This is a genomic window from Manganibacter manganicus, assembly GCF_002075885.1.
In the GTDB taxonomy this organism is placed as follows: domain Bacteria; phylum Pseudomonadota; class Alphaproteobacteria; order Rhizobiales; family Rhizobiaceae; genus Mesorhizobium; species Mesorhizobium manganicum.
Map to the genome: position 1 here is coordinate 56241 of NZ_MDET01000008.1, position 55782 is coordinate 112022.

56 protein-coding genes and 1 pseudogene (2 of these 57 running past the window's edge) are annotated in these 55782 nt (G+C 62.9%); 31 read left to right on the top strand and 26 right to left on the bottom strand.

Annotated elements, in window-relative coordinates; genetic code table 11:
- The 4 genes in view from BFN67_RS06775 to BFN67_RS06790 are tightly spaced (at most 14 nt apart) and all read left to right on the top strand, a layout consistent with a single transcriptional unit that may run on beyond the window.
- Positions 1-531 carry the 3' portion of a branched-chain amino acid ABC transporter permease gene (locus BFN67_RS06775; protein ID WP_080918873.1) on the top strand. 333 nt of this gene lie to the left of the window's left edge, so 531 of the gene's 864 nt are visible here — the last part of the coding sequence; its start codon lies beyond the left edge, outside the window; the stop codon is at positions 529-531.
- The gene (locus BFN67_RS06780) at positions 528-1475 is read left to right on the top strand and encodes a branched-chain amino acid ABC transporter permease (RefSeq protein WP_080918874.1); all 948 of its coding nucleotides are present in this window, start codon (positions 528-530) and stop codon (positions 1473-1475) included. The genes BFN67_RS06775 and BFN67_RS06780 overlap by 4 nt, the downstream gene beginning before the upstream one ends.
- Before the next feature lie 14 nt (positions 1476-1489).
- Complete coding sequence (locus BFN67_RS06785; protein ID WP_080918940.1) at positions 1490-2224, top strand: ABC transporter ATP-binding protein; 735 nt, start codon at positions 1490-1492, stop codon at positions 2222-2224.
- Positions 2221-2961, top strand: coding sequence for an ABC transporter ATP-binding protein (locus BFN67_RS06790; protein ID WP_080918875.1), 741 nt, complete (start codon positions 2221-2223; stop codon positions 2959-2961). The genes BFN67_RS06785 and BFN67_RS06790 overlap by 4 nt, the downstream gene beginning before the upstream one ends.
- A 19-nt stretch (positions 2962-2980) precedes the next feature.
- On the opposite strand, the gene BFN67_RS06795 is transcribed toward BFN67_RS06790, so the two are convergent.
- The 7 genes and pseudogenes from BFN67_RS06795 to BFN67_RS06825 form a co-directional block, all read right to left on the bottom strand.
- On the bottom strand, positions 2981-4249 hold the full coding sequence (locus BFN67_RS06795) for a glycoside hydrolase family 5 protein (protein ID WP_080918876.1): 1269 nt from the start codon (positions 4247-4249) through the stop codon (positions 2981-2983).
- A gap of 103 nt (positions 4250-4352) precedes the next feature.
- Complete coding sequence (locus BFN67_RS06800; protein ID WP_080918877.1) at positions 4353-4817, bottom strand: NUDIX hydrolase; 465 nt, start codon at positions 4815-4817, stop codon at positions 4353-4355.
- Positions 4818-5465: 648 nt separating this feature from the next.
- Positions 5466-5771 (bottom strand): hypothetical protein, encoded by a 306-nt coding sequence (locus tag BFN67_RS06805; protein ID WP_139789060.1) that lies wholly within the window; start codon positions 5769-5771, stop codon positions 5466-5468.
- Between the two features lie 136 nt (positions 5772-5907).
- A complete protein-coding gene (locus tag BFN67_RS06810; RefSeq protein WP_080918879.1) occupies positions 5908-6117 on the bottom strand; it encodes a Flp family type IVb pilin in 210 nt (69 codons plus the stop codon).
- A 219-nt stretch (positions 6118-6336) separates the two neighbouring features.
- Positions 6337-7278 (bottom strand): phosphatase PAP2 family protein, encoded by a 942-nt coding sequence (locus tag BFN67_RS06815; RefSeq protein WP_080918880.1) that lies wholly within the window; start codon positions 7276-7278, stop codon positions 6337-6339.
- A gap of 373 nt (positions 7279-7651) precedes the next feature.
- Positions 7652-7930 (bottom strand): annotated as a pseudogene (locus BFN67_RS06820) (GIY-YIG nuclease family protein); the annotation flags it as partial.
- 769 nt (positions 7931-8699) lie between these two features.
- Positions 8700-8993, bottom strand: a complete 294-nt coding sequence (locus BFN67_RS06825; protein WP_080918942.1) for a DUF2934 domain-containing protein — start codon at positions 8991-8993, stop codon at positions 8700-8702.
- Between the two features lie 211 nt (positions 8994-9204).
- On the opposite strand from BFN67_RS06825, the gene BFN67_RS06830 reads away from it, so the two are divergent.
- From BFN67_RS06830 to BFN67_RS06865, 8 genes are read left to right on the top strand one after another with little or no spacing between them, the layout of a single operon-like run.
- Positions 9205-10191, top strand: coding sequence for a sugar-binding transcriptional regulator (locus BFN67_RS06830; RefSeq protein WP_080918881.1), 987 nt, complete (start codon positions 9205-9207; stop codon positions 10189-10191).
- Positions 10188-10823 (top strand): DUF2291 family protein, encoded by a 636-nt coding sequence (locus BFN67_RS06835; RefSeq protein WP_080918882.1) that lies wholly within the window; start codon positions 10188-10190, stop codon positions 10821-10823. Before BFN67_RS06830 ends, BFN67_RS06835 begins: the two co-directional genes overlap by 4 nt.
- Positions 10820-12352, top strand: coding sequence for a sugar ABC transporter ATP-binding protein (locus BFN67_RS06840; RefSeq protein WP_080918883.1), 1533 nt, complete (start codon positions 10820-10822; stop codon positions 12350-12352). The genes BFN67_RS06835 and BFN67_RS06840 overlap by 4 nt, the downstream gene beginning before the upstream one ends.
- Before the next feature lie 25 nt (positions 12353-12377).
- Complete coding sequence (locus tag BFN67_RS06845; RefSeq protein ID WP_080918943.1) at positions 12378-13505, top strand: ABC transporter permease; 1128 nt, start codon at positions 12378-12380, stop codon at positions 13503-13505.
- 40 nt (positions 13506-13545) lie between these two features.
- Positions 13546-14487: a D-ribose ABC transporter substrate-binding protein gene (locus BFN67_RS06850; RefSeq protein WP_139789061.1), complete on the top strand. Its 942-nt coding sequence runs from the start codon at positions 13546-13548 to the stop codon at positions 14485-14487.
- 57 nt (positions 14488-14544) lie between these two features.
- Positions 14545-16095, top strand: coding sequence for an FGGY-family carbohydrate kinase (locus tag BFN67_RS06855; RefSeq protein ID WP_080918885.1), 1551 nt, complete (start codon positions 14545-14547; stop codon positions 16093-16095).
- Between the two features lie 24 nt (positions 16096-16119).
- Positions 16120-17646, top strand: coding sequence for a glycerol-3-phosphate dehydrogenase (locus BFN67_RS06860; protein ID WP_080918886.1), 1527 nt, complete (start codon positions 16120-16122; stop codon positions 17644-17646).
- Between the two features lie 16 nt (positions 17647-17662).
- Positions 17663-18601, top strand: coding sequence for a sugar phosphate isomerase/epimerase family protein (locus tag BFN67_RS06865; RefSeq protein ID WP_080918887.1), 939 nt, complete (start codon positions 17663-17665; stop codon positions 18599-18601).
- A 51-nt stretch (positions 18602-18652) separates the two neighbouring features.
- On the opposite strand, the gene fba is transcribed toward BFN67_RS06865, so the two are convergent.
- On the bottom strand, positions 18653-19717 hold the full coding sequence (gene fba / locus BFN67_RS06870; RefSeq protein ID WP_080918888.1) for a class II fructose-bisphosphate aldolase: 1065 nt from the start codon (positions 19715-19717) through the stop codon (positions 18653-18655).
- Positions 19718-19996: 279 nt separating this feature from the next.
- On the opposite strand from fba, the gene BFN67_RS06875 reads away from it, so the two are divergent.
- From BFN67_RS06875 to derI, 3 genes are read left to right on the top strand one after another with little or no spacing between them, the layout of a single operon-like run.
- Positions 19997-20764 (top strand): DeoR/GlpR family DNA-binding transcription regulator, encoded by a 768-nt coding sequence (locus BFN67_RS06875; RefSeq protein WP_080918889.1) that lies wholly within the window; start codon positions 19997-19999, stop codon positions 20762-20764.
- A gap of 8 nt (positions 20765-20772) precedes the next feature.
- Positions 20773-21540 carry a triose-phosphate isomerase gene (locus BFN67_RS06880; protein ID WP_080918890.1) on the top strand — a complete coding sequence of 256 codons (768 nt, stop codon included), beginning with the start codon at positions 20773-20775 and terminating at the stop codon, positions 21538-21540.
- A 44-nt stretch (positions 21541-21584) separates the two neighbouring features.
- Complete coding sequence (derI, locus tag BFN67_RS06885; protein WP_080918891.1) at positions 21585-22022, top strand: D-erythrulose-4-phosphate isomerase; 438 nt, start codon at positions 21585-21587, stop codon at positions 22020-22022.
- Positions 22023-22063: 41 nt separating this feature from the next.
- On the opposite strand, the gene BFN67_RS06890 is transcribed toward derI, so the two are convergent.
- From BFN67_RS06890 to BFN67_RS06910, 5 genes are all read right to left on the bottom strand, one after another.
- Positions 22064-23395, bottom strand: a complete 1332-nt coding sequence (locus BFN67_RS06890) for a bifunctional folylpolyglutamate synthase/dihydrofolate synthase (protein ID WP_080918892.1) — start codon at positions 23393-23395, stop codon at positions 22064-22066.
- A gap of 63 nt (positions 23396-23458) precedes the next feature.
- Positions 23459-24382 carry an acetyl-CoA carboxylase, carboxyltransferase subunit beta gene (gene accD, locus BFN67_RS06895; RefSeq protein ID WP_080918893.1) on the bottom strand — a complete coding sequence of 308 codons (924 nt, stop codon included), beginning with the start codon at positions 24380-24382 and terminating at the stop codon, positions 23459-23461.
- A gap of 35 nt (positions 24383-24417) precedes the next feature.
- Positions 24418-25233 carry a tryptophan synthase subunit alpha gene (gene trpA, locus BFN67_RS06900; RefSeq protein WP_245295177.1) on the bottom strand — a complete coding sequence of 272 codons (816 nt, stop codon included), beginning with the start codon at positions 25231-25233 and terminating at the stop codon, positions 24418-24420.
- Positions 25234-25262: 29 nt separating this feature from the next.
- The gene (trpB, locus tag BFN67_RS06905) at positions 25263-26483 is read right to left on the bottom strand and encodes a tryptophan synthase subunit beta (RefSeq protein ID WP_080918895.1); all 1221 of its coding nucleotides are present in this window, start codon (positions 26481-26483) and stop codon (positions 25263-25265) included.
- Between the two features lie 29 nt (positions 26484-26512).
- On the bottom strand, positions 26513-27175 hold the full coding sequence (locus tag BFN67_RS06910; RefSeq protein WP_080918896.1) for a phosphoribosylanthranilate isomerase: 663 nt from the start codon (positions 27173-27175) through the stop codon (positions 26513-26515).
- 56 nt (positions 27176-27231) lie between these two features.
- On the opposite strand from BFN67_RS06910, the gene BFN67_RS06915 reads away from it, so the two are divergent.
- Positions 27232-27507 carry a hypothetical protein gene (locus BFN67_RS06915; protein WP_245295173.1) on the top strand — a complete coding sequence of 92 codons (276 nt, stop codon included), beginning with the start codon at positions 27232-27234 and terminating at the stop codon, positions 27505-27507.
- Between the two features lie 145 nt (positions 27508-27652).
- Here BFN67_RS06915 and BFN67_RS06920 read toward each other — a convergent pair whose 3' ends face one another.
- The 4 genes from BFN67_RS06920 to BFN67_RS06935 all read right to left on the bottom strand — a co-directional run bounded on the left by BFN67_RS06920 (position 27653) and on the right by BFN67_RS06935 (position 31009).
- The gene (locus tag BFN67_RS06920) at positions 27653-28411 is read right to left on the bottom strand and encodes a M48 family metallopeptidase (protein WP_080918897.1); all 759 of its coding nucleotides are present in this window, start codon (positions 28409-28411) and stop codon (positions 27653-27655) included.
- Between the two features lie 94 nt (positions 28412-28505).
- Complete coding sequence (locus BFN67_RS06925; protein WP_080918898.1) at positions 28506-28976, bottom strand: DUF2852 domain-containing protein; 471 nt, start codon at positions 28974-28976, stop codon at positions 28506-28508.
- Between the two features lie 116 nt (positions 28977-29092).
- Positions 29093-30235 (bottom strand): benzoate/H(+) symporter BenE family transporter, encoded by a 1143-nt coding sequence (locus tag BFN67_RS06930; protein WP_080918899.1) that lies wholly within the window; start codon positions 30233-30235, stop codon positions 29093-29095.
- Positions 30236-30238: 3 nt separating this feature from the next.
- Positions 30239-31009, bottom strand: coding sequence for an alpha/beta hydrolase (locus BFN67_RS06935; RefSeq protein WP_080918900.1), 771 nt, complete (start codon positions 31007-31009; stop codon positions 30239-30241).
- Positions 31010-31216: 207 nt separating this feature from the next.
- On the opposite strand from BFN67_RS06935, the gene infC reads away from it, so the two are divergent.
- From infC to pmtA, 12 genes are all read left to right on the top strand, one after another.
- On the top strand, positions 31217-31753 hold the full coding sequence (gene infC, locus BFN67_RS06940) for a translation initiation factor IF-3 (RefSeq protein WP_080918901.1): 537 nt from the start codon (positions 31217-31219) through the stop codon (positions 31751-31753).
- A gap of 140 nt (positions 31754-31893) precedes the next feature.
- Complete coding sequence (locus tag BFN67_RS06945) at positions 31894-32535, top strand: methyltransferase family protein (protein ID WP_080918902.1); 642 nt, start codon at positions 31894-31896, stop codon at positions 32533-32535.
- Positions 32536-32703: 168 nt separating this feature from the next.
- Positions 32704-32913: a 50S ribosomal protein L35 gene (gene rpmI / locus BFN67_RS06950; protein WP_080918903.1), complete on the top strand. Its 210-nt coding sequence runs from the start codon at positions 32704-32706 to the stop codon at positions 32911-32913.
- A 33-nt stretch (positions 32914-32946) separates the two neighbouring features.
- Positions 32947-33348, top strand: a complete 402-nt coding sequence (gene rplT, locus BFN67_RS06955) for a 50S ribosomal protein L20 (protein ID WP_080918904.1) — start codon at positions 32947-32949, stop codon at positions 33346-33348.
- 274 nt (positions 33349-33622) lie between these two features.
- A complete protein-coding gene (gene pheS, locus BFN67_RS06960) occupies positions 33623-34720 on the top strand; it encodes a phenylalanine--tRNA ligase subunit alpha (RefSeq protein WP_080918905.1) in 1098 nt (365 codons plus the stop codon).
- Entirely contained in the window at positions 34717-35118 is a 402-nt protein-coding gene (locus tag BFN67_RS06965) for a GFA family protein (RefSeq protein ID WP_080918906.1), read from the top strand. Before pheS ends, BFN67_RS06965 begins: the two co-directional genes overlap by 4 nt.
- Positions 35119-35139: 21 nt before the next feature.
- Positions 35140-37548 (top strand): phenylalanine--tRNA ligase subunit beta, encoded by a 2409-nt coding sequence (gene pheT, locus BFN67_RS06970; RefSeq protein WP_080918907.1) that lies wholly within the window; start codon positions 35140-35142, stop codon positions 37546-37548.
- Positions 37549-37552: 4 nt separating this feature from the next.
- The gene (locus BFN67_RS06975; RefSeq protein WP_080918908.1) at positions 37553-38395 is read left to right on the top strand and encodes an aldo/keto reductase; all 843 of its coding nucleotides are present in this window, start codon (positions 37553-37555) and stop codon (positions 38393-38395) included.
- Between the two features lie 22 nt (positions 38396-38417).
- The gene (locus BFN67_RS06980; RefSeq protein WP_080918945.1) at positions 38418-39404 is read left to right on the top strand and encodes a Gfo/Idh/MocA family protein; all 987 of its coding nucleotides are present in this window, start codon (positions 38418-38420) and stop codon (positions 39402-39404) included.
- A 554-nt stretch (positions 39405-39958) separates the two neighbouring features.
- Complete coding sequence (gene dnaK / locus BFN67_RS06985) at positions 39959-41875, top strand: molecular chaperone DnaK (protein WP_080918909.1); 1917 nt, start codon at positions 39959-39961, stop codon at positions 41873-41875.
- A gap of 199 nt (positions 41876-42074) precedes the next feature.
- Positions 42075-43205: a molecular chaperone DnaJ gene (dnaJ, locus tag BFN67_RS06990; RefSeq protein ID WP_080918910.1), complete on the top strand. Its 1131-nt coding sequence runs from the start codon at positions 42075-42077 to the stop codon at positions 43203-43205.
- A gap of 106 nt (positions 43206-43311) precedes the next feature.
- Positions 43312-43920 (top strand): phospholipid N-methyltransferase PmtA, encoded by a 609-nt coding sequence (gene pmtA / locus BFN67_RS06995; protein ID WP_080918911.1) that lies wholly within the window; start codon positions 43312-43314, stop codon positions 43918-43920.
- A gap of 18 nt (positions 43921-43938) precedes the next feature.
- Here the strand turns inward: pmtA and BFN67_RS07000 are convergent, their stop codons facing one another.
- From BFN67_RS07000 to BFN67_RS07010, 3 genes are read right to left on the bottom strand one after another with little or no spacing between them, the layout of a single operon-like run.
- Positions 43939-44682 carry an amino acid ABC transporter ATP-binding protein gene (locus BFN67_RS07000; RefSeq protein ID WP_080918912.1) on the bottom strand — a complete coding sequence of 248 codons (744 nt, stop codon included), beginning with the start codon at positions 44680-44682 and terminating at the stop codon, positions 43939-43941.
- A 13-nt stretch (positions 44683-44695) separates the two neighbouring features.
- Positions 44696-45838 (bottom strand): ABC transporter permease subunit, encoded by a 1143-nt coding sequence (locus tag BFN67_RS07005; protein ID WP_080918913.1) that lies wholly within the window; start codon positions 45836-45838, stop codon positions 44696-44698.
- Between the two features lie 21 nt (positions 45839-45859).
- Positions 45860-46711 carry an ABC transporter substrate-binding protein gene (locus BFN67_RS07010; protein ID WP_080918914.1) on the bottom strand — a complete coding sequence of 284 codons (852 nt, stop codon included), beginning with the start codon at positions 46709-46711 and terminating at the stop codon, positions 45860-45862.
- Here BFN67_RS07010 and BFN67_RS23915 point away from each other — a divergent pair.
- The 3 genes from BFN67_RS23915 to BFN67_RS07020 all read left to right on the top strand — a co-directional run bounded on the left by BFN67_RS23915 (position 46702) and on the right by BFN67_RS07020 (position 48033).
- Positions 46702-46935 carry a hypothetical protein gene (locus BFN67_RS23915; RefSeq protein WP_139789062.1) on the top strand — a complete coding sequence of 78 codons (234 nt, stop codon included), beginning with the start codon at positions 46702-46704 and terminating at the stop codon, positions 46933-46935. The genes BFN67_RS07010 and BFN67_RS23915 overlap by 10 nt on opposite strands.
- Positions 46936-47007: 72 nt before the next feature.
- Entirely contained in the window at positions 47008-47718 is a 711-nt protein-coding gene (gene pyrF / locus BFN67_RS07015) for an orotidine-5'-phosphate decarboxylase (RefSeq protein ID WP_080918947.1), read from the top strand.
- 27 nt (positions 47719-47745) lie between these two features.
- Entirely contained in the window at positions 47746-48033 is a 288-nt protein-coding gene (locus tag BFN67_RS07020) for a DUF1330 domain-containing protein (protein ID WP_080918946.1), read from the top strand.
- Positions 48034-48048: 15 nt separating this feature from the next.
- On the opposite strand, the gene BFN67_RS07025 is transcribed toward BFN67_RS07020, so the two are convergent.
- The 6 genes from BFN67_RS07025 to BFN67_RS07050 all read right to left on the bottom strand — a co-directional run.
- Positions 48049-49317 carry a low temperature requirement protein A gene (locus tag BFN67_RS07025; protein WP_080918915.1) on the bottom strand — a complete coding sequence of 423 codons (1269 nt, stop codon included), beginning with the start codon at positions 49315-49317 and terminating at the stop codon, positions 48049-48051.
- 70 nt (positions 49318-49387) lie between these two features.
- Positions 49388-50434 carry a polysaccharide deacetylase family protein gene (locus BFN67_RS07030; protein WP_080918948.1) on the bottom strand — a complete coding sequence of 349 codons (1047 nt, stop codon included), beginning with the start codon at positions 50432-50434 and terminating at the stop codon, positions 49388-49390.
- A gap of 14 nt (positions 50435-50448) precedes the next feature.
- A complete protein-coding gene (locus BFN67_RS07035) occupies positions 50449-51669 on the bottom strand; it encodes a carboxylate--amine ligase (protein ID WP_080918916.1) in 1221 nt (406 codons plus the stop codon).
- Between the two features lie 118 nt (positions 51670-51787).
- Positions 51788-52900: an alcohol dehydrogenase family protein gene (locus tag BFN67_RS07040; protein WP_245295174.1), complete on the bottom strand. Its 1113-nt coding sequence runs from the start codon at positions 52898-52900 to the stop codon at positions 51788-51790.
- 90 nt (positions 52901-52990) lie between these two features.
- Positions 52991-54364 (bottom strand): aspartate aminotransferase family protein, encoded by a 1374-nt coding sequence (locus tag BFN67_RS07045; RefSeq protein WP_080918918.1) that lies wholly within the window; start codon positions 54362-54364, stop codon positions 52991-52993.
- 60 nt (positions 54365-54424) lie between these two features.
- Positions 54425-55782: the 3' portion of an NAD-dependent succinate-semialdehyde dehydrogenase gene (locus BFN67_RS07050; protein ID WP_080918919.1), read on the bottom strand. Its footprint extends 142 nt past the window's final position; the window shows 1358 of its 1500 coding nt (coding positions 143-1500); its start codon lies beyond the right edge, outside the window; it ends in the stop codon at positions 54425-54427.

Here is a 55782-nt window from a genome sequence, read left to right on the forward strand (position 1 = left end):
ATGGCGTTTTCCGCCGACTTTCGCACCATCAATCCGTCCTATGCCGGCTCCAACATTGCGCTCGGCCCGGTGGTCATTCCGATGGCGCGGCTGATGGCCTTCGGCGTCGCTGTCGTGCTGACCGTCGGCATGTGGCTGTTCCTGCTACATAGCCGGCTCGGCCGCGCCATCCGCGCCACCGCACAGAACCTCGTCGCCGCCCGGCTTTACGGCGTCGAGCCGCGCCATCTCTATGCCATGACCTTCGGCATCGGTATCGGCCTTGCCGGTGCGGCGGGCGGGCTCTACGGCACGGTTTCGCAGATCGACCCCTATATTGGCGCGACCCTGACGGCAAAGTCCTTTGCCATTGCCATCATCGGCGGCCTCGACAACCCGCTCGGCGTGCTGGTCGGCGGGCTGGTGCTCGGCATCATCGAATCGCTGACGGTGCTTTATATCGGTGCCACTTTTGGCGACGTGGCGAGCTTCGGCGTGCTGGTTCTCGTTCTTATCGTGCGGCCGAGCGGCCTTTTGGGGAAAACGGCATGAAGGCGCTCGTCTCGATCCTGCTCGTTGTCGCGGTGGCGGTGCTGGCTGCCGTGCCGTGGTTCGGCTCCGACGTGCTGGTGCAGTTCGGCATCAATGCGCTTTTACTGGCGGTGCTGGCGCAGGGCTGGAACATCATCGGCGGCTATACCGGTTACGCCTCCTTCGGCAATTCGGTGTTCTACGGCCTTGGCAGCTATGGCGTGGCCATCGCCATGGTGCAGTGGGAACTGCCTTTCGCGGTCGGTATGATTTTCGGCGTGGTACTGGCCGTCGCCTTCGCCTTCCTGCTCGGCCTGCCGGTGCTGCGGCTGAAGGGCCATTACTTCGCCATCGCCACACTGGCCTTGGCGCAGGTGATGATCGCCATCGTCTCCAATATCGGGATAGCGGGGCAGAATATCGGCCTCGTCCTACCGCCGCTCAACAATGACCCCCTGTTCTACGAACTGTCGCTGATCCTGCTGGTGGCGGCCACGGCGACGGTGTTCTGGCTGACACGCATCCGCTTCGGCTTCGGCCTGATCGCCATTCGCGAGAACGAGGAGGGCGCGGCGGTGATGGGTGTCAACACCACGCTCTACAAGGTGCTGGCCTTCGCGCTGTCCGGGGTCTTCTCGGCACTGGCTGGCGGCATCCACGCCTATTGGATCACCTTCCTCGATCCTGCCAGCGCGTTCGACATCAGCCTCAACGTCAAGATGATCATCATGGCGGTGTTCGGCGGGCCGGGCACGGTGCTGGGGCCGGTGCTTGGCGCCTTCGTGCTTTCCGGGGTTTCGGAGGTGTTGTCCAGCGAGGTTACCAGCGCAGCCGGCCTGTTCTTCGGCCTGGTCGTGGTGGTGGCGGTGATCTTCATGCCGCGTGGCCTGGCGGATCTGATGCGCCGGTTCCGCACCAGCGGCTGGCGTTATTTCGCCGAAAATCTCAGGGCGCACCGCATATGAACGCGATCCTTGAAATCACCCCAATTCTTGAAATCACCAATGTGACGCGCCGTTTCGCCGGGCTTGTTGCGGTCAACGATGTCAGCTTCACCCTGAAACAGGGTGAAATCCTCGGTGTGATCGGCCCGAACGGCGCCGGCAAGACAACGCTGGTCAGCCTGATCTCCGGCACGCTGCCGCCGACCTTGGGCGACATTGCCTTCGAGGGGCACTCCATCGTGAAGTTGCCAGCCTATCAGCGGGCGCGGCTCGGCATCGGTCGTACCTTCCAGATCATGCGGCCGTTTCCCGGTCTTTCGGTTCTCGACAATGTCGCGGTCGGCGCGCTGTTCGGCCATGGCGGCGGCGAATCCGAACTTGCCAAGGCGCGCGAGCAGGCGCGCGAGCAACTCCGATTTGTCGGCCTTGAGAAATTCTCCGATCAGCGCGCCGATGAACTTGGCGGCCCGAGCCGCAAGCGGCTGGAACTCGCCAAGGCGCTCGCTATGCAGCCCAAGGTGCTGTTGTGCGACGAGGTCATGGCGGGCCTAAACCACGTCGAGATCGATGAGGTCATCGACGTGCTGAAGCGGGTGCGCGAGCGCGGCATCTCCATTCTGGTCATCGAGCATGTCATCAAGGCGATCAAGAGCCTGTCCGACCGCCTGCTCGTGCTGCACCACGGCGAAAAGATCGCCGACGGCGAGCCCGACACGGTGCTGTCCAACCCGCAGGTGGTCGAAGCCTATCTCGGAAGGAAGCGGGCATGAGCGCCGTCGCCTCGAAGCCGGATGCCGTTGACGTGCTTCTGTCCGTGGATGGGCTCAGCGCCGGCTACGGCGAAATGCCTGTGCTGAACGGCGTTTCGCTGGAAATCCGCCGCGCCGAGATCGTGGCGCTGGTCGGCTCCAACGGCGCCGGCAAGACCACGCTGCTCAGGGCGCTGTCACGCGTCCTTGCGTGCACCGGCACGATCTCGTTCATGGGGCACAACCTCGTGCCGTTGACGCCGGACCAGGTGTTCGGCGCCGGTCTGGTTCAGGTGCCGGAGGGCCGCCAGCTTTTCGACCGGATGACGGTGGAAGACAATCTGCTCATGGGGGCTTACCGGCGCGCGGACAAGGCGGCGATCACCGGCGATCTCGAGCGCATGTATGCGCTGTTTCCGCGCCTTGGCGAACGCAAGCGCCAGCTTGCGGGCTCCATGTCCGGCGGCGAGCAGCAGATGTGCGCCATGGCGCGCGGGTTGATGGCCAAGCCACAACTTTTGATGATCGACGAGATGAGCCTCGGCCTTGCGCCCGTCGTGGTCGAGCAGTTGATGGAGGTTCTGGCCAGAATCCGGGACGAAGGCGTCACCGTTCTCCTGGTCGAGCAGGATATTCATCTGGCGCTGTCCGGTGCCGACCGGGGCTATGTCATGGAAACCGGCTCGATCGTGCATGGCGGCGAGGCCAAGGCGCTGATCGACGATCCGGCTGTGCGCAAGGCCTATCTCGGCCTTTGAGGCTGGCAGCACCGGTTCGTCAATCCGATCCCGAACTGTTTTCCAGGGCAGGCAGTCGCCGCACCATGTCGAGCACATCCGATTCGGCCTTGTGCCCGCCGAATTCCTCGACCACGCCGAACGCGCCGCCATAGTCCCATATCGCCCAGGCAAAGCGGTGCTTTTCGGCTTTGCCGATCATATCCCTGACATAGGCCGCACGGTCGGAACCCGGCACGATATAAGGGTTGTCGTATTCCTGGCGGATCATGCCGAATTCACCGAGCAGGATGTTGTTGCTGGAAATCCCGTGCTTTTTAGCCCAATCGGCGGCCGCGTCGAAGGGCGCGTCCATGGCCGTTTCGAGCTTTTCCTTCGTGTCGATCATGGCGAATTCCTGGTCGAGATAGGCGACCATGGCGGCGCGTCGTGCCAGCGGCGCCTCGGCCCTGATCCGCTCCCGGACCTTATCCAGCAAGGCTTCCAGCGTGGCGCGCGGCGCCTTGTATGGCGGATAGGGCAGGCCGGTGACGTAGCGGATGAAGTCGCCGGCCCATGTCGCCCCCTGCTGGGTCAGCAGGAACGGATCGTAGGAGTGAAATGTCCAGATTATATTGTTGTCCGGATAGTTGGATGGATCGACCTTGGCGAGCCTGTCGGCGGCGGAATAACAGGCCCCGGTCAGGATCAGGGTGAGCCGCGTGGCCGAGGCGCGCGCGGCGGCGAACAGGCGCTTCTGGCGCTCTGGCCACAGGCGGGCGCCGCCCTCGCAATCGATCACCGGCTCGTTCATCGGCTCGAAGGCAAGCAGCCTAGGGTCTTCTTTTGACAGCGTTTTTGCCATTTTGCGCACCAGTTCGACATAGCGGTCGAACTCGACCGGATCGTCCATGACCTGCGCCATGCCGATCTGGCGGTCGTCGCCGGACAGGACCAGATGCATGTCCACGATCACCTTCAGCCCGGCCCGGTTGATCATCCGCGCCGAGGCCAGAACGCTGTCAAACAGCTTCTGTCGAAAAGCGGCTGTATTGTTGGCAAGGAAAGGCGAGGGATCGACCGGCATTCGCAGAAAATCGAAGCCGTCGGCCTTCAGCGCCTTCAACCCTTCCATCGTCAGGCTCTTGCGCCATTCGGGAAAGGGCAGCAGCACTTTCTCGCTGCCCCAGTCCTTCTCGGGCGGCCAGGTTTCCCACATATCGAGATTGAGCCCGCGCTTGACCGAGAACGTCGCCGCCTGAACCGGCAGCAGACCCAGCATGATCACGGCCAGAGCGGCGATTGATGTTCTTGCGAGCTTCCTCACCATGCGGCCCCCCGATAAGCCCGATACGCATTCGCACCGAGATGTAGCCCATCCGCATGCGGAAATCAGAAATCTTGCCGATAAGCGTTAATTCGGGCGCAGGCTGCTAAATCTGCGCGGGCGCTTTCAGCGCCTTCACCAGCGTCGCCAGTTCCGGCTCGTCGATCAGCAAGGCGGCGTCGGCGGGCGAGAGCCAGGCGCGCTGGCGGCTGCCGGCCTCCTGCCAGTCCTCGTGCTCGTCGGTGACCGCCAGCAGATAGACGGTCACGTCGACGTGCACGAATTCGGTCTTCATGCGCTTCCAGTAGGAATAGCTGCCCACCGGCTGCTTCAGCGCCTTGCCGGTCACGCCGGCTTCCTCCTCTGCCTCGATGGCGGCAGCACGGCGCGCGCTCTTGCGCTTCATCGGCCAGCCCTTGGGCACGATGAAGCGGCGCGTCTCGCGCGAGGTCACCAGCATCACCTCGATCTGGCCCTCGGCGTCCAGCCTGAAGGGCAGCGCCGCCACCTGGCGGACGCGTTCGCCCCTTCTGGCCTTGCCCACCGCCTTTTTCTTCTCTGAAGGTGCCATGCCTCGCTTTCACGTAACGGGTGAATTTCACGCCGAATCCCGCCCACCCCTGACGCGCTCTTCTCGCCCGGAAGCCGCATCGGGTCAACTGTCGGCGATAGTCGGCTAATTAATATCGGCGATGGTTGGTTCCAATCCGCGACATCCCACAACCTTCCCGCACCATGAGGGCGGGGCTTGCATCCCTGAAACTCCGGGCATGAAACGCGCAACCTTCCTCATCCTGAGGTGTGAGCCCGCAGGGCGAGCCTCGAAGGACGCACGACGCAAACTGGCACCGCCCTCGTGGTTCGAGGCTCCGTTTCGCTGCGCGCCTCACCATGAGGGCTGATGTAGTGCCGCTCCCTCTTCGCCTCCGTGGTTTGATCCTTCGACAAGCTCAGGATGGGGTGGCCTGCATCGCCTCCTCACCATGAGGGCGGGGTCGGGCTTGCATTCCCGAATCTCTGTGGGTGAAACAGCACCAGCGTCCCTCATGCTGAGGAGCCGGCCACGCCGGCGTCTCGAAGCACGCACGACACAACTGGATCGCCCTCGTGGTTCGAGGCTCCGCTGCGCTGCGCACCTCACCATGAGGGCTGATGTAGCGCGGCTTCCTGGCTTGTTGGGTCACGACAACCCAACCCTCCCACCATGAGGACGGGGCGGTCAGCGGCAGGTGCTGACGCGGCCGGAGCTTTGCCGGCAATTCTGCCGCACGACCGGCACGGAAGGTTGCCGCGGTTGCTGCGGCACGATGCGGTCGCGGTCGATCTCGCGGTTGAATTGCTGCTGCTGCTGGTATTGCTGGCGCTGCATCTGGCTTCGCAGGGCGCGCAGTTCGGCGGCATCCTGCAAGGCGTTCTGAGTGGCCCGCTGCTGGACCGGATCGACGGCAAAAGCCGTGCCCGTCAGCGCCGGCATGGAAGCCAGCCCGCCTATCAGCGCAATCGCCAGTTTGAATCGTCTCGTCATCCTGTCGTCCCGCGCCGTCATGGCGCTGTCTTGGATATAGGGAACTTGGTGTGGAGTTCCATGGTGGATTGCCGACGGTACAAATGAAAAGGGCCGCCCGAAGGCGGCCCTAAGTGAAGCTTTGAAAACAGTCTTGTTAGAGCGTGCTTTCGCTGGTCGCGCCCTTACAAGAACCATCGGTGTTATCCAAACACTTAGAGATGGCATCGAACTTCTTGTTGAGGCTCGATCCAAGGGCACCCGCACCAACAATGATAGCCAGAGCGATCAGCGCGGCGATGAGGCCGTATTCGATTGCCGTGGCGCCCGATTCGTCCTTGGCGAAATTCTTGAGAAGTTTGGTCATGCTCGTAAACCCTTTGCCCAGTTGTGACTTCCGTTGAACGGCTTCTTTGTGAACCGTGGCCCATCATGCGAGGCATCGATTTCGGTTGAGTTAAGGCAGATGGTAAAGGAAGTGTTGGCGCTTGCTGTGCTTAACGAATGACGAATGAGGCAAGTAAAGATCGCGGGAATCGATGAACTTCATGGCAACTTTATTTGCCGGGCGGTCGGCGAAGGAAAGTCAAGTCGCCGGGATCGCGGCGCGCGCGGCGGCGGGGTGCAGGATCTCGCGGGCGCAATAAAGGCCGAAGGCGAACACCGCCATGCCGGCAGGAATATCGACCAGATGATGCCCGCCATGCACCAGCACCGCCGGCAGGACGATCAGGTTCACCAGCAGATAAGGGCCGAACAGCCAATTTATATGCCGTGCATGCCAGGTGGCGGTCACGGCAAGCACGATGTGGAAGGACGGAAAGGCGATCAGGCCGCGAAATTCGTCCGGACTGAGATAGGGCGCGCCATTTTTAACCAGGGCAAGGATTTCCGCGCCATAGGCAGGGTCCACGACGGGCCTGACCAGATGCAGCAATGCGCTGGAAATATGATGAAAGCTTTTGGCGCCGGCGCTGGGAAACAGCCCCCAGAACATGACGGCTATTGTCCCGGTAATCGTCACGGTCAATAGCAGCGAATACAAATCTTCCAGCCGTTTCGTCAGGCCGAGAACCGCGACCAGAACGGCGATCTGCGGCAGCGTCGCCATATAGGCGAAGCGCATGGCTTCGTTGAAGAGCGGGTGCTCTGCCGCCCAGGCGATGGCGTCCGGCCAGTGATAGCCAAGGGCCGAATCCGCCGCTTGCAGCCATGGGTCGATCAGCGGGCGCGGGTTTGGCGTCAAAAGATAGTTGAACAGCGACAGGCTCGCCGTGAAGGCGATGAACAGGCCGGTGCAGACGGTCATCGCGCCGATGGCTTCGCTGCGGCCGGAGCGGCGATAGGCCAGGCCCAGCCCGAGAAACAGGCCGACAAGCAGGGCGATCTTCGCATAGGCGGCGACATCGATACTGCTGCCGCGCAGCGCAACGAGGCCCGCGTCGAGAACGATCACGATTGCGACGATCCTCGCTACGAACAGTTCAGCCGGGTGCAGCCAGAAGGTGCGCATGCCCCGTTCTGCCATGACAAGCCTGACAATTTGCTAATGAACCGATTGATTGATCGGCTACATCGGCCTTCATGGTGAGTGATGTGGCTCCAGTTTGCGCCGTGCGTCCTTCGAGGCTCGCCCTGCGGGCTCACACCTCAGGGTGAGGGGCGGTGCTGGATTGTCGTGGCTTCAGAGAGGCTGGCGCTACACGAGCCTTCATGGTGAGTGAGGTGGCTCCAGTTTGCGCCGTGCGTCCTTCGAGGCTCGCCCTTCGGGCTCACACCTCAGGATGAGGGGCGGTGCTGGATTGTCGTGGCTTCAGGGAGGCTGACGCTATATCAGCCCTCATGGTGAGGTGCGCAGCGCAGCGGAGCCTCGAACCACGAGGGCGGCTCCGGTCATTTTTTTTCCGGCTTGCCAGCCCCGGCAGCCTCTCATAAGCCAGCGCGATCAGCGCTTCCTTCTTGGCGCGCGACCAGCCCTTGATCTGACGCTCCCGCTCGATCGCCTCGGTGATCCGGTCGTGGGTTTCGGCAAATACCAGTTGCACCGGCAGCCGCCTGGCAGTGTAGCTGTCATACGTGCCGGCATTATGTTCCCAAAGCCGCGCCTCGATCGCCTGTCTGGTCAGGCCGGTATAGTAGGACCCATCCGAACAGCGCAGAATGTAGATGGTGATTTCCATCTTTGTTGCCCCCATTATCGCCGGCAACACGATGAGGCTTGTGCCCATTGCAAGCAAGTGGGTGTCGTGCGTCCTTCGAGGCTCGCCCTTCGGGCTCACGCCTCAGGATGAGGGGCGTTGCTGGATTGTCGTGGCTTCAGGAGGTTGGCACTACATAAGCCCTCATGGTGAGGTGCGCAGCGCAGCGGAGCCTCGAACCACGGGGGCGGCTTCAGTTCTGTCGTGCGTGCTTCGAGACGCCGGCGTGGCCGGCTCCTCAGCATGAGGAAGGTGGGGCGGCTCCGGTTGTGCCGTGCGTGCTTCGACCCTTCGAGGCTCGCCCTGCGGGCTCGCACCTCAGGATGAAGGGGGTGGTGCTGGATTGTCGTGGCTTCCGGTAGGTTGGCGCTACATCAGCCCTCATGGTGAGGTGCGCAGCGCAGCGGAGCCTCGAACCACGGGGGCGGCTCCAGTTCTGCCGTGCGTGCTTCGAGACGCCGGCGTGGCCGGCTCCTCAGCATGAGGAAGGTGGGGCGGCTCCGGTTGTGCCGTGCGTGCTTCGACCCTTCGAGGCTCGCCCTGCNAGGTGGGGCGGCTCCGGTTGTGCCGTGCGTGCTTCGACCCTTCGAGGCTCGCCCTGCGGGCTCACACCTCAGGATGAAGGGAGGTAGTGCTGGATTGTCGTGGCTTCAGGAGGTGGCGCTACAGCAGCCCTCATGGTGAGGTGCGGAGCGTAGCGGAGCCTCGAACCACGAGGGCGGCTCCGGCCACCGAGGACCAGAACGGCATTTTAGCGGCGGCTGCTGCGCACCTTGTATCCCGTAAGCAGACGGCGATCGGCTTTCTCGCTTTGCTCGGTGCTTTCGGTGGCGATATGTTCCATGGCCTGCACCGCGCGGCTCAGTATGGCATCGGCGATGGGACTTCCCGGCGCTTCTTCCGCGGCCTTGTCCTCGGCGTCGATCTGCTGGATGGCGAGCAGCCAATGCACGTCCTGCCGTCCGTGCGGGCGGCCTTCGGCCTCGTAGATTTCACACGCCCGGCGGCAAAGCCGCGCAAACCGTTCATTGCGCTCCCTGGTCATGCCAATGTCGCGTCTCCGGTCATTTTGGTAGATAAGGGTCGAACGGAAAGAGGCCCGGATGGTTCCCGAATTTTTGCCGGGCAGGGCCGGCGCAAGCTTGCCGGCGCGCAATCTGATCGGGCATCGCCGTCGGCCCGGTTGACAGGCACGGGCGCATATGAAATAAATTTCAAGGGTGGAAAAAAATATCAATTATCCGGGAGGAGGGGCAATGTCCGGCAGCGTGGCCGATCGCCATTATGAGCTCAGCCTCGCCACGCGCGCGGCTTGGCTTCATTATGCCGGGGGGCTGACGCAGGCTCAGGTTGCCAAGCGTCTCGGCCTTACCAGCCTCAAGGCGCATCGCCTCATCACCAAGGCCAATCATGACGGGCTGGTCCGCATTTTCATCGATGGCGACATTGGCGAATGCGTCGAACTCGAACAGCAACTCGCCACGGCTTATTCTCTCTCCACCTGCGAAGTGGTGCCCGATCTCGATCATGTCGAATTGCCGCTGCGGGCGCTGGGTATTGCCGGCGCCCAGTTTCTGAAGCGCGAGATCGAGCGCGGCGAAAAGATGGTGATCGGTGTCGGTCATGGCCGCACGCTTTCCGCCAGCGTCGAATATCTGACCCGCACCAGCGCCGGGCATATCCGTTTCGTTTCCCTGCTTGGCGGCGTTACCCGCAGGTTTGCCGCCAACCCGCATGACGTCATTCATCGCCTTGCCGAACGCAACGGCGCGCAGGCCTATGTCATGCCCGTGCCTTTCGTCGCCAATACGGTCGAGGATCGCGAGGTGCTGCTCGGCCAGCGCGGCATCAGCGACGTATTCGAACTGGCGGGCCAGGCCGACCTGATGTTTGTCGGCATCGGCACGGCGGAACGCGAGGCCTCGCTGGTTTCGACCGACATGATCGAGCATTCCGAGATCGATGAGGTCAAACGCCAGGGTGGCGTCGGAGAACTGCTCGGGCACTTCTTCGACGGCCAGGGGCGGCCGGTGGAGACGCTGCTGTCGGACCGGATGCTGACATTGCCGCGCGAGCAGTTGCAAGGCCGCAGGATCGTCGCGGTCGCCGGCGGCACGGTCAAGACCGAGGCCATCCGGGCCGTGCTGAAAAGCGGCTATCTCAGCGGGTTGATTACCGACGAGACGACGGCGCGGGCATTGACCCGCTTGTCGGAAGGTTTTTCGCGGGGAGTGTCGGCATGAGTTCAAGGAAGGCGTCTCGCGGCCTGCGCCGCACGGTTATCGGCGTGGCGGTGCTGGCGGTCGTCGCCGCCATGGCGCTCGACACCAAGGTGGTGAAAATCGGCTCCGGTGAAGATTTGCGCAGCGCCGCCTTTTCGCCCGCCGAATATGGCGCGGCGGAATTTCCCAAGGTGCAGGCGGATGTCGAGGCGCAGGCCGTCGATGCCGCGACGCTTGCCGCGGCAATCGCCAAGGACAAGGCGACGGCGGCAAAGGAATACGGCGTTCCCGCCGGCGTCGGCCCGGTCTTTTCGGTGAAGTTCACCGGCGTTGCGGGCGAGGCCAAATCGGGCATTTACAAGGTCGCCGTGGAGGGCGTGCCCGATACGTTGCTGATCCGCGTGCAGACCGGTCCGGCGATCAATGGCACGGAACTTCGCGACGCGTCCGGCAAGATCAAGTTCGGCCAGTTCAAGAACCAGATCGAGTACCAGAACGCCGGTGCGGCGATCAACGACCAGATGAAGAAGGATGTGCTGGCAAAGGTCGATACCTCGGCACTGACCGGCAAGACGATCACGGTCGTCGGCGCCTTCAAGCTGATCAATCCGAAAAGCTGGCTCGTCACGCCGGTGAGGCTCGAAGTTCAATGAACGCGCCGCGGCAAACCGGGAATGGCGAGGTGATCGTCTCGGCGCGGGGCATCGTCAAGTCCTATGGCGGCGTTCACGCCCTGAAGGGCGTCAACTTCGACATCCATCGCGGCAAGGTCACGACGCTGTTCGGTGAGAACGGCGCCGGCAAGTCCACGCTGATGAAGATTCTCTCGGGCGTGACGCCGCCGACTTCGGGCGAGATCCGGCTCGACGGCGAGCCGGTCAGCTTTTCGTCGGCGTCCGAGGCGCGCGATCTCGGCATATCCATCATCCATCAGGAACTGAGCCTGGCGCCCAATCTGAGCGTGCGCGACAACATCTTCATGGGCCGCGAGCTACCCGGCAGGACCGGTGTCGATTTCGCCGAGGAGGCGCGCCAGGCACGCGCCCTGATGGCCGATCTCGAGGAGGACATCGACCCGCTGACGCCGGTGGAGGACTTGCGGCTCGGCCAGCAGCAGATCGTCGAGATCGCCCGCGCGCTATCGGTAGATAGCCGCATCCTGATCATGGACGAGCCGACCTCGGCGCTCAGCGCGGCGGAGGTCGAGGTGCTGTTTCGGGTCATCCGCGACCTGACGGCGCGTGGCGTCTCCATCGTCTATATTTCGCACCATCTCGAAGAGGCGCTCCAGATCACCGATTATGCCGTGGTGCTGCGTGACGGCAACATCACCGCCACGGCGGAAGCAAAGGATATCGACCTGGAATGGATCGTCCGCAACATGGTCGGCGAGAATTTCGATCTCGGGTCACCGCCCGCCGGCTATGATTTCGGCGAAGTCGCGCTGTCGATCGAGGATGTCAGCGTCGCCGACGCCTCCGGTTCGGGGCTGGTGGTCGATCACATGTCGCTCGATGTCCGGGCGGGTGAGATCGTCTGCATCTACGGCCTTATGGGCGCGGGGCGTACCGAATTGCTCGAATGCGTCGCCGGGCGCGGCGCGATGGCAAGCGGGCGCGTCCTGCTCGAAGGCGAGGATGTGTCCGGCCTCAGCATTGCCGAGCGCATTGCAAACGGACTTGTGCTGGTGCCGGAGGACAGGCAGCGCGACGGGCTGGTACAGACGATGACGGTCGGCCGCAACCTTTCGCTGGCCAGCATAGAAGCCTTCGCCGCCGGCCTGTTCCTGTCGCGCTCGAAGGAGCGCAGCCTGAACGATGAATCGATCCGCAAGGTGACGATCAAGACGGCTGGCGGCGATGCCATGATCGGCTCGCTGTCGGGCGGCAACCAGCAGAAGGTGGTCATCGGCAAGATGCTGACCACCGAGCCGAAAGTCATGCTGCTCGACGAACCGAGCCGCGGCATCGATGTCGGCGCCAAGGCCGAGGTCTTCCGCCTGCTGAGCGAGCGGGCGGCGAAGGGCCTGGCGGTTGTCTTCACCACGTCGGAGGTCGCCGAATGTCTCAGCATTGCGCACCGTGTCATCGTGATGCGGCGCGGCAGGATTTCCAGGGAATTCGGCACGGATGCCACCAAAGAGCAGATCATGGCCGCCTCGGGCGAAGCCGTGGATGCTTGATGTCAGGAATTTCGGAGTCTCGACCATGACCGAAGTCAGCCAGGCCCGCACATCGCCCAGCCAGGAAGCGAGCCGCCAGGGTTTCGATCTCGCCAAGCTGCTGCTCGAGGGCCGGGCGTTCTTCGCGCTGATCGTCATCATTGCCGTGTTCTCTTTCCTGTCGCCCTATTATTTCTCGGTGTCGAACTTTCTGACCATGGCCTCGCATGTCGCCATTTTCGGCATATTGGCGATCGGCATGTTGCTGGTCATCCTGAATGCCGGCATCGACCTTTCGGTCGGCTCGACGCTCGGCCTCGCTGGGGTCTTCGCCGGCTTCCTGATGGGCGGCGTGACGCTGCCCGCCTTCGGCGTCATCCTTTACCCGCCGGTCTGGGTGGTCGCGGTGCTCGCCTGTGCGCTGGGCGCCTTTGTCGGCTGGATCAACGGCGTTTTGATCGCGCGGTTCAATGTGCCGGCTTTCGTCGCCACGCTGGGCGTCATGTATATGGCGCGCGGTGTGGCGCTGCTGATGACCAACGGCCTCACCTACAACAATCTCGGCGGCAAGGCGGAGCTGGGCAATACCGGCTTCGATAAATTGGGCTTCGACCGTCTTTTCGGCATACCGACCGGTGTCGTGGTTCTGGCTGTCCTGGCTATTTTGGGCAGCCTCGTCCTCAACCGCACCGCTTTCGGCCGGTGGCTCTACGCTTCGGGCGGCAATGAGCGGGCGGCCGAACTGTCCGGCGTTCCGGTCAAGACCGTGCAGATCAGCGTTTACGTTCTCTCGGGCATCTGCGCCGCCATCGCCGGCCTGATCCTGTCGTCGCAATTGACCTCCGCCGGCCCGACTGCCGGCACCACCTACGAACTGACGGCGATTGCCGCCGTGGTCATCGGCGGGGCCTCGCTGATGGGCGGGCGCGGCAATATGCGTGGCACCATGCTCGGCGCCTTCGTCATCGGCTTTCTGTCCGATGGCCTCGTCATCATCGGCATCTCGGCCTATTGGCAAACGGTGTTCACCGGTGCGGTGATCGTGCTCGCCGTCCTGCTCAACGCCATTCAGTATCGCCGCAGGCCCAAGACCGGCGCCGGCGGCCCAACGCCTTCTCAGAATGGGGGAAAGGCCGCTTCAGTCGGCACCGCCCACGGGAAGACTGCCGGATGACCGGCAGCCCTATCAAGGAAGAAGAATGGAGGAACGGAAAATGCATACCAAATTGAAAGCTCTGCTCGCTGCCGGCATGTTGCTGGGAACAGTCGCCGGCGCCTATGCCGACGGACTGATCTCGATCATCGTCAACGATCCGTCCAACCCCTACTGGCTCACCGAAGGCAATGTCGCCAAGGCCGAGGCTGAAAAGCTCGGCTACACGGCCAATGTCGGCGCCCACAAGGGTGACACCAACACCGAAAGCAACCTCATCGACACCGCCATCACCAACAAGTCGGTAGCGATCATCCTCGACCCGGCCAATGCCGATGGTTCGGTCGGCGCGGTGAAGAAGGCGGTCGCCGCCGATATCCCGGTTATTCTCATCAATGCCGAGATCAACCAGGAAGGGCTGGCCAAGGCGCAGCTCGTGTCCAACAATGCCCAGGGTGCGGCGCTCGGTGCCCAGCAATGGGTGCAGGATGTCGGCGAGAAGGGCAACTATGTCGAGCTGTTCGGCGCGCCTTCGGACAACAATGCCGCCACCCGCTCCAACGGCTACGAAACCGTCATCAGCCAGTATCCGGATCTCGTTAAAGTGGCCAAGCAGGTCGCCAATTGGGACCGCACGCAGGGCCATGACAAGATGCAGAGCATGCTGCAGGCGCATCCCGACATCAATGCCGTCATAAGCGGCAATGACGAGATGGCGCTCGGCGCCATTGCGGCGTTGAAGGAAGCCGGCAAGCTGGACCAGGTCAAGGTCGGCGGTTTCGACGGTTCGCCGGATGCGATCGCCGCCATCAAGGCCGGTGAACTGCAATACACCGTTCTGCAGCCGGTTGCCGTTTTCGCGGCCAAGGCCGTGCAGCAGGCCGATTCCCTCATCAAGACCGGCTCGACCGGCGCCGCGAGCGAGAAGCAGCTTTTCGACTGCATCCTGATCACCAAGGATAATGTCGACAAGTACACGGCGCCTTTCACGCTTTCGCAGTAAAACCTGAAGGGGCGCTCGCAAAGGGCGCCCCTTTTCCCGTTTGTCCGGACTTGCCCCATGAAAGATTTGCTGATCGGCATCGATGCCGGAACTTCGGTGATCAAATCGGTTGCCTTCGATCTCGCCGGCAAGCAGATCGCGGTGGCGTCGGTCCCCAACGATTTCTCCACTCTTGAGAATGGCGGCGCCGAGCAGGACCTCGCGCAGACCTGGCGCGATACCGCGCGCACCGTGCGCGAGCTTGCCGCCAAAGTTCCCGATCTTGCCAGCCGCACCGCCGCCATCGCCATTACCGGGCAGGGCGACGGCACCTGGCTGATCGACGGCGATGGCGAACCGGTCGGCCGCGCCTTCCTGTGGCTCGATGCGCGCGCCGGTCATCTGGTCGAGAAAATGCGCGCCGACCCGGCCGACCGCCGTCGCTTCGAGTTGACGGGGACGGGGCTGAACGCCTGCCAGCAGGGCGCGCAGCTCGCCTGGATGAAGGCGAATTGCCCGGAAATCCTCGACCGTGCCGCGACCGCGATGCACTGCAAGGACTGGCTCTATTTCCGCATGACCGGCGAGCGCGCCACCGATCCTTCCGAGGGCACCTTCACCTTCGGCGATTTTCGCTCGCGCAGCTACGCCGACGATGTTCTGGAGTTCCTCGGCCTGAAATCGCACAGCCGCCTTCTGCCGCCGATGGTCGAGGGCACCACCGAGCAGCATCGGCTTTCGTCTGTCGCCGCGCAGGAAACCGGTCTGCTTGAAGGCACGCCGGTGGTGCTCGGCTATGTCGATATGATGTGCACGGTGCTCGGCGGCGGCCTCTACGATCCGAATGGCGATGTCGGCTGCACCGTGATCGGCTCGACGGGCATCCATACGCGCCTTGCCGCGACGCCGGACGATGTGATGCTCAACGCGGATTCATCCGGCTACACCATCGCCTTGCCGGTGCCGGGCGCCTTCGCGCAATTGCAGTCCAACATGGCGGCCACGCTCAATATCGACTGGTTGCTGAATCTGGCGCGCGACGTGCTGGAAGCGGGGGGAGCGTCGCCGTCGCGCGCCGATCTTCTTGTTGCGCTGGATCGATGGGTGGAGAAGGCCGCACCCGGCGCATTGATCTACCAGCCCTATATTTCGCTGGCCGGCGAGCGCGGCCCGTTTGTCGATCCGGATGCCCGCGCCAGCCTGATCGGCCTGTCCGTCAATCACGGCTTTGCCGATCTGGCGCGCGGCGTGCTCGAGGGGCTCGCCTTCGCCGCACGCGATTGCTACGCCGTCATGGGGCCGCTGCCGGCGGAGATCAGGCTGTCGGGCGGGGCCGCGCGCAACGCCTCGCTTTGTCGCATCCTCGGCGCCGCCAACCGGGCGCGGGTGCGCACCAGCAGCCGGCAGGAGGCAGGGGCCGCCGGGGCGGCGATGATCGCCGCCGTCGGCCTTGGCGTCTATTCTTCGATGGCCGATTGCTGTGCCGAATGGGTCACGCCGCTTCTGGCCGATGGCGAAGCCTATGACGAGGCGCTGGCGCGAAAATACGACGCACTGTTTCCCGCCTTCGTGGCGGCGCGCAAGGCGCTGCGGCCGGTATGGAAGACGATGGCGCATCTCGAATCTTGATGGCCGGACATAAGGAATTGGCAGTTGAATGACCTTGTCGATCTTTTCGTGGTGGGTGGCGGCATCAACGGGGCCGGTATCGCGCGTGACGCGGCCGGGCGCGGGCTTTCCGTCATCCTGTGCGAGAAGGACGACCTTGCCGAAGGCACCAGTTCGCGTTCCGGAAAGCTGGTGCATGGTGGCCTGCGCTATCTGGAATATTACGAGTTCCGGCTTGTGCGCGAGGCGCTGATCGAGCGCGAGGTGCTGTTGAACTCGGCCCCGCATATCATCTGGCCGATGCGCTTCGTGCTGCCCCACAGCCCGCAGGACAGGCCGGCATGGCTGGTTCGCCTCGGCTTGTTCCTCTACGATCATCTCGGCGGCCGCAAGCGCCTGCCCGGAACGCGCGCGCTGAACCTTGCCACCGCGCCGGAAGGCGCGCCGATCAAGGACATCTACAGGCGCGGCTTCGAATATTCGGATTGCTGGGTGGAGGATGCCCGCCTTGTCCTGCTCAACGCGCTTGACGCCAGTCAGCACGGTGCACGGATCCTGACCCGGACTGCCTGTATCGCGGCGCGGCGCGAAAATGGCGTCTGGTCCATCGATATGCGGGACGGCCGCACCGGCGCTGTCACCACGGTCCGGGCGCGTGCGCTGGTCAACGCCGCCGGGCCATGGGTCAACGATGTCGTCAGCCAAATTGCCGGCCGCAACGCCACCCGCAATGTGCGTCTGGTCAAGGGCAGCCATATCGTCGTGCCGAAATTCTGGGAAGGCAGGCAGGCCTATCTTGTCCAGAACCACGACAAGCGCGTCATCTTCATCAACCCGTACCAGAACGATCTGGCGCTGATCGGCACCACCGACATTCCCTATGAGGGGCGGCCGGAGGAGGTTTGCGCCACCACCAGCGAGATCGACTATCTGATCGAGGTGGTGAACCGCTATTTCAAGCGCCAGCTCACCCGTCAGGACGTCGTCCATAAATTCTCCGGCGTGCGGCCGCTTTATGACGACAATGCCGACAATCCGAGCGCCGTCACCCGCGATTATATTTTCGAGCTTGACGCGCCGGAGGGCGCCGCGCCGCTGCTTTCGGTCTATGGCGGCAAGATCACGACATTCCGCAAGCTGGCCGAGCACGCGCTGGAAAAGATCCAGCCCTTCTTCCCGCAAATGAAGAAAGGCTGGACGGCGCGCGCTTATCTGCCGGGCGGTGACCTGCCGAATGCGGATTTCGAACAGTTCCTCGGACAATTGCACAACGAATTTCCCTGGCTTTCGCCTTCGCTGCTCAAGCATTATGCGCGCAGCTACGGCACCCGCGCGCGGCAGCTTCTGGCAGGTGCGGGCGGCGAAGTCGATCTCGGCCGTCATTTCGGCGCCGATTTCTATGAGAAGGAAGCGGCCTACCTGATCGAGACCGAGTGGGCGGTGACGCCGGCCGACATTCTGGAACGCCGCACCAAGCATGGCCTTCGCCTGTCCGGAACCGAGCGCAAGGCGTTCGACGAGTGGTTCGCCGGCTTCATGGCGAAGCCGCACAAAAGCGCCGCCGCGTCATAAACATCGAGAGATTGCCTTGGCCTTCACGCTTTCCCTGAACACCAATCCGCTGGTCAACCGCTTCGCCGAACCGGACGATCTGATCGACGCCATCGCCTATGGCATCGGCATCCGCGACGTGCAGTTGACGCATGAATTTGTCAATCCCGGCTGGCCGGCGGCGACGATTACCAAGTTCGTGCGGTTGTTTCGAAACGCGCTGGCGCGCACCGGCGTGCGCATCACCTCCGGCATGACAGGCCCTTACGGGCGGCTCAATCATTTCGGCCATCCGGACGCGGATGTGCGCCGCTATTACGTCGATTGGTTCAAGACCTTCGCCGACATTTCGGCCGAGCTTGGCGCGCCCTCGCTGGGCACGCAATTCGCGATTTTCACGCACAAGGATTACGACGACCCTCAGCGTCGTGCCGCCCTGATCGACATTGCGCTGGAATGCTGGCGCGAATTGGCCGAGCATGCCAGGGTGGCCGGGCTTGAATATCTGTTCTGGGAACCGATGTCGGTGGGGCGCGAGTTCGGCCACACCATCGAAAGCTGTAGGGAGCTTCAGGCCCGCATCGACGCGGCCGGCTTGCCCATCCCGTTGAAGATGATGGTCGATATCGACCATGGTGACGTCACCTCGCCCAATCCGGCCGACATCGATCCCTATGCCTGGGCTGGCGCATTCCCGAAACAGTCGCCGATAATCCACATCAAGCAGTCGTCGATGAACAAGGGCGGCCATTGGCCGTTCACCGCCGCCTACAACAAGGACGGGCGCATCGTGCCGCAAAAACTGCTGGAAGCGGTGCGGCAAGGCGGCGGCACAGATAACGAAATCTGCCTCGAACTTTCCTTCCGTGAGCGCGAGCCGGTCGATCGTCAGGTGGTGTCGATGATCCGGGAATCGGTGGATTTCTGGGCGCCCCATATCGAAACGGGTCGCGCCGATCTCATTGCGGCAAACTGAACAAAAAACGCCGGCGCGATGGCCGGCGTTTTATTGGTGCAGGTGGGCTGGTCAGCCGAACTTCGGGTCGAGCGAGCCGGCCTTGTAGCGCCTGGCCATTTCAGCGACCGGAATGGGCCGGATCGACGAGGCGTGGCCGACCGTGCCGAACTCCTCGAAACGCTGCTTGCACAGCTTCGTCATCGCCGCCATCGCCGGCTTGAGATATTTGCGCGGGTCGAACTCGCTCGGATCTTCCGAGAGCACCTTGCGGATCTGGCCGGTCAGCGCCATGCGGTTGTCGGTGTCGATGTTGATCTTGCGCACGCCGTTCTTGATGCCGCGCTGGATTTCCTCCACCGGCACGCCCCATGTCGGCTTCATCTTGCCGCCATAGGCGTTGATGATGTCCTGCAATTCCTGCGGCACGGAAGACGAGCCGTGCATCACCAGATGGGTGTTGGGCAACTTGCGGTGAATTTCCTCGATGATGTTCATCGCCAGCACCTTGCCGTCGGGTTTGCGGGTGAACTTGTAGGCGCCATGCGAGGTGCCCATGGCGATCGCCAGCGCGTCGACCTTGGTTTCGGCGACGAATTTCACCGCCTCGTCCGGGTTGGTGAGAAGCTGGTCATGGCTGAGCTTGCCCTCGGCGCCGTGGCCGTCCTCCTGGTCGCCCATGCCGGTCTCCAGCGAACCGAGCACGCCAAGCTCGCCCTCGACCGAGATGCCCCCGAGATGCGCCATGTCGGCAACCGTCCTGGTCACGCCGACATTATAGGCCCAGTCGCCCGGCGTCTTGCCGTCTTCCTTGAGCGAGCCGTCCATCATCACCGAGGTGAAGCCGGACTGTATGGCGGTCATGCAGGTGCCCGGCTCGTTGCCGTGGTCGAGATGCACGCAGACCGGAATCTGCGGATGGATTTCCGTCACCGCGTCCATCATGTGCTTGAGCATGATGTCGTTGGCATAGGCGCGCGCGCCGCGCGAGGCTTGCAGGATCACCGGTGCGTCGGTGGCCGCCGCGGCCTCCATGATCGCCAGGGCCTGTTCCATATTGTTGATGTTGAAGGCGGGCACGCCGTAGCCGTGTTCGGCGGCGTGGTCGAGCAATTGTCTCAAGGTGATGCGGGCCATTTTGTCTCCCTGGTCCTCAAAAACGCATTTCCTCTGGCGTCGGCCTCGAGAAAATCTCCCCTGGCGGCGCGCCGATCCCGTTCGTTCATGGCCAAATGCCGGCGGTTTGTCGAGTGCTCCGCACCGGGCGAAGGGGTGGTGCTGACGCTACCAATCGATTTAGCCGGGTCACATCAAATTTGTAACATATAGAAATATCAATATCACACATATAATGTTGATATTGATATAAAGAATGGTGTATCAGGAACGTGGTTTGGCGCGAGGAATTTTTGAACAATGAAAATTGACGGGCGCAGGCAAGGCATCCTCGACCTGCTGATGGAAGCGGGCACTGCAACCGTGGACGAGCTTTCGGCACGTTTCGATGTTTCCCGCATGACCATCCACCGCGATCTCGACCAACTCGAACAGGAAGGCCTGTTGCGAAAAATTCGCGGCGGCGCCTCGATGCAGGCGAGCGGGCAGTTCGAAAGCGATTTTCGCTACCGTCAAAGGCTGGCAGGGCCGGAAAAACAACGCATCGCCGCCGCTGCTGCAAGCATGATCGGGCCGGGGCAGACGATCATCATCGACGATAGTTCGACGGCTGGCGGTGTCGTGAAACATCTGGCCGAATTGCGGCCGCTCACGGTCATCACCAACAATCTGGCTGTCATTCAGGAACTCGCCGGCACCGCCGGCATCACGCTGATTACGCTCGGTGGCCAGTACACCAAGAAGTTTCATGGCTTCTTCGGCCTGCTGGCCGAAGATACGCTGCGGTCGCTGCGCGCCGATGTGGCGCTGGTTTCGACATCCTCGATCCATGGCGGGTCGGCTTTTCATCAGGATCAGGAAGTCGTGCAGTTGAAGCGGCTGATGCTGAAGGCTGCCGCGCGCAAGATGCTTCTTGTCGATCACAGCAAGTTCGGCCGCCCCGCACTACATTTCCTGACGGAACTCGGCGCGTTCGATGCCGTGTTGACAGGCGCTGAACCGCCGGCGGATGCAAAAGCCGAGTTGGAAGCGGCGGACATAGATCTTACGATTGTCGAGAAGGATTGAAGGCAAAAATGGCGTCATACTGGGTCGGCACAAGCTGGAAGATGAACAAGACGCTTGACGAGGCGCTGGCCTTTGCCGAGGCGCTTTCCGCGTTCGTGCCGAACCTGACGGACGTCATCCAGCCCTTCGTCATCCCGCCCTTTACTGCGGTGCGGGAGGTCAAGCAGGCGCTGGGCGCGACGCGCGTCAAGGTCGGCGCGCAGAACATGCATTGGGCCGATGCCGGCGCGTGGACCGGTGAGGTTTCGCCGTTGATGCTCAAGGATTGCAAGCTTGATCTGGTCGAACTTGGCCATAGCGAGCGGCGCGAGCATTTCGGCGAGACCAACGACACGGTCGGCCTCAAGACCGCCGCTGCCGTGAGGCACGGCCTTATTCCGCTGATCTGTGTCGGTGAAACGCTGGCCGAGCGCGAGGTTGGCCGCGCCGATGAGGTGTTGACCGCGCAGGTGCTTGCTGCCTTGCAGGAATTGCAGGCGCATGAGCTTTCAGCCGAAATCCTCTTTGCCTATGAGCCTGTCTGGGCCATCGGCGACAAGGGCATTCCGGCGAGCGCCGACTATGCCGACCGCCGGCAGGAACTGATCAAGCAGGTTGCGGCGGACAGGTTGGGCCGAACCCTCAAGGTGCTTTACGGCGGCAGCGTCAATCCCGGCAACGCCGCCGAATTGATCGGCCAGCCGCATATCGATGGCCTGTTCATCGGCCGCTCCGCCTGGCAGGCCGAAGGCTATATCGACATTTTGAAACGCGTCTCGGTAGCGATTGCCGGCTAAACCGGATCATCCAAGCCCGACCGCCCAAAAAAGGAGTAAAGAAAATGAAAATCGCAATTGGAGCCGACAGCGCGGGCAAGCCGCTGCTCGACGTCATCGCCGCCCATCTGGCCAGCAAGCCGGAGCATCAGGTCACTGATCTCAGCCAGTCGGGCTATTATGCCGACCTGTCGGCCAGGGTCGGGCATGACGTTCTGGAGGGCAAGCACGAGCGCGCCATCCTGTTTTGCGGCACCGGCATCGGTGTGTGCATTTCGGCCAACAAGGTGCCGGGCATCCGCGCAGCACTGACCCACGACACCTATTCTGCCGAGCGCGCCGCGAAATCCAACAACGCCCAGATCATCACCATGGGCGCGCGCGTCATCGGCCCGGAACTCGCCAAGGCGATCGTCGATACCTGGCTGGCCTCCGAGTTCGATCCCAAGGGGTCATCGGCCAAGAATGTCGAGGCCATCGACAAGCTCGACGCCGGCCGCTGAAGGTTGTGGGGAGGGGTGCGCCAGCCGCTCCTGCTCCCATTTCAGGTCGGCGGCGTGCCGTTATCGCCAAGCACTTGGCCTGCGAGATAGAGCGAGCCGCCGATAAGGATGCGCGGCGGTATGTCGCCTGGCCGCCATGTCTCGCGCAGCAGCTTCAGCGCGTTGGCCACCGAGTCCACCGGTTCGGCCGAGAGCCCGGCCTCGCCGGCGCGCGCCGCCAGTTCGTCATTGGGCACGCTGGCGTCGCTGAAACCGACCGGCACCGTATAGACATGCTTTGCCAGTCCCTTGAAGGCGGCGAAATAGCCGGCCTGATCCTTGGTGTTGATCATGCCGGTGATGAGGAAAAGCGGCCTTGGGTTGCGCTCTTCCTGTTCCACCAGCGCTTCGGCGATCACCGTGCCGGCGCCGGGGTTGTGACCGCCGTCGAGCCAGATCTCGGAGCCTTCCGGAGCCATGTCGACCAGTTTCCCTTGCGTCAGCCGCTGCATCCGCCCCGGCCAGGTCACTTCGAGCATGGCCTTGTCCGCCGTATGCTGGTCGAGGGCAAAACCCGCCGCCTTGATCCCGGCAATCGCCGCAGCCGCATTGGCGAATTGATGGCGGCCGGGCAGGCGCGGCAGCGACAGGTCCATCAGGCCGTCATTGTCCTGATAGACCAGGCGGCCGTTTTCCTCGAAGGCGAGGAAATCCTGGCTATAGACGGCTGCCGGGCAGCCGAGCCGCGCGGCGGTTTCGACCAGAACTTCCAGCGCCGGCTCGAACTCCTGTGCGCCGATAACGGCCGGGCAGCCGCGCTTGAATATGCCGGCCTTTTCGGCCGCGATCAATTCGATCCGGTCGCCGAGATAGGCCTCGTGATCCATGGAAACCGGCATCGCGATCGAGACCGCCGGGGTCTTGACGACATTGGTGGCATCGAAGCGCCCGCCAAGCCCGACTTCGAGAATGGTGGCATCTGCCGGATGCTCCGAAAACAGCACGAAGCCGACAGCGGTGAGGATTTCGAAAACGGTAATCGTCTCGCCGCGATTGGCGGCCGCGACGCGCGCGATCGCGTCGGCAAAGACGGCGTCCTCGACGAATTTGCCGCCGCCTTCAGCACCGATGCGGTAGCGTTCATGCCAGCGCACCAGATGCGGCGAGGTGTGCACATGGACCGTGTAGCCGGCGGCTTCCAGAAGCGCGCGTGACAGGGCGGCGCATGAGCCCTTGCCGTTGGTGCCGGCAATGTGGATCACCGGAGGCAGTTTATCCTGCGGGTTGCCGAGCCTGTCGAGAACGCGGCTGATGCGGTCGAGCGAAAGGTCGAAGCCTTTCGGGTGCAGCGTCAGAAGGCGCTCAATTTCGAGGTCGGCGGAAAGCGTGGTCATGGAGATGGTCCTAAGCGCAATCAGTTCTGCGCATCATTACCGTTCGCGGCGCGCAATGTCGTATCAGGCCTGTGGCCGCGCCTCCGGCTGGGCTTCCACCGGCGGCAGGATTTCCGGTTCCGTCTCTTCCTCGACTGCCGGCTGCTTGAGCAGCAGCTTCAGCAGGCGGGCAATCGTCGCCTTCATTTCAAGGCGCGACACCACCATATCGACCATGCCGTGCTGCATGAGGTATTCGGAGCGCTGGAAGCCTTCGGGGAGTTTTTCGCGGATCGTCTGTTCAATCACACGCGGCCCGGCAAAGCCGATCAGCGCACCGGGTTCGGCAATGTGAACGTCGCCCAGCATCGCATAGGACGCGGTGACGCCGCCTGTGGTCGGATTGGTCAGCACCACGATATAGGGCAGGCCGGCTTCCTTCAGCCGGTCCAGCGCCACTGTCGTGCGCGGCAGTTGCATCAGCGAAAAAATGCCTTCCTGCATGCGCGCACCGCCGGAAGCGGCGAACAGAACAAGCGGGCGCTTGCGCTGCCGGGCGACTTCGAAGGCGTGCACGATGGCCTCGCCCGCGGCCATGCCGAGCGAACCGCCCATGAACGCGAAATCCTGCACCGTGGCGACGACCGGCAGACCTTCGATCGTGCCCGTGGCATTGAGGATGGCGTCCTCGAGACCGGTCTTGGCCTTGGCCTCCTTGAGCCGGTCGGTATAGCGCTTCTCGTCGCGGAATTTCAGCGGATCGAGCGGCATTTTGGGATTTTCGATGGTTTCGTACTTGCCCTCGTCGAAAAAGAATTTCAGCCGCTCCTTCGCGGCGATCTTCATGTGATAGCCGGAGGCGGGAATGACGAACTGGTTTTCTTCCAGATCCTTATGGAAGACCATCTCGCCGCTCTCGGGGTCCTTGACCCAGAGGTTTTCCGGCATCTCGCGGCGTCCGAACATCGAGTTGATCTTCGGCCGGACGAAATTGGTGATCCAGTTCATCGCTTCAATTCCTCTTTGGCGAAGGGGTAGCCAAACTATTCGGCGGCGGCAAGGCGCGCGGCCCGCACGCCCTCGGCCAGCCCGCTGACCAGCGTTGTGACCGCCCCGACGGGATCGGCGGTTATCTCGCCCTTTGCTCCAACAACATCGGCCACTGCATTGACGATCGCCGTGCCCACCACGACGCCGTCGGCACAGGCGCCGATGGTGCGCGCCTGCTCGGCGCTCTTGACGCCGAAGCCGACGCAGACCGGCAGGTCTGTATGGCCCTTGATGCGCGTGACGGCGGCGGCGACACGGTCGGTATCGGCCAGCGCCGAACCGGTGATGCCGGTCATCGACACGTAATAGACAAAGCCGGACGTGTTCTTCAGCACGGTTGGCAGACGCTTGTCATCCGTCGTCGGCGTGGCGAGACGAATGAAGTTGATCCCGGCCCTGATCGCCGGAATGCACAGTTCCTCGTCCATTTCCGGCGGCAGATCGACAACGATCAGCCCGTCGATGCCCGATGTCTTCGCATCGGCAAGAAAACGCTCGACGCCATAGATATAGATCGGGTTGTAATAACCCATCAGCACGATCGGCGTATCGTCGTCGGTCTTGCGGAACGCAGCCGCCATGGCCAGCGTCTTTTTCAGGGTCTGGCCTCCTTTAAGCGCGCGCAGGCCAGCCGCCTGGATTGCCGGCCCATCGGCCATCGGGTCGGAAAACGGCATGCCGAGTTCGATGATGTCGGCGCCGGCTTGCGGCAATGCGCGCATGATCGAAAGCGAGGTGTCGAAATCCGGGTCGCCGCCCATGAAATAGGTGACGAGGGCAGGGCGGCTCTCGGCCTTCAGCTTCGCCATGCGGCGGTCGATGCGGGTATCGGTCACGATCAGATCTCCATGCCCATGGTCTTGGCCACGGTATGCACGTCCTTGTCGCCACGGCCGGAGAGGTTGACGATCATCACCTGATCCTTGCCCATGGTCGGCGCCATCTTCACCGCCTGGGCGATGGCGTGCGCCGATTCGAGTGCTGGAATGATGCCTTCGGTGCGGGTGCAGAGTTGGAAGGCTTCCAGCGCCTCGTTGTCGAGGATCGGCACATATTCGACGCGGCCGGTATCGCGCAGCCATGAATGCTCCGGCCCGACACCCGGATAGTCCAGCCCCGCGGAGATCGAATGACCGTCGAGAATCTGGCCGTCGTCGTTTTGCAGCAGATAGGTGCGGTTGCCGTGCAGCACGCCGGGCTTGCCGGCATTCATCGAGGCGCAATGCTCGATCCCGTCAAGGCCGTGGCCGCCGGCTTCGACGCCCACGATCCGCACGTCCTTGTCGTCGAGGAAGGGATGGAACAGGCCGATGGCGTTGGAGCCGCCGCCGACGGCGGCGATGATGACGTCTGGCAGGCGGCCTTCCTGCTCCACGATCTGCTGGCGCGCCTCGGTGCCGATCACCGACTGGAACTCACGCACCATTTCCGGATAGGGATGCGGTCCGGCGGCGGTGCCGATCAAATAATAGGTGTCCTCGACATTCGTCACCCAGTCGCGCAAGGCCTCGTTCATGGCATCCTTGAGCGTGCCATGGCCGGCGCTGACCGGACGCACCTCGGCGCCGAGCAGTTTCATGCGAAAGACGTTCGGGCTTTGCCGGGCAACGTCCGTGGCGCCCATATAGACCACGCAAGGATAGCCGAAACGCGCCGCGACCGTTGCCGAGGCGACGCCGTGCTGACCGGCGCCGGTCTCGGCGATGATGCGCTTCTTACCCATGCGCTTGGCGAGCAGGATCTGCCCGAGGCAATTGTTGATCTTGTGCGAGCCGGTGTGGTTCAAATCCTCGCGCTTGAAATAGATTTTCGCGCCACCGAGATGTCTTGCGAGCCCTTCGGCGAAATACAGCTTGGAGGGCCTTCCGGCATAGAAAGTCGAAAGCGCGGAAAGCTCGGCCTTGAATTCAGGATCGTCCTTCGCCTCGTTCCAATGCTGTTCCAGTTCGAGAATCAGCGGCATCAGCGTTTCAGCAACGAAACGGCCGCCGAAAATGCCGAACATGCCCTGTTCGTCGGGTCCGGTACGGAAGGAATTTGGCATGGCCGGCTGGTTCATCGCCGTTCTCCCTGAAAAGCCCGGATCCGTCAGGCTGCGATTGTCTCACGCGCCGTTGCCACGGCCCGGAAGAAGGCATTGATCAGCGCCGGATCCTTGATGCCCGGCGCGCTTTCCACGCCTGACGAAATATCCAGGCCGGCTGGTTTGGCACGCCTGATCGCCTCACCGACATTACCGGCATTGACGCCGCCCGAAAGCATGTAATCCATCTTCGCGTCAAGACCTGCCAGCAGCTTCCAGTCGAAGGTAACGCCATTGCCGCCCGGCAGGTCCGCGCCTTTGGGCGGTTTGGCGTCGAACAGAAGCCGGTCGGCAATGCCACGATAGGCAAGCGCTGCTTCCAGATCGGCCGCTTGGCGCACGGACAACGCCTTCATCACCGGCACACGATAGTGCGCCTTGATCGCGCTGACCCGTTCCGGGCTTTCCGAGCCGTGAAGCTGGAGCATATCGGGCTGTATGGCTGCCATGATCGCATCCAGCGTCGCGTCGTCGGCATCCACCGTTACCGCCACGGCTTTGGCTTTGCCGCGGGCCATCTGCCGCAGCCGTCCAGCCTCGGCGGGCGCGATATTGCGCGGGCTCTTGGCAAAGAAGATGAAACCGACATGGCTGGCGCCGCCGGCAAGCGCCGCTGCCAGCGCCTCGTCGGTCTTTAAACCGCATATCTTGATGTCGAGCGTTGTCATGTCCGTATCCTGCGCGGGGATTGGCACGAAACGGTGAAAGAGTCGAGGAAAAGCATATGTTGCAGCCGCGCCCCGGCGCGCTAGTTTGCACGATGGATGCAACAGCCGAGGGTACGGCCATGGCCGATGAAGAACAATTGCGCGAAAAGCTCGCGCAAGCACGCGAGGTGATCGCGCATCTCATGGATCGTGCGGCTTTCGACGGCGCTGAAGCGCATCGCGCGCTAGCCTATTTCGGCGGAGATGGCTTCGACAGGGATTTCCTGCCCTGGCCGCGCCATGACGACGAGGGCCTGCGGCCGGCCGAACTCAATGCGGCGAATGACGATTGAGGGGTCGTTTATTGTGCGTGCTTCGAGACGCCGGCGTTGCCGGCTCCTCGGCATGAGGGAGGTTTTCGCCAACGGCCCTCATGCTGAGGAGGCAGCGCAAGTTGCCGTCTCGAAGCACGCACAATGACAATAGTCTTCAGCCTCGCTACTCGAAGCGGATCGACTGCAAGGCCCCGCCGTTCTTTTTCAGCCATGCCTTGCAGCGTTCGGTGTCCGGGCAAAGCTCCGTGCACAATTTCCAGAATTTCGGCCCGTGGTTCATCTCTTTCAGATGCGCGACCTCATGCGCGACGAGATAGTTTATCACCGGTGCCGGCGCCATCATGATGCGCCAGGAAAAGGAGAGATTACCGTCAGCGGTGCACGATCCCCAGCGGCTCGACGTATCCTTGAAGCGGATCGTCTTGGCGCGTCGGCCCACCGTTTGCGTATGTCTGGCCACCAGCGCCTCGATCTCACGCCGCGCCTCGCGCTTGAGGAAATCGGCGACGCGGCGCGGCAGATGCAGCCGGTCGCCGTGAACGATCATCATCGGCCCGGTCTCGTCTTCCGCCAGCGCCACCGTGCCGCGCTTGCCCGGCTCATGGACGATGAGATGCGGCACGCCGCGCAGCGGAATCTTGATGCCGGGCCGCACCTGCGGGCGATCCGGCACCTTGGCCAGCCGCGTCTCCAGCCAGCCCTGGTGGCGGGCAAGGAAGTTCTCCACTTCGCTACGCCGAAGGCCGGGCGGCACGGTGATGCGCAGGCCCTGGCCGCCAGCATCGATCCTGAGCGTGAGGCGGCGCGCGCGCTCGTTCTCGACGATGCGCAGCGGCAGTGTGCGCCCTGCGACGACATGATCGCGCTGCTCGACGGGCGACGGAGCGGGTCTGCGAGGAGTGCGGAAGAAGCCGAACGACATGGAGCGGGACGATAAGCGATTCGACGGATTGAAAAGAGCAAAAAGAAACGGCGCCGCTCGCACGACGCCGCCTCGTTTCAGTTGGACCGAGATTTTACTCGTCAGCGGTGTCTGGTTTTCCGCCGCGCGTCTTGGACGCGCTCTTGGCCGGGGCAGGGGCCGTGTGCCTGTTGCGGTTGCCCATGAAGCGGTCGAACTCTTCCTGGTCCTTGGCGCGGCGCAACTCGCGGGCGTAGTCGTCGAACTCGGCAAGCATGTCGTCGAGTTTGCGGCGCTCTTCGGCAAGGCGCTCCAACTCTTTTTCGCGCCAGTCGTCAAAGGCGACATTGCCAGTGCGCGCGGCGCCATGGCCCCAGCGATGTGCGCGGTCGGCGCCACGGCGGCAGCCGGCGAAAACCCCATCGGTGGCGCGGTTTACATCACGCTTGAAGCCGTCAAGCCGGTCGCCCCAGATGATATAGGCGAGCATGGCGAGGCCGAGCGGCCAAAATACCATGAAGCCGATCACCATCAGCGCGATGGTCGCCGGCGTCCAGGCCGGGCGGATCAGTGCGGTCGTGTTCATCGTACTCCCGTTCCTTCATTTGCGGCAGTCGAGGTGACTGCTTGAATTCGAAATGGGAAGGCAAAAACGGCGATTCAAGGCGGTTGCGGCCAAAACCGGACAATAGACTGAAATGACTATCTCTTTTTCATCAGGTCGAGGAAAAGCACGATCAATCCGCCGACGAGGCCCCAGAACGCCGAGCCGACGCCGAACAGCGTCAGGCCGGAAGCGGTAACCGCGAAGGTAACGGTGGCCGCCATGCGCTCGCGTTCGTCCTTTAGTGCGATGGTCAGCGCATTGGCGAGCGCGCCGAGCAAAGCAAGACCGGCGACCAGCACGATCAGGCTTGGCGGCAGCACGGCGAAGATCGCCACCAGCGAGGCGCCGAAGAGGGCGAAGACAAGATAAGACAGTGCGTAGAACGGCCCGGTCTTCCAGCGTTCTTTCGGATCGGGGTGGACATCCGGCCCGGTGCAGATGGCCGCCGAGATTGCCGCCAGATTGGTGGTGGAAGCGCCGAACGGCGCGGTCAGGACCGAGAACAGTCCCGTTATGCCGATCAGAGGCCCGGGTTCGGGGCTGTAGCCGTCCGCTTTCAATACGGCCAGACCGGAAAGGTTTTGCGAGGCCATGGTGACGAGATAAAGCGGAACGCCGAGACCGATGATTGCGGCGGCGCTGAATTGCGGTGCAATCAGCGTCAGCGTCGAAAGCTCCGGCGACGGCAGGCCGCCGACGCGTCCGCTCAGGAAGGCCGCGATGCCGCCGCCGACCAGCACCACCAGCACGGACAGCGATGGGTTGACAAGCCGCATGATGAAGAAGGCGGCGATCAGCGGCAGGATCAGATATGGATCGGCGGATACCGTTTTCGCCGCCCCCGTGGCGAAGGTGACGACGATGCCGGCCAGCATGCCCGAGGCGACCGAGGCCGGTATCCTGGCGATCAGCCGCATCAGCGGCTTGAAAAGCGCGGTCGCCACCAGCAGCACGCCGGCGACGAGGAAGGCGCCGACCGCTTCATGGATCGAAAATCCGCTCGAAGCCGCGATGAGCGCTGCTCCGGGCGTCGACCATGCGGCGATGATCGGCATTTTGGCTTGCCAAGACAGCAATCCGGTCTCGATCGCCGTGGCTAGGCAGATCGCCGTCACCCAGCTTGCCGTCTGGTCCTGGCTGGCGCCAGCCGCGGTCGCCGCCGCGATGATGATGGCCAAAGTGCCGCCGAAGCCGACGATCGCCGCGACGAAGGCGGAGACGGGAATGGATATCCGCATCGACTATTGCGCCTGCTCGACCATGGCCTCGACCGTGCGGACGAGCATGTCGAGATCCTGCGGCCGTGAAAGGCGGTGGTCGCCATCAGGAATGAGCGACAGCGTCACGTCATCGGCCGGCAGCAGGCTGGTGAGTCTGAGTGCGTGCGCGGACGGCACATCCGGGTCTGCAAGACCTTGCAGAATATGCACCGGACAATGCGTGTCGATCGGGCCGGACATGACCAGATTGGCGCGCCCGTCCTCGATCAGCGCGCGCGTATAGATATAAGGCTCCGCCGAATAATCCGACGGTACTTCGAAATAACCCTGTTGTTCGAGGTCCTGCCGCTGGCTGTCTTCAAGCGCCGGCTCGACAAGGGCGGCGGTGAAATCGGGCGCCGGCGCCAGCAGGACCAGCCCGGCAATGCGATCCTCTCCGGCCTTGCGCAGTTCCTGCACCATGCGCAGCGCGATCCACGCGCCCATCGAGGACGCCACAAGGATTTGCCGGCCCTGCGTAAAGTGCCGCAGCACGGCCAGGCTTTCATCTAGCCATTTCGAGATGGTGCCGTCCTTGAAAGCACCGCCCGATTCGCCATGTCCGGAATAATCGTGGCGCAGAAAGCCGTGCCCGGTGCGCCTGGCCCATGCGGCGAGTGTTTCCGCCTTGGTGCCCAGCATGTCGGATTTGTAGCCGCCGAGCCACACCAGGCCGGGAATCCGACCCTCCTGCCGGCGTACCGCGATGCGCGTTCCCGCGACGTCCAGGAATTCGGCCTGCTCTGCGCTCATGGTCCTGCCCCGTTATAAATTTCTTTTGGCACAGCCGCTGCCATGCGAAAAGAGCCGGCATCTGCTCGGTTTTAGACCAGGAACAGCACGCCAAGTGGTGATTTCTGGTTTACCCTGTGCTATTGACTTCGACCGCGCGCCTACCACATTGGCGCGCTCGCAGATTGTATTGCCCTTCGAACGAAACACATCAAGGAGAACACGACCATTCGCAGACCGTTCAAAGCAGCACCGCCCACCAAGGACGGCCCGCGCGCCAACACTGAGATCAGGGTCCCCCGCGTCCAGCTTATCGATGCCGACGGTGAAAACCGTGGGGAGGTTTCCATCAATGATGCATTGCTGCTCGCTGAAGAGGCGGGGCTGGACCTTGTCGAGATTTCTCCCAACGCCAATCCGCCTGTGACCAAGATTCTCGATCTCGGCAAGATGAAATACGCCAACCAGAAGAAGGCGGCTGAGGCGCGCAAGAACCAAAGGGTCATCGAGATCAAGGAGATCAAGATGCGCCCCAATATCGATGATCATGACTATAATGTGAAGATGCGCGCTGTGCGCCGCTTCTTCGAGGAAGGCGACAAGGTCAAGTTGACCCTGCGTTTCCGGGGCCGTGAAATGGCTCACATGGAACTCGGCATGCAACTTCTCAACAAGGTACGTGAGGAAACCGCGGAGATCGCCAAGGTCGAGGCCGAGCCCAAGCTCGAAGGCCGCCAGATGATGATGGTTCTGGCCCCGCGCTGATATTATGCGGCGTTGTAGAGTCGCCGTTTGAATCGTCGTGACCTGCCCAGCCCGTGACCGGCTGGGCAGGCGCCTTTTTCTTGCCTTGCGGCTGTGTTTGTCACAAGAACCTGGCCGCCTGACACGATCGGATCCTTTGCATGAACAGTAACATTGCCGACGCGCAGACCCGGCAAGGGCTTGGCGGCTACCAGCGCATGCGCCGGTTGGTGTTGGCCGTGCTGGTGGTGGGATTGTTCGCGCTATTGTTGTTCGGACAGTCGCTCTTCGCGCCCGAAACCATCACCCATGAGACCATCGAAATGGTTGGCGTTGTGCTGATTTTTCTCGGTATTGTCGGCCGACTGTGGTCCACGCTCTATATTGGCGGGCGCAAATCCGAAGAGGTCGTTACCGGCGGCCCTTATTCGATCACCCGCAATCCGCTTTATGTGTTCTCGTCCCTGGCCGCAGCCGGCGTCGGCGCGCAGATGGGCTCGATTGTGGCAACCATCGGCTTCGCCGCCCTGTGCGCTGCCGCCTTCCATGTGGTGATTCTTCGTGAGGAGCGGTTCCTGCGTGACGTGCTCGGCGCGCCATATCTCGACTATCTGGCGCGTGTGCCGCGCTTTTTCCCGAAGCTGTCGCTGTACAGGGAAGGCGATACAGGTTCGTTCAAGCCGCGCCTTCTGCTCAATACGCTGCTGGACGGGCTGGTCTTCCTGGTTGCCATGCCGGTCTTTGAACTGATCGACACCGCCCAGCAGTCGGGCACGTTGCCGGTGTTGTTCCGCCTGCCCTGACGCGGAGCCTGCACCTGTTGCATGCGCCTTCGCTTTGCAGTATAGGGCCGATGTTCAGGAAAGCCGCCCGGCAGGGCATGCCGTGGCGGTCTTTTATGCTTTTCAGGCTTTGGTCGGCCTGAAGCGACATTCGGCGCAATCCGGCGCCTCACGAAAAGGACAAGCAAAATGCCCAAGATGAAGACCAAATCGGCCGCCAAGAAGCGGTTCAAGATCACCGCTACGGGTAAAGTTCTGTCGGCTGCGGCCGGCAAGCGCCACGGCATGATCAAGCGCACCAACAAGTTCATTCGCGATGCCCGCGGCACGATGGTTCTGGCTGAACCCGACGCCAAGAAGGTCATCAAGAATTTTCTGCCGAATGGCGGCGGCCTCTGAGCCGGTTGGAAGCGAATTTAAGGAGATCATGACATGGCACGCGTCAAGAGAGGCGTTACCGCTCACGCCAAGCACAAGAAGGTCCTGAAAGCCGCCAAGGGTTTTTACGGCCGTCGCAAGAACACCATCCGCATCGCCAAGCAGGCGGTCGAGAAGTCGCTGCAATACGCCTATCGCGACCGCAAGGTTCGCAAGCGCAACTTCCGTGCGCTCTGGATTCAGCGTATCAATGCCGCTGCTCGTGAGCATGGCCTGACCTATGGCCGGCTGATGGACGGCCTGAACAAGGCCGGTATCGAGATCGACCGCAAGGTCCTGTCCGACATGGCGATCCATGAGCCGCAGGCTTTCGCCGCGCTCGTTGCCAAGGCCAAGACCGCGTTGGAATATCTGAAGAACACGACTCCGAACGCTTTTGAAAGCGCTGTAGCCTAAGCATTTTCCAGCGGGTTGCGAAGCAAGTCCCGCGTCGGATAAATGCGACTAGGAACGCCCAGCGCCTTCCCAAGTATTCAAAGTTTGATTTGGGAAACCCGCGCTGGCAGGCTGGCGCGGGTTTTTCTTTTGGCGGTGCGTCCTTCGAGGCTCGCTCCGCTCGCATTTCAGGATGAGAGCCGTCGGCACTGTTCTGCCTTATCCTGAGGTGTGACCCTGAGCCCTTTTTGAAGGGGCGAAGGAATGCCTCGAAGAACGCACGGACCAACGACATATGACGAGCACAGATATGACCTTCAATTCGCTCGAAAATTCCCTGCTCGCTGAAATCGCCGCCGCGGGCGACGAGCAGGCCATCGAAGCCGTGCGCCTGACCGCGCTCGGCAAGAAGGGCTCGGTGTCGGAATTGCTCAAGACGCTTGGGGCGATGACGGCGGAAGAGCGGCAGGTCAAAGGCCCGGCGATCAACGGGTTGAAGGTGCGCGTCACTGAAGCTCTTGCCGCTCGAAAGGCGGAGTTGAAGGATGCGGCGATTGCCGCCCGCCTCGTGGCTGAGAAACTGGACGTGACCCTGCCGGTGCGGTCTTCGCCGGCAGAGCGCGGCCGCATCCACCCGATCAGCCAGGTCACCGACGAGATCGCCGCCATCTTCGGCGACATGGGTTTTTCGATTGCCGAGGGCCCGGATATCGAAACCGATTATTACAATTTCACTGCGCTGAATTTCCCCGAAGGCCATCCGGCGCGTGAAATGCACGATACCTTCTTCTTTCATCCGGATGACAAGGGCGAGCGCAAGGTGCTGCGCACGCACACTTCGCCGGTGCAGATCCGCACCATGGAGGCACAAAAGCCGCCGATCCGCATCGTCATTCCCGGCAAGACCTACCGGCAGGATTCCGATGCCACCCATTCGCCGATGTTCCATCAGGTCGAAGGGCTGGTGATCGACAAGACAGCCAATGTCGCCAATATGAAATGGGTGCTGGAGGAGTTCTGCCGGGCCTTCTTCGAGGTGCCTTCGGTCAAGATGCGCTTTCGCCCGAGCTTCTTTCCCTTCACCGAGCCGAGCCTTGAAGTGGATATCCAGTGCGACCGTTCGCGGCCGGGCGAAGTGCGTTTCGGCGAGGGCAGCGACTGGATGGAAATCCTCGGCTGCGGCATGGTGCATCCCAATGTGCTGCGCGCCGGCGGGCTCGACCCCGACGAATATCAGGGCTTTGCCTGGGGCATGGGCATCGACCGCATCGCCATGCTGAAATACGGCATGCCGGACCTACGCGCCTTCTTCGACGCCGATGTCCGCTGGCTCTCGCATTACGGTTTCCGCCCGCTCGACATGCCGACCTTGTTCGCAGGGTTGAGTTCATGAGCGAGCCGCATGCCGGATCGTGCCGTTGCGGCCTGATCAGCGCCGAGGCGAGCCGTGCTCCGTTCTGGACGTCCTATTGCCACTGCCGCGATTGCCGCAAGCAGACGGGCGCGCCGGTCATGGCGTTCGTCGGCTTTCGTGACGAGGATCTCACCTGGCATGGTGAGCCGAGAAGCTGGCGCGCGGGTGGCGTCGAGCGCCGGTTTTGTGGCTATTGCGGCAGCCAGATCGGCTATAGCGACGACAGGCTGCCCGGCGAAATCTATCTGGCGCTGGGCTTCATGGACGAGCCGGAACGCTATCCACCGGCCTTGCATGCCTTCGAGGCTCGCCGCCTGCCATTCCTGCATATCGCTGACGATTTGCCCCGTTATTCCGGCTTCAGCGTCGAGCGCTGAGGCCTCTTCTGGAAGATTGCAATGAAATTCACACTCTCCTGGCTGAAAGATCATCTCGAAACCGAAGCGACGCTTGACGAAATCGTCGAGCGGCTGACCGCGATCGGCCTCGAAGTCGAGGCGGTCGATGACAAGGCGGCTCTGAAACCCTTCGTCATCGCTCGCGTGCTGACAGCGGTCCAGCATCCCGATGCCGACCGGCTGCGCGTGCTTTCCGTCGATACCGGCGATGGCAAGGCGCCCGTCCAGGTGGTGTGCGGCGCACCCAATGCGCGCGCCGGTCTCGTCGGCGTCTTCGCCGCGCCCGGCACCTATGTACCCGGTATCGACGTGACACTTTCGGTCGGCAAGATCAGGGGCGTCGAGAGCTTCGGCATGATGTGCTCGGAGCGGGAATTGCAGATTTCCGATGAGCATAACGGCATTATCGATCTGCCCGAAGATGCGCCGGTGGGCACCAGCTTCGCGGCTTACGCGCATATCGATGATCCGCTGATCGAGATCAATCTGACGCCGAACCGGCCGGACGCCACTGGTGTTTACGGCATTGCCCGCGATCTGGCGGCTTCCGGCCTTGGCACGCTCAAGACCGCGCCCGTTGAGCCGGTTGCAGGCAAAGGTGCGACGCCGGTGAGGTTGACCATCGAGGCGCCCGAGCTTTGCCCCGGCTTTGCGCTGCGGCTTGTGCGCGGCGTGAAGAACGGTCCGTCGCCGCGATGGATGCAGCAGCGTCTCATCGCCATCGGGTTGCGGCCCATCAACGCGCTGGTGGACATCACCAATTACATCACCTTCGACCGCGGTCGGCCGCTGCATGTGTTCGATGCGAAGAAGGTTGTCGGCAATCTCACCGTGCGCCGGGCGCGCGACGGCGAAAAGATCATGGCGCTCGACCAGCGCGAATATGAACTGACGCCGCAGATGTGCGTGATCGCCGACGAAGGCGGCGTGGAATCGATCGCCGGTGTCATGGGCGGCGAGCATTCGGGCTGCGACGAGAACACCGCCGATGTGCTGATCGAATCGGCGCTGTGGGAGCCGCTCAACATCGCCCGCACGGGCCGTACGCTCGGCATTATTACCGATGCGCGCTATCGCTTCGAGCGCGGCGTGGACCCTGAATTCATGGTGCCGGGGCTGGAACTGGCGACACGCATGGTGCTCGATTCGTGTGGCGGCGGGGCAACCGATATCGAAGTGATCGGCTATGCCGGTCACACGCCGAAGACCGTGTCATTCCCGCTTTCGGAGGTCAAGCGCCTGACCGGCCTCGAGGTGCCGAAGGACGAAAGCCTTTCGATCCTTTCGCGCCTCGGCTTCACGCCGCAGGGGGCTGGCGAAACGGTGGAGGTTACGGTTCCCTCATGGCGGCCGGATGTGGACGGCAAGGCCGATCTGGTGGAGGAGGTCATGCGTATTCATGGCGTCGACGAGATCGCGCCGCAGCCGCTCTCCAGCCATGGCGCCGTCAATGGCAGGATCCTCACCACGCTTCAGATCCGTACCCGCGCGGCCAAGCGGGCGCTCGCGGTGCGTGGCATGATGGAGGCCGTCACCTGGTCGTTCATTTCGGCTCGTCATGCCGAGCTTTTCGGCGGCGGCCAGAAGGCGCTCAAGCTCGCCAACCCGATTGCCGCCGACATGTCCGACATGCGGCCCTCTTTGCTGCCCGGCCTGATTGCTGCGGCGCAGCGCAATGCCGACCGCGGGTTTGGCGATGTCGCCTTGTTCGAAGTGTCCGGCACCTATGAGGGCGATACGCCCGACGCTCAGCGCCGCATTGCCGCCGGCGTGCGGCGCGGCACCGCCAGGCTCACGGGCGCCGGCCGCTACTGGGCAGGCAATGCCGGGCCGGTCGGCGTGTTCGACGCCAAGGCCGACGCGCTTGCCGTGCTCGAGGCCTGCGGTGCACCGGTCGATCGCTTGCAGATCGAGGCCAGCGCGCCCGGCTGGTATCATCCGGGCCGTTCGGGGGTGATAAAGCTCGGCCCCAAGGTGGTGCTCGGCACCTTTGGCGAGTTCCACCCCGCGGCTCTGGCAGGGCTCGATGTTTCGGGGCCGCTCTGCGGCTTCGAGGTTTTCGTCGATGCCATTCCCGAGCCGAAGGCGAAGCCCACCCGCACCAAGCCGAAGCTAGAGCTTTCGGCCTTCCAGGCGGTCAAGCGCGACTTTGCCTTCGTCGTGGATCGTGCCGTCGAGGCCGGCACGCTGGTCCGCGCGGCCATCGGCGCCGACAAGAAACTGATCACCGGCGTCAATGTCTTCGATGTGTTCGAGGGCGCGGCACTTGGCGAAGGCAAGAAGTCGATTGCCATCGAGGTCTCGATCCAGCCGGTTGAAAAGACGCTGACCGACGAGGATTTCGAGGCATTGGCCAAACGCGTCGTCGACAATGTCGCCAAGCAGACCGGCGGCACCTTGAGAGGATAGGGCGATGCCGGGTATCCGCGCCATCAGTCTGGCCGGTGGCGTCGACGTGCCGGCGCTGGGGCAGGGCACATGGTATATGGGCGACGACGGGCGCCACGCGGCCGATGAGGTCGCGGCGCTGAGACTTGGCCTCGATCTTGGCATGACGCTGATCGACACCGCCGAAATGTATGCCAATGGCGGCGCCGAGAAAATCGTGCGCGAGGCTATCGACGGGCGGCGCGACGATGTCTTTCTGGTGTCCAAGGTGCTGCCATCCAACGCCTCGCGCCAGCGCACGATTGCCGCCTGCGAGGCCAGTCTGAAGCGGCTCGGAACCGACCGCATCGATCTTTATCTCCTGCATTGGCGCGGCGGCACGCCGCTTGCCGAGACGATCGAGGCGTTCGAGACGTTGCAGGCCGCCGGCAAGATCGGGCACTGGGGCGTTTCCAATTTCGACACCGACGATATGGACGAACTGGCCGGATTGGCGGGCGGCAAGGCCGTTGCCGCCAATCAGGTTCTCTACAATCTGGAAAGCCGTGGCATCGAGTTCGACCTCCTGCCGACCTTGCGGGCGGCGCGCGTTCCGGTCATGGCCTATTCGCCGCTGGGCCAGGGCGGCTTCGTTGACGATCCGCGATTGAAAGCCATCGCCGCGCGCCATGGCGTTAGCGCCACGCAGGTGGCATTGGCCTGGGTGTTGCGGCACGACAACGTCATCGCCATTCCCAAAGCCGTGCGGCCGGAGCATGTGCAGGCAAACCGCGCCGCGCTGGACCTTGTCCCGACCACGCAGGATATTGCCGAGATCGATGCCGCTTTTGCGCCGCCGCGTCGCAAGATGCCGCTCGAAATGATTTGAAGCCGCATAAGGGAGAATGCCGATGTTTCGCTGGGGAGTTCTGTCCACCGCCAAGATCGCGCGCGAGCAGGTTCTGCCCGCGCTTGTCGAGGCCGATAACGGCGTGCTTGCCGGCATTGCCAGCCGCGACCTGGAAAAGGCCCGTGCGCTGGCCGACCGTTTTGGCGCGCGCCATGCCTTCGGCTCCTATGAGGATTTGCTGGTGTCGGATGAAATCGATGGCGTCTATATCCCGCTGCCCACTTCCCGGCATGTCGAATGGGCGGGCAAGGCTATTCGCGCCGGCAAGCATGTGCTGGTCGAAAAGCCATTGGCGCTTGATGCAAATGACATCGTGCCGCTGATCGAGTTGCGCGACCGGCACAAGGTGCTGGTCTGCGAGGCTTTCATGGTGGTTTACAACCCGCAATGGATCAAGGTGCGCGACCTGGTCGCGGAGGGCGCCATCGGCCGGTTGCGGCATGTGCAGGGCGCGTTCTCCTATTACAATGTCGATCCGGCCAACATGCGCAACCAGTTCGATCTCGGCGGCGGCGCCTTGCCGGATATCGGTGTCTATCCGACGGTGACGACACGTTTTGTCACCGGAGGGGAGCCCGTGCGCGTGCAGGCCAGCATCGAGCGGGACAGGAATTTCGGCACCGACATCTATTCCTCGATCCGTGCCGATTTCGGTGATTTCGAGCTGTCCTTCTATCTGTCGACGCAGATGGCTGCCCGGCAAAGCATGGTGTTTCATGGTGATGCGGGCTTTATCGAACTGGCTTCGCCCTTCAATGCCGGGCTTTACGACCATCAGCGCGTCACGCTTCACAACCAGAATCACAGCGAGGCGCAGGTGTTCCGTTTTCCGGCCGCCCAGCAATACCGGCTGCAGGCGGAGGCCTTCGCGCGCGCCGTGGCCGGCAGCGGCGAACGTGTCTTCACGCTGGAGGAATCGGTGCTGAACCAGAAGGTCATCGACGCGATTTTCCGTGCCGGCGAGAAGGACGGCTGGGAGACGGTCTGACGTTTTGGGGCGTCATCGTAGGCGGCAAGCCGCACTTCACCGTTGCCACGCAACCTTGCGGCCGCCCATCCGGTGGCTTCCCTCAACCGACAGCCGGCCATGCTGGCGTCTCGAAGCACGCACACCCACCCTCGCCCTTCGAGGCTCGCTGCCGCTCGCACCTCAGGATGAGGGCGGGGGCACATATTTGCCTTGAGGCGGCACACAACCCTCCCTCGTCGTGAGGAGGCAGCGTGAGCTGCCGTCTCGAACGACGCACTGTTCCAACCACAACCGTCCTCACCCCTGAGCCGCCCTCGTGGTTCGAGGCTCCGCTGCGCCCGCCTCCTCACCATAAGGGTGGGCGGTGTTTGCATTCACGAAACCGGGGCCTACTTTCGGGGGACATGCTTGAGCAGGACGCTTGCACCCCGCGCGCCCTGTTCTTATATACGCCGCACAACCGTGCGGGCGGTGCTCGCGTGCCGCGGCGCACGGAATTATTGTGAACAGGGGCTTTCGCCGGAACGCCTGACAGGGTCCTTGAAAGCCTGCTTGAAGGAGAGACTGAACCAATGGCTAAAGTAATCGGCATCGACCTCGGGACGACCAATTCCTGCGTCGCCGTCATGGACGGCAAGGACGCCAAGGTTATCGAAAATGCGGAAGGCGCGCGCACCACGCCCTCCATCGTGGCCTTCACCCCGGATGGTGAGCGCCTCGTCGGCCAGCCGGCCAAGCGCCAGGCTGTCACCAATCCAGAAAACACCCTTTTTGCGATCAAGCGCCTGATCGGCCGCCGCTATGACGACCCGGTGACGGCGAAGGACAAGAAGCTGGTCCCCTACAACATCGTCAAGGGCGACAATGGCGACGCTTGGGTGGAAGCCGGCGGCAGCAAGCAGTCGCCCTCCCAGATTTCGGCCATGATCCTGCAGAAGATGAAGGAGACGGCGGAGGCCTATCTCGGCGAGACGGTCGAGAAGGCGGTCATCACCGTTCCGGCCTATTTCAACGACGCCCAGCGTCAGGCCACCAAGGATGCCGGCAAGATTGCCGGACTTGAAGTGCTGCGCATCATCAACGAGCCGACCGCAGCCGCCCTTGCCTATGGCCTCGACAAGCGCGATGGCAAGACTATCGCCGTCTACGACCTTGGCGGCGGCACCTTCGATATTTCCGTGCTTGAAATCGGCGACGGCGTGTTCGAGGTGAAGTCGACCAATGGCGACACCTTCCTCGGCGGCGAGGATTTCGACATGCGTCTGGTCGAGTATCTGGCCGACGAATTCAAGAAAGAACAGGGCATCGACCTGAAGAACGACAAGCTGGCCCTGCAGCGCCTCAAGGAAGCTGCCGAAAAGGCCAAGATCGAACTGTCGTCTTCCGCACAGACCGAAATCAACCTGCCTTTCATCACCGCTGACGCGTCCGGCCCCAAGCACCTGACGATGAAACTGACCCGCGCCAAGCTGGAAAGCCTGGTCGAGGATCTCGTGCAGCGCACCATCGGGCCATGCAAGGCGGCGCTCAAGGATGCCGGCCTGAAGGCCGGTGAGATCGATGAGGTGGTGCTGGTTGGCGGCATGACCCGCATGCCCAAGGTGCAGGAAGTCGTGAAGCAGTTCTTCGGCAAGGAGCCGCACAAGGGCGTCAACCCTGATGAGGTCGTCGCCATCGGCGCAGCTATCCAGGCTGGCGTGCTGCAGGGCGACGTCAAGGATGTACTGCTGCTCGACGTGACTCCGCTTTCGCTCGGCATCGAGACGCTGGGCGGCGTGTTTACCCGTCTTATCGAGCGCAACACCACGATTCCGACGAAGAAGTCGCAGACCTTCTCGACAGCCGAGGATTCGCAGTCGGCGGTGACGATCCGCGTCTTCCAGGGCGAGCGTGAAATGGCGGCCGACAACAAGCTGCTCGGCCAGTTCGATCTGGTCGGCATTCCGCCGGCCCCGCGCGGCGTGCCGCAGATCGAGGTCACTTTCGACATCGACGCCAACGGCATCGTCAACGTTTCGGCCAAGGACAAGGGCACCGGCAAGGAGCACCAGATCCGCATCCAGGCGTCCGGCGGCCTTTCGGACGCCGACATCGAGAAGATGGTCAAGGACGCCGAGGCCAATGCCGAGGCCGACAAGAACCGCAAGGCGCTGGTCGAGGCCCGCAACCAGGCCGAGTCGCTGGCTCACTCCTCGGAGAAGTCGCTGAAGGATTACGGCGACAAGGTTTCCGAAGACGAGCGCAAGGCGATCGAGGATGCCATTGCCGCGCTGCGCACCGCAGCCGAGGGCGACGACGTGGCCGATATCGAGGCCAGGACGCAGACGCTTGCCGAGGTTTCGATGAAGCTCGGCCAGGCCATGTATGAGGCCTCGCAGAAGGAAACTGCCGAAGCCGACGCCAAGGCGGATGCCGCCAAGGACGACGATGTCGTTGATGCCGATTTCGAGGAAATCGACGAGAACGACGACAAGAAGAAGTCGGCCTGAGTGGCCTGACGGCGATCCAGAAGAAAAGCCCGGTGCGAAAGCCGGGCTTTTTTGCAACCATTGCCGGAAAAATGCGGTGAAATCCGTGCCGATACTGGCATCGGGACCGTTTCATCACTAAATCGAAATCCGGTTGTCGCGGCTGTGCACCGACAATCGAGGCCAGCGAAGACCTGGTGGAACCGGGCATTGGGACAAGATGAAAGCTGATTTCTACGAAACGCTCGGCGTCGAGAAGGGCGCCAGTGAGAAGGAACTCAAAAGCGCGTTCCGCAAACTCGCCATGCAGTTCCATCCGGACCGCAATCCCGACGACCATGCCTGCGAGCACAAATTCAAGGAAATCAACGAGGCCTATGAGACGCTGAAGGACCCGCAAAAGCGCGCGGCCTATGATCGCTTCGGCCATGCCGCCTTCGAAAATGGCGGCATGAACGGCGGTAGCGCAGGCTTTGCGGCGGGCGGGTTCGCCGACATCTTCGAGGATATTTTCGGCGACATGATGGGCGGCGGGCGCCGTCGCTCGTCGGGCGGGCGCGAGCGCGGCGCCGATTTGCGCTACAATATGGAAATCTCGCTGGAAGAGGCCTATGCCGGCAAGACGGCGCAAATCCATGTGCCGGCTTCCGTTGCATGCTCCGAATGTTCAGGCAGCGGCGCCAAGCCGGGCACCCAGCCCGTCACCTGCTCCATGTGCAACGGCCACGGCAAGGTGCGCCAGAGCCAGGGCTTCTTCTCCATCGAGCGCACCTGCCCGCAATGCCAGGGGCGCGGCCAGACGATCAAGGATCCGTGCCCGAAATGCTCGGGCCAGGGGCGCGTCATCGAGGAACGTTCGCTTTCGGTCAATATTCCCGCCGGCATCGAGGACGGCACGCGCATTCGCCTGGCCAATGAAGGCGAGGCGGGCTTGCGCGGCGGCCCTTCGGGCGATCTCTACATCTTCCTGTCGGTCAAGCCGCACGAATTCTTCCAGCGCGACGGCGCCGATCTCTACTGCAAGGTGCCGATCTCGATGACCACGGCGGCCCTGGGCGGTTCGTTCGAGGTGGCGACGCTGGATGGCACCCAGACCCGCGTGAAGGTGCCCGAAGGCACGCAGAATGGCCGCCAGTTTCGCCTCAAGGGCAAAGGCATGCCGGTGCTGCGCCAGCCGCAACTCGGCGACCTCTATATCCAGACCGCGGTAGAGACGCCGCAAAGCCTGAGTCGGCGCCAGCGTGAATTGCTGGAGGAGTTCGAGCAATTGTCTTCCAAGGACAATTCGCCTCAGTCGAGCGGCTTTTTCAGCCGGATGAAGGACTTCTTCGAATCCTTCAGCGAAGGCTGATCGCGACAAGAAACGTCTTATACACGACATTATCCCGCGCTCCGCCCTTGTGATGCGCGCTCTACAAGCTTAGTTAGCTTTGGGGGCCTATAGGGAGAAATCGCGTATGGCACGTGTTTCCGGGTTGCGGAAGACGCTGGCGGAACGGTTCGACGACGAACTGAAATTCTTCAAGGGCTGGATCGATAAACCCAAGGCTGTCGGCTCGATCGTGCCGACCAGTTCCATCACCGCCAGGCGCATGGCCTCGGTCATCAACCTGAATTCCGGCCTGCCGGTTCTTGAAGTCGGCCCAGGCACCGGTGTCATCACCAAGGCGATTCTCGCCCATGGCGTGAAGCCGCAGAACCTTTACGCGGTCGAATATTCCAGCGATTTCGTGCAGCATCTGCGCCGCCTTTATCCCGGCGTCAACATCATCGAGGGCGACGGCTTCAACCTCGATGCCACGCTGGGCGAGAACAGCGATATGGTCTTCGATTCCGTCGTGTCCGGCGTGCCGCTGCTGAATTTCCCGGTGGCCAGGCGTGTCGCCTATCTCGAAAGCCTGCTCGACCGCATTCCGCCCGGTCGCCCCGTCGTGCAGCTTACCTACGGGCCGCTCTCGCCCATTCCTCCGGGCAAGGGCGACTATACCGTGGAGCATTTCCACTTCGTCATCCGCAACATTCCGCCGACGCAATTGTGGATTTACCGGCGCGGCAGCCGGCATTAAAGCATCGTATCTGGGTATTTAGAGCCGGCCGGCTTCGATAATGCGTTGCAGGAAGGCGCGGGTGCGTTCTTCCTTCGGCTCGCTGAACATCTGCGAGGGCGGACCTTCTTCATGCACCTTGCCGCCATAGAGGAAGCAGACCTTGCTGGCGACCTCGCGCGCGAAGCCCATCTCGTGGGTGGCAAGAAGCATGGTCATGCCCTCGGCCGCCAGGTCGCGCACGATATTGAGCACTTCGGAGACGAGTTCGGGATCGAGCGCCGAGGTGATCTCGTCCAGCAGAAGCACCATCGGCCCCATGGCCAGCGCGCGCACGATCGCGACGCGCTGTTGCTGGCCGCCCGAAAGCCGGTCGGGATATTCCCTGGCCTTGTGCTCCAGACCGATGCGCTTCAGGAGGCGCATCGCCTTTTCCTCGGCTGATGCACGGCTTTCATGCAGGACCTTGACCGGCGCCAGCGTCACGTTTTCCAGCACGCTCATATGCGGGAACAGGTTGTAGCTCTGGAAGACGATGCCGACATCGCGGCGCAGCGCATTGACATCGACGCCAGGCCCCGACATGCGGTCGCCATGGATGCGGATTTCGCCGTCCTGGATGGTTTCAAGCCCGTTCATGCAGCGCAGCAGGGTCGACTTGCCGCAACCCGAGGGGCCGATCAGGCACACGACCTGATGCTCCTCGACCTCCAGCGAGAGCCCATCGAAGACCTTGAACTCACCGTAGCTCTTGGTGATGTTGCAGATTTCGATCATCGCCATGGTGCGGATAGCCTCAATTGCCGCCGGCGCGCGTGCGGCGCTGGTCGCGTTCGATCAACTTGTCCACCAGCCGCGTCTGCGGAATGGTGATCAGGATGAACAGCAGGGCGACAGTGGTGACGGGCGAAAGGTTGAAATGGTTGGATGCCACGATGCGCGCCTGGTTGAAGGCGTCGATCGAGCCGATGACGTTGACCAGCGCAGTGTCCTTTTGCAGCCCGATGAAATCATTGAGCAGCGGCGGGATGATACGGCGCACCGCCTGCGGCACGACGACATAGCGCATGGTCTGCATGTAGGACAGGCCGAGCGAACGCGCCGCCGCCACCTGGCTCCAGTGGATGCTTTCGATGCCGGAGCGGTAGACCTCGGCGACATAGGCGCCATAGGTCAGCGTCAGCGCCAGGATGGCATAGGATTCAGGCTGCAAATCCTTGAGCACCGGCAGGCCGGTCAGCGGGATGCCGAAGCCGATAAGATAGATGTTGATGATGGCCGGCAGGCCGCGGAACATGTCGGTGTAGATCATCGAGATCAGCCGGATCGGCCGGGCCGCATCGCCCGGCAGCATGCGTGCGATGGCGACGATGAGGCCCCACACCAGCACCAGGATCTCGGCGATGACGAAGATGTAGATGTTCGTCCAGAACGCCTTGATGACCAGCGACAGCGAACTGACGATCAGCGGCACCTGGAAGAACGTGCGGCTGACGGCGAGTTCATTGGCAATGAAGAATTGCGCGGCGAACAGCGCGATGACGACGACCGCCGCATAGCCGAATGTCGAGAACGCATATTCGCGCAAGGAGGCGGTCGCCACCCGCGTCGCCACGAGGTCGCCGCCGGCCAGCGCCGATTTCGCCACTTGCGATTGCCGCCATGACTGTACCGCTGGCCAGAGCAGGATCAGCGCGGCGATCCCGCAAAGGACCAGCGGGATTGCCGGCAGGACGCCGCCCACACCGACGGTTGCAAGTGCCGCGTGGATGCCGTTGAGCGTGGACCATGTGGCGAAGATGACGAACAGGGCTACAAACAGCGCCGTGATCGACCATCCGGTTGCGTCTCTGGGTGGCGTGCCGGCGGTGAAGCGCCGGTCGCTGCCGAGAAGGTCGGCGATGAGGCCGCCTTCCCGGTTTCCTTCATTTTCCCCCATTCGGGCGATGTCCTGTCCCGATCAAGGCTTGATATAGGGGATCTTGGTCGGATCGGCGCCCCAGGCGTCGGCCAGATATTTCTTGGCTAGCTTGTCCAGGGTGCCGTCCTTCTTCATCGTCTCGATCATCTTGTCGAAGGCTTTGGCGTTCTTGGAACCCTTGGGATAAAGCGCGCCATAGGATTCACCGGTCGAATACTGGTCCGGCACGACAAGCGCGCCATTCGACTGCGATGCGGCGCCGAGCACGATCGAGGTGTCGTGGATGATCGCATCGACCTGATTGGCCATCAACGCCGTGGTCATGCCGCCCATGTCGGGGAAGACCTTCTCCGCCTTGGGATGCAGGTTCTTGGCAGTGAAGGCCGCGCCCGTCGTGCCCTGCATCACTGCGACGGTCATGTCCTTGAGCTTGGCGGGGTCGAAGTCCTCGCCCTTCTTGACCATGACGCCGATGTCGGAATCGAAATAGGGAACCGAGAAATCGACCACTTTCGCGCGCGCCGGCGTGATCGAGATTTCAGCCAGCGCGAGGTCGAAATCCTTGGTCTGGCCGGCGACCAGCGCGTCGAAGGACACGTTGACGACCTTGAGCTTGTCCAGCCCGGCCAGGTAAGCCATGTTGGCCGCCATGCAATATTCATAGCCGTCCTTGATCGTGTCCGGCGAGTCGCCATTCCACCAGCCGGGGGCGGGCAGATTGGTCTCCACCGTTAATTGACCGGCAACGGCCGGCTCGATCGGAACCGAGCCCTTTTCGCCGCTCAGTTCGCAATTGCCGATCTTCTCGGCATGCGCGAACGGCACAGTCAACGCCGTCGCCGCCAGCAGGGAACAGCCTGCGGTGACGAGATTTCTGAACAATGAATTCATTTGATATCACTCCCTTTTCACGTCTTGGCGGCTCGGCGTCCGCCAAGCTCCCAATCGCGGGCTCCCAGCCGCGGGTGCAACTTCTGATAAAGGGGTCGCATGCCCGCCCGTGTTCATTATTTGTGGTTCAAATGAATGCGAAAGACAAGCGCGTAAACGCGACTGTGATCGAAGCGAAGCAAATCGAAACCTCGATGGCAAGCAAACTCACGGCGGCGCATTGATTTGATTCCGGCTTTGCCTATACCTGCGAAATGGCAGATGATGGAGTATTCATGCAGGACGATGATCGGGACATGACCGGATCGGGCGACGGATTGACGATGCGCGACAGGCTGATCGTCGGCCTTGACGTGCCGACACTCACCGAGGCCGCCAAAGTGGTTCGCGACCTCGAAGGCACGGCCTCGTTCTTCAAGATCGGCTATCAGCTTGCCTTTGCCGGTGGGCTGGATTTCGCCCGCGAACTGGCGAGCGGCGGCACGAAAGTGTTCCTCGACATGAAGCTGCTCGACATCGACAATACGGTGGCCAAGGGCGTCGAGAATGTCGTGCGCATGGGCATGACCATGCTGACCCTGCATGCCTATCCCAAGGCGATGCATGCTGCGGTCGAGGCAGCGCGCGGCAGCGGCCTCACCTTGCTCGGCGTCACCGTCCTGACATCGATGGACGAGACGGACTTGAGCGACGCTGGCTATGAATACGATCCGCATGCGCTGGTGCTGCGCCGCTCGGAACAGGCGCTGCATGCCGGCATGGGCGGCATCGTCTGTTCCGCGCACGAGGCTTCCGCCGTGCGCCGCGTTGTCGGGCCGGACATGGCCGTAGTCACGCCGGGCATCCGGCCCAGGGGCGCCGATCATGGCGACCAGAAACGCGTGGTCAGCCCCGCCGATGCCATCCGCAACGGCTCCAGCCACCTTGTCGTCGGCCGCCCGATCGTTGCCGCGCCGGACAGGCGCGCTGCGGCGCAAGCCATTCTGGACGAGATGCGCTCTGCCTGACACCATCTTTCAAGCATGGAGGACATGATGCCCAAAGGATACTGGATCGCCCGCGTCGATATACGCGACCCGGAACGCTACAAGGATTATGTCGCGGCGGCGAAGCCGGCTTTCGAGCGTTTCGGGGCAAAATTCCTGGCGCGTGGTGGCGCGCATGAGGTGGCGGAAGCGCCGGGCCGGGCGCGCAATGTCGTCATCGAGTTCGAATCCCTGGCTGCGGCGCATGATTGCTACCATTCGCCCGAATACCAGCGCGCCGCCGCCATCCGGCAAACCGTCGCCGATGGCGAGATCGTGCTGGTCGAGGGAAGCTGAGTTCGCATTCCCCGGTTAATGCAGCGTGGCGCGCCGCTCCTGTTGCGCCAACGCCGCCTCCTGATGGGCGTGGCCGAATGCTTCATGGCCGATCACGGTGACGGTCGGCGCCAGCATGACGATGACAAGGCAGATCGCCATGTCGATTCCGGCGGCAGCTGCGCCGATGGCAAGCGCCATCACGGCAGCGGTGGCAGCAATCAGCCCTATATGCCGGCGGTCGAACTGTCGGAGCAGATAGCGATTGAGCGCATAGACCGCGCCGAGAAAGACGCTGACCGGAACCGCGACGCTCAGCACGGTTGCGAGTGGGCCGATCGCCGCCTTGCCTTCGATGAAATAGGCCGCGACATGCAGGCCCGCCCCGGTGGCGACGATGGCCGCGATGATGGCGATCTGCCCATAGCCCCAGACGAAGGAGCGGTTGCGGTGGGCGTGCAGGATCTGCGCCGAAGGCAGCATGTAATAGACCCACCATATGCCGAAGGTCAGCCCGACGCCGGCAATGCAGACGAGGGCCGCGTCCAGGTTCCAGCCCTGTTCCTCGACGATGGCCGACAGTGTCGCGACCGTGCCGACAATGCCTTCGCCCAGTGCGATGATGGCAAACAGGCTGTAGCGCTCGGCAATATGATGGGCGTGCCATGGCGTTCCGCCGTCGCGGCGTTCGGCGATCACCGGGCCTGAAAATTCGATGATGGCGAGGATGACGGCGAGCAGGATGCTGGCGCCGACGGAAAAATCCAGCACGATCTGCATGATCCAGCCGATCTGGGCGATGGAAACCGCGATAACATAGGTGAGGCAGGCGCGGCGACGCGGCCGGTCCTGACGGGCTGCGCGCAGCCATTGGAAGATCATCGCTACGCGCATGATGACATAGCCGAGCACCATGACCGAATTGTCGAGATGCGCGCCATGCTCGAGCGAGGCGAACATGCGCGGCAGGCTGATGGCCAGAACCAGAACGCCGATCATCTGCACCATGGTGACGAGGCGGAACACCCAGTCGTCGGTATCGTAGGCCGAGGAAAACCAAGAGAAGTTGATCCAGGCCCAGCAGATGGCGAAGGTGGCGAGACCGAAGCCGATCAGGGCGACGCCATAATGGCCCGCCGCCAGTGCATGCGCGAGCTGGGATGCTGCAAAACCGAAGGTCGTCGCGAAGGTCAGGTCGAACAGAAGTTCCAGTGGCGTGGCGACACGGTGCGCCTCATGCGGGTCGCGCCCCGCCATGCGGCGGGTACGGTAGCGAAGCGTCTCGGGGCTCGTCGTGGAATTCATGCAGCGCCTTTCGTGCTCGATTCCCACATTTTACCAGCAGGTTCGGTGATGCAAAAGAATCCGGCGGCCGTCATAACATCTTGAACGGGATACCGCTGATCAAGGCGCGGACATAGCGCGGCTTCTGGTAAAGCCCGTTCAATGAAACGCGGTTGAAGGCGGCGGCAGCGGCGGGATTGAGCGGCCCGAGAACGCCGGGCTGCGTCGTCACCGCGACTGCAAAGCCGGCGGCGCGCACGGCCTCGATCTCGCGTTCCCCCACCGCCGCCTTGAAACCGTAAGGATAGGCAAAGCTGTCCGGTGCCCGTCCGGCATAGGAGGCGACGGCGTCCGCCGAACCCTCGACCTCGCTCTTGAGCCTTGCCGCGTCGACGCGCTTGAGATTGACATGGGTGAGTGTATGCGCGCCGAGCCGCGCCAGCGGGTCGTGCACGAGTTCACGCAGGGCGCTTTCATCCATGGTCAGCGTTTCGACGATGGCGAGCGGCTCGATCCCGGCTTGCTTCGCAGCCGCATCCAGCGTGGCCACGGCCCGGTCCTCGTCGGAGCTCTGCACAAAGGCGGCGATGCGGTCGAACGCTGCCTGCTTGGCAGCCGGCGTGCCGGTATGGATTTCCTCTTCGCCATGGCCGAAGTCGAAGCGGAACGCCGGCTTTTCTCTGGTCAGCACATCCGCCGTCTGCCACCACATTGAACGGGTGCGGTCCACGAAGCCTTTGGTGATGAAGATCGTGTAGGGCACGCCGTGCTTGTGGAAAACCGGTGCGGCGTGAACGGCGTTGTCGCGATAGCCGTCATCCAGCGTGAAGGCGACGAAGCGGCGCGCGTCCTTCGGATCGGCCAGCAGGCGCGGCAGGTCTTCCAGCGCAACCGGCACGAGGCCGGCTTCAGCGGCGATGAGGATTGCCCGGTCGAGGAATTGCGGCGTTACGGAAAGCAGGGCGTTCGGGTCATGAGCATGGCCTGAAGCCGGCCGCACATGATGCAGCGTGAAGATCACCCCCCGTCCCGCCGCCGACGGCCACAGCCTGTCGGCACGGGCAAGCGCCACGCCCTCCAGCCCGGCGCGGATAGCCGCATGTTTCAACAGGCGTTTGCTTGCGGTCTTGAAGGTCATGTCGGCTCCCGCGATCAGCGCGACAGGCGGCGTCTGGCGACGCGCCATGCGGTCAACGGCAGGTCGATGAGGCCGGGCAGCGGGTCGGAAACGGCGAAAGCGGCGAAAGTTCTCACCGAAGCGAGGGAGGCGAGATAGGCGCGGACCGGCAGTTCGCCGCGCATGCTGAGTGTTGCCGCGGCCGCCATGTCGCGCGCCGCATACGTCCAGGCAACGCCGTTGCGCGCCATCGCCGGTCTTGCCGGACGGCCGTTTTCCATGCCCCACAGCATCGCGCCCATATCGAGCCCGGCGGCGGCGGCAAGGCCGAACCACGACCATGGCCGGGGGTTGACGTCGAGCAGCTTCAGCGTGCCGTCGCGCGGGTCGCGCTTGAACTCGACCTCGATCAGTCCGTGATGGCCGATATCGGCCAGCAGCCGGCGCGCCGCGACACGTGCAGCCGGTTCGTCCGTCGTTTCGACGAATGTGCTGGTGTAGCCGAAATCGACCGGATATTGCCGCGCCCGTCGTGCGGTGAATTCGGCAAGCGGGCGGCCCTGCTGCCACAACGCACAATAGGAAAACTGCCCTTCGCCGCCCCCCGGAACGAGTTGCTGGACGACGATGTTCCGCGCCCCGATCTCATTCGCCGCCTGACCGAAGATGGCGAGAAAGGTTTGCCGGTCGTCGGCGCGCATTACCTTGGCGCGCGCCAAAAGACCTTCGCCGCCGCCCATATTCGGCTTGAGGATGACCGGAAAGCGGATTTCAGCCTGAACTGCTTCCTGACGTGTGGCGAATTCGTAGGTGGCCGGAATGTCGAGGCCCAGTTCCGCCGCCTTGCGATAGAGCAGCGGCTTTTCGCATGCCCATTTCAGCCGCTCCCAAGGCGGCAGCACCACTTGGAACACATCGCCAAGCGCGTCGATCGACTGCGCCGCGAAACGCACCTCGGCATCGCCGCCCGCAACGAGCAGAGCGCCGCGCATGCCGTCGCGAATTGCGAGATCGCGCAGGAAAGATATAGCGTCAGGAGCGTCCACGCCCGGCCATTCGAACCTGCGGCGCACATGACGCGACCACCCCGGCAGCGGGGTGTCGTTGCTCACCGTCCAGACCTTCACGCTGCGTCGGCCGAGGCTGCGTGCCAGCGCCAGCGTACCGTGCGCCCCGCCAAGGACGACCACGCCGGGACGTGCCGAGTGATCCGATACGCGGTCGATCGTCACGACGCTTTCGGGTCTGGCTGGCATGGTTGGCTCCGGCGATTGGCGAAAACGCCATGCAATCGGCGGCGCTACGCCGATTGATCGATCGCCGGAAGTCTAGCTGACCTGCGTTAACAAACCGCTTTGCATCGTGCCAATGGCTTTAGGCGCCGGCATCCATTATGGCATCGGGCACCACCACCAGCTTGCCGACGAAGTCCTTTGCCATGAAATCGGTCTGCGCATGGTGGAAATCGGAAAGCCGGTAGACGCCGCCGACCAGCGGCTTCAGCCTGCCTTCCTCGATATAGCGCACGATGCGGCGGAAATCGCCACGCGTGCCCTGTGACGAGCCATTGAGCTGCAACTGCTTCAGATACATGGTTCTGAGATCGAGCTGCACCACCGGCCCGGCAATGGCGCCGGCTGTGGTGTAGCGGCCTTCCGCGCGAAGGATGCGCAGCAAATCGTTGAACATCGGCCCGCCGACCAGATCGGCCACCACGTCGATGGGCTGGCCATTCGTCGCCTCGGCAACCGCTGCCGGCAGGTCCGGCACGCCGCGTGTAATCACCGCTTCGGCGCCGATGGCGCACACCGCCTCTTCCTTGCCCTTGCCGACCACGGCGTAAGGGATTGCGCCACGTGCGCGGGCAAGCTGGACGATGCCGGAGCCGACGCCGCCGGAAGCGCCCGTCACCAGCACGCGTTCGCCTGCCTTGAGCGCCGCGCGCTCAATCATCTGTTCGCCGGTGAGATAGGCACAGCAGAAGGTGGCGAGTTCGATGTCGGTGAGACCGGTGTTGACGACATGGGCGTTCTCGGCCGGCAACGCCTGATATTCGGCGTAACCGCCGTCGCGTCCATGGCCCATATAGTCGATGTCGGCCAGCGAATCGTCGTCGCGGTTGTAGATGGAAAAATCCACCATCACCCGCTCGCCGATGCGCGATGCCGGAACGCCTTGCCCGACGGCCGCGATCGTGCCGACCGTATCGGTTCCCTGAATGCGAGGGAAGGTCAGCGTGTTGCCTTGCCGCCGCCAGGTGGAGACGGCGGCCGCGTCCTCTTCCGTGCCATAGGCGCCCTGGCGCACCCACACATCGGTGTTGTTCATGCCGCAGGCCGTAACCTTCACCACCACCTCGCCGGCCGCAGGTTGCGGCACCGCGACGCCGGTATTGTAAACAAGCTTGTCGAGACCGCCATGGCCGATGAGTTGCACGGCGGCCATTGTGGCGGGGAGGGAAGACGTCGTCATTTCAGTGATGCTCATTTCCTTGCAAGAGTTTGTCCTTACCCGGCCCCGCTTCCACCTTGCCTACGGCTTCGGCGGACAGGGGCCGGGCGAGGGCATGAAGCAGGCTCAGCCAAGCACTGCTTTCACCGCTTCCGCCGTTTTGGCCACGATGACGTCCGCTTCCGCGCGCGTCAGGCAGAGCGGCGGTGCGAAGCCCAGAATGTCGCCCTGCGGCATGGCGCGGCCGATGACGCCGCGCTCCAGCAGTGCCGCCGAAACCTGCGGCCCGATCTTTTTCGCCGGGTCGAAGAATTTGCGGTCGTCCTTGTCTTCGACGAATTCCACCGCCGCCAGCATGCCGTCACCGCGCACGTCGCCGACATTCTTATGATCGGCCACGGCCTTGGCCAGTTCGGCGCGGAAATAGGCGCCGGTCTCGCCTGCATTCTTCACCAGCCCCATTTTGTCGATGAGTTCGAGATTGGCGACGCCGGCTGCCACGCAGATCGGGTGCGCCGAATAGGTCCAGCCATGACCGATCGGGCCGAGCTTGTCGGAACCCTGCACCAGACCTTTCCACATCTTCTCGCCGACGATGACGCCCGAAAGCGGCGCATAGGCAGAGGTCAGGCCCTTGGCGATAGTGATGAGGTCCGGCTCGATGCCGTAATGGTCGGAGCCGAACATCGAACCCAGGCGCCCGAAGCCGGTGACGACCTCGTCGGCGACGAGCAGAATGTCGTACTTCTTCAGCACCGCCTGGATCTTGCCCCAATAGCCCTTCGGCGGCGGCACGATGCCGCCGGTGCCCAGCACCGGTTCGCCGATGAAGGCGGCGATGGTTTCCGGCCCTTGCGCCAGGATCAGCTTTTCGAGCTGGTCGGCGCAGTATTGCGAGAACTGCTCCTCCGAAAGCGAACGATCTTCGCGGCGATAGTAATAAGGCGCCTCGGTGTGCAGCACGGGCGCGCGCGGCAGGTCGAAGGCATTGTGGAAGCCCGCCAGACCGGTCAGCGAGCCGGTCATGATGCCCGAGCCGTGATAGCCGCGCCAACGCGAGATGATCTTCTTCTTTTCGGGTCGGCCGAGCACATTGTTGTAGTACCAGATCAGCTTGATGTTGGTCTCGTTGGCATCGGAGCCGGAAAGACCGTAATAGACGCGGCTCATGCCTTTCGGCGCGCGGTCGATGATCATCTTGGAAAGCCGGATCGAGGCTTCCGTGCCATGGCCGACATAGGCGTGATAATAGGCGAGGTTCTTCGCCTGCTCGGCGATTGCGTCGGAAATCTTCTGGCGGCCATAGCCGACATTGACGCAATAAAGCCCGGCAAAGGCGTCGATGCTCTTCTTGCCGGTATTGTCCCAGATGGTGACACCCTCGCCGCCGGCAACGATGCGATTCGGCATTTCGCCGCGTGCATGTGCACCCATATGCGTCGAGGGATGAAAGAAGTGGTCGCGGTCCCAGGCGGCGAGTTCGTTGGATTGTTCTAGCATTTTCTTCTCCTTTTCGGTTTCGTCGGTCGAACGCGGCTTGTCGATTTCTCGGGGCGTCGTTCAGGCCAGATCGAGGCAGACATATTTGAGGTCGGTGAAGGCTTCCAGGCCGTGGCGCGAGCCTTCACGGCCGACGCCCGATTGCTTGACGCCGCCGAAAGGGATCGGCGCACCGGTGATCTTCACCCGGTTGACGGCCACCATGCCGAAATCGAGCGCATTCGCCATCCGCCGCTGGCGGGCGCCGTTCTCGGTGACGACATAGGCGACCAGACCATATTCGGTGGCGTTGGCGCGGGCAATTGCCTCGTCCTCGTCGTCGAAAGACGTCACCGCCGCCACTGGGCCGAAGGTTTCGTCCTGCATGATGAGGGCATCGTCCGGCACATCGGTCAGCAGCGTCGGCTCGAAAAACAGCGAGCCGGGCGCCCGGCGCTTGCCCCCCGCAAGAAGCCGCGCGCCGCGCGCCACCGCATCGGCAACCTGCTCTTCGACTTTCTTGACTGCCCGCTCGTGCATCAGCGGACCGATGTCGGCGTCGGCAGTCAGCCCGTCGGCCACCTTGAGCGCGGCGATCCTTTCGGCAAAGGCGGCGCAGAAGCGCCCGTAGAGCGACCGCTCGACATAGATGCGGTTGGCGGCAAGGCAGTCCTGCCCCGACGTGGCGAATTTCGCGTCGACGGCGATCGTCACCGCCCGGTCGAGATCGGCGTCGGAAAAGACGATCAATGGCGCGTGGCCGCCAAGTTCCATCACCAGGCGTTTCATCGTCGGCGCGCATTGTTTCGCGATCAGCCGGCCGATCTCGGTCGAACCCGTAAAACTCATGGCGCGCACGCGCTGGTCTTCACACAGCCGCCCGACAATGGTGGCGGCGTCGCCGGTGACGATATTGAAGACACCTGCCGGCAGGCCGGCGCGTTCGCCGAGTTCGGCCAGCGCCAGCGCCGACAGCGGTGTCTCGGACGAGGGGTGCGCGACGATGGTGCAGCCGGCGGCAAGGGCTGCGGCCGCTTTGCGCGTCAGCATGGCAGCCGGGAAATTCCAGGGCGTGACGACACCGACGACACCCAGCGCTTCGCGGCGAACCGTCATCTCGGCGCCGGCCAGATGGCTGGTGACGCTTTCGGCGTTCACCCGCTTGGCTTCTTCCGCATACCATTCGACGAAGGACGCGGCATAATCGATCTCGCCGAGAGATTCCCTCAAGGGCTTGCCCTGTTCCAGCGTCATGATGAGCGCCAGATCGTTCTTGGTGGCGACGATCAAATCGAACCATTTGCGCAGGATTCCTGACCGCTCCTGCGGCAGAAGTGCCTTCCACGCGGGAAAAGCGCGGGTCGCGGCGTCGATGGCCTTGCCGGTCTGGGCAGCATCGAGCGAAGCGACGAAGGCAAGCGTCGCGCCGGAGGCCGGGT

Bases quoted from the DNA above. Each gene is read 5' to 3' on its own strand.
- BFN67_RS06780 (WP_080918874.1), top strand. From the start codon at position 528: ATGAAGGCGCTCGTCTCGATCCTGCTCGTTGTCGCGGTGGCGGTGCTG.
- BFN67_RS06790 (WP_080918875.1), top strand. From the start codon at position 2,221: ATGAGCGCCGTCGCCTCGAAGCCGGATGCCGTTGACGTGCTTCTGTCC.
- BFN67_RS06795 (WP_080918876.1), bottom strand. From the start codon at position 4,249: ATGGTGAGGAAGCTCGCAAGAACATCAATCGCCGCTCTGGCCGTGATC.
- BFN67_RS06800 (WP_080918877.1), bottom strand. From the start codon at position 4,817: ATGGCACCTTCAGAGAAGAAAAAGGCGGTGGGCAAGGCCAGAAGGGGC.
- BFN67_RS06805 (WP_139789060.1), bottom strand. From the start codon at position 5,771: ATGACGAGACGATTCAAACTGGCGATTGCGCTGATAGGCGGGCTGGCT.
- BFN67_RS06810 (WP_080918879.1), bottom strand. From the start codon at position 6,117: ATGACCAAACTTCTCAAGAATTTCGCCAAGGACGAATCGGGCGCCACG.
- BFN67_RS06815 (WP_080918880.1), bottom strand. From the start codon at position 7,278: ATGGCAGAACGGGGCATGCGCACCTTCTGGCTGCACCCGGCTGAACTG.
- BFN67_RS06825 (WP_080918942.1), bottom strand. From the start codon at position 8,993: ATGACCAGGGAGCGCAATGAACGGTTTGCGCGGCTTTGCCGCCGGGCG.
- BFN67_RS06830 (WP_080918881.1), top strand. From the start codon at position 9,205: ATGTCCGGCAGCGTGGCCGATCGCCATTATGAGCTCAGCCTCGCCACG.
- BFN67_RS06835 (WP_080918882.1), top strand. From the start codon at position 10,188: ATGAGTTCAAGGAAGGCGTCTCGCGGCCTGCGCCGCACGGTTATCGGC.
- BFN67_RS06840 (WP_080918883.1), top strand. From the start codon at position 10,820: ATGAACGCGCCGCGGCAAACCGGGAATGGCGAGGTGATCGTCTCGGCG.
- BFN67_RS06845 (WP_080918943.1), top strand. From the start codon at position 12,378: ATGACCGAAGTCAGCCAGGCCCGCACATCGCCCAGCCAGGAAGCGAGC.
- BFN67_RS06850 (WP_139789061.1), top strand. From the start codon at position 13,546: ATGCATACCAAATTGAAAGCTCTGCTCGCTGCCGGCATGTTGCTGGGA.
- BFN67_RS06855 (WP_080918885.1), top strand. From the start codon at position 14,545: ATGAAAGATTTGCTGATCGGCATCGATGCCGGAACTTCGGTGATCAAA.
- fba (WP_080918888.1), bottom strand. From the start codon at position 19,717: ATGGCCCGCATCACCTTGAGACAATTGCTCGACCACGCCGCCGAACAC.
- BFN67_RS06875 (WP_080918889.1), top strand. From the start codon at position 19,997: ATGAAAATTGACGGGCGCAGGCAAGGCATCCTCGACCTGCTGATGGAA.
- BFN67_RS06880 (WP_080918890.1), top strand. From the start codon at position 20,773: ATGGCGTCATACTGGGTCGGCACAAGCTGGAAGATGAACAAGACGCTT.
- derI (WP_080918891.1), top strand. From the start codon at position 21,585: ATGAAAATCGCAATTGGAGCCGACAGCGCGGGCAAGCCGCTGCTCGAC.
- BFN67_RS06890 (WP_080918892.1), bottom strand. From the start codon at position 23,395: ATGACCACGCTTTCCGCCGACCTCGAAATTGAGCGCCTTCTGACGCTG.
- accD (WP_080918893.1), bottom strand. From the start codon at position 24,382: ATGAACTGGATCACCAATTTCGTCCGGCCGAAGATCAACTCGATGTTC.
- trpA (WP_245295177.1), bottom strand. From the start codon at position 25,233: ATGGCGAAGCTGAAGGCCGAGAGCCGCCCTGCCCTCGTCACCTATTTC.
- trpB (WP_080918895.1), bottom strand. From the start codon at position 26,483: ATGAACCAGCCGGCCATGCCAAATTCCTTCCGTACCGGACCCGACGAA.
- BFN67_RS06910 (WP_080918896.1), bottom strand. From the start codon at position 27,175: ATGACAACGCTCGACATCAAGATATGCGGTTTAAAGACCGACGAGGCG.
- BFN67_RS06915 (WP_245295173.1), top strand. From the start codon at position 27,232: ATGTTGCAGCCGCGCCCCGGCGCGCTAGTTTGCACGATGGATGCAACA.
- BFN67_RS06920 (WP_080918897.1), bottom strand. From the start codon at position 28,411: ATGTCGTTCGGCTTCTTCCGCACTCCTCGCAGACCCGCTCCGTCGCCC.
- BFN67_RS06925 (WP_080918898.1), bottom strand. From the start codon at position 28,976: ATGAACACGACCGCACTGATCCGCCCGGCCTGGACGCCGGCGACCATC.
- BFN67_RS06930 (WP_080918899.1), bottom strand. From the start codon at position 30,235: ATGCGGATATCCATTCCCGTCTCCGCCTTCGTCGCGGCGATCGTCGGC.
- BFN67_RS06935 (WP_080918900.1), bottom strand. From the start codon at position 31,009: ATGAGCGCAGAGCAGGCCGAATTCCTGGACGTCGCGGGAACGCGCATC.
- BFN67_RS06945 (WP_080918902.1), top strand. From the start codon at position 31,894: ATGAACAGTAACATTGCCGACGCGCAGACCCGGCAAGGGCTTGGCGGC.
- rpmI (WP_080918903.1), top strand. From the start codon at position 32,704: ATGCCCAAGATGAAGACCAAATCGGCCGCCAAGAAGCGGTTCAAGATC.
- rplT (WP_080918904.1), top strand. From the start codon at position 32,947: ATGGCACGCGTCAAGAGAGGCGTTACCGCTCACGCCAAGCACAAGAAG.
- pheS (WP_080918905.1), top strand. From the start codon at position 33,623: ATGACGAGCACAGATATGACCTTCAATTCGCTCGAAAATTCCCTGCTC.
- BFN67_RS06965 (WP_080918906.1), top strand. From the start codon at position 34,717: ATGAGCGAGCCGCATGCCGGATCGTGCCGTTGCGGCCTGATCAGCGCC.
- pheT (WP_080918907.1), top strand. From the start codon at position 35,140: ATGAAATTCACACTCTCCTGGCTGAAAGATCATCTCGAAACCGAAGCG.
- BFN67_RS06975 (WP_080918908.1), top strand. From the start codon at position 37,553: ATGCCGGGTATCCGCGCCATCAGTCTGGCCGGTGGCGTCGACGTGCCG.
- BFN67_RS06980 (WP_080918945.1), top strand. From the start codon at position 38,418: ATGTTTCGCTGGGGAGTTCTGTCCACCGCCAAGATCGCGCGCGAGCAG.
- dnaK (WP_080918909.1), top strand. From the start codon at position 39,959: ATGGCTAAAGTAATCGGCATCGACCTCGGGACGACCAATTCCTGCGTC.
- dnaJ (WP_080918910.1), top strand. From the start codon at position 42,075: ATGAAAGCTGATTTCTACGAAACGCTCGGCGTCGAGAAGGGCGCCAGT.
- pmtA (WP_080918911.1), top strand. From the start codon at position 43,312: ATGGCACGTGTTTCCGGGTTGCGGAAGACGCTGGCGGAACGGTTCGAC.
- BFN67_RS07000 (WP_080918912.1), bottom strand. From the start codon at position 44,682: ATGGCGATGATCGAAATCTGCAACATCACCAAGAGCTACGGTGAGTTC.
- BFN67_RS07005 (WP_080918913.1), bottom strand. From the start codon at position 45,838: ATGGGGGAAAATGAAGGAAACCGGGAAGGCGGCCTCATCGCCGACCTT.
- BFN67_RS23915 (WP_139789062.1), top strand. From the start codon at position 46,702: ATGAATTCATTTGATATCACTCCCTTTTCACGTCTTGGCGGCTCGGCG.
- BFN67_RS07010 (WP_080918914.1), bottom strand. From the start codon at position 46,711: ATGAATTCATTGTTCAGAAATCTCGTCACCGCAGGCTGTTCCCTGCTG.
- pyrF (WP_080918947.1), top strand. From the start codon at position 47,008: ATGACCGGATCGGGCGACGGATTGACGATGCGCGACAGGCTGATCGTC.
- BFN67_RS07020 (WP_080918946.1), top strand. From the start codon at position 47,746: ATGCCCAAAGGATACTGGATCGCCCGCGTCGATATACGCGACCCGGAA.
- BFN67_RS07025 (WP_080918915.1), bottom strand. From the start codon at position 49,317: ATGAATTCCACGACGAGCCCCGAGACGCTTCGCTACCGTACCCGCCGC.
- BFN67_RS07030 (WP_080918948.1), bottom strand. From the start codon at position 50,434: ATGACCTTCAAGACCGCAAGCAAACGCCTGTTGAAACATGCGGCTATC.
- BFN67_RS07035 (WP_080918916.1), bottom strand. From the start codon at position 51,669: ATGCCAGCCAGACCCGAAAGCGTCGTGACGATCGACCGCGTATCGGAT.
- BFN67_RS07040 (WP_245295174.1), bottom strand. From the start codon at position 52,900: ATGAGCATCACTGAAATGACGACGTCTTCCCTCCCCGCCACAATGGCC.
- BFN67_RS07045 (WP_080918918.1), bottom strand. From the start codon at position 54,364: ATGCTAGAACAATCCAACGAACTCGCCGCCTGGGACCGCGACCACTTC.